The following is a 57,671-nucleotide window of genomic DNA, read 5'->3' on the forward strand; positions in this document are numbered from 1 at the left end:
AAAATAGGTTTCGCCATGGCGTACCATGTAGATGTTGACTGTCATAAGTTTCCTCCTGAAGATAACTATATTCATTTTACCACAACTAATTTATCAGCAGAATGTAAAAAGCATTCCCGCAGGAATGCTTTTTATTAATTAGTAGATTCATTTTCAGAATTTTGCTTAGATGTAACTTCATCTTCATCAAAAATACCATTTTGGTTCAGATCTTCTTTGGGTAATGGTAGTTCTTTAACGACGAACTCAGAGATGTAAGCATTGTCGTAATTAAGAGCAGTAAGTTCAAAGTTGGCAACCTTCATTGTATCTCCAGCACGGAACTCAGGATCATGATTTAAAACATAACCAGTTAATGTAACAGCATCATCATTTTCAAGTTCTTTTATGTTCCTGTTAAAGTAACGTTCAAAATCATAAAGAGTCATTTTACCAGAAATTTTAAAGCGATGGTCGCCGAGTTTTTCAATGTAATCATCCGAAACATCATCAATTTCATCGCGAACAGTACCAAATAATTCTTCGTAAATGTCCTTATCGGTAATTAGACCAGAAGTGCCACCGTACTCATCCACGACAATTGCAATGGGAGAGCGCTTTATAATCATTTCATCCATGACATCATGTAAGTCCATATTTTCCGGAACTGCAGGAATATCACGCATGATTTTTGAAACAGGATCAGATGATTTAATGCGTGCTTGTCTTACTAAATCATAGTTGAAAACATACCCTAAAATTTTGTCTTTGTCATTATCAGCAACAACTGGAAAGCGGGAATATCGTTCTTGAAGATATAAATTTAAGCCATCAGCAATTGTTGCTGTGACATCAATAATTGTCATAGAAGTACGATCAATCATAATATCAACAGCAACTTTATCGTTCATTTCAAATGCGCGTTGCATGAAAGTCAAATCTTCTTCATCTAGTTCTCCAGCAGCTGCTGCATTTTTAGATAAAGATAAAATCTCTGTTTGGGAATAGATATCTTCTTCGCCATCTGTTCGGAAGCCAAGTAAATGAGTAATACCGTTTGATAAATGATCTAATGTCCAAATTAATGGGAATAGAGCAATATGGAAAAATCGTACGGGACGTACGATAAAGAGCAATACCTTTACAGGTGACTCAATTGCAATGTTTTTTGGAACTAAATCAGTAAACACAGCGTGGACAATTGTAAATATAATCATGGCGGCAACGGAAGCTACTGCATGTGCATATTCTGAGGGAATAACCCCAGTTCTAAGTATGATGTCGGCGACGGTCTCTTCACCAATCCAACCTAAAATCAAACTTGTTAATGTAATTCCGACTTGTGCAGTCGAAAGATATTCAGTTAAGTGTGTTGTCATGTGAATAGCATTGCTGATATTGCGTGAAGGCTTTTCACGACTCTCTTGCAATGCTTTTAAAGCACTCAAACGTACTTTCACCAATGAGTATTCTGTCAAAGTGAACAAAATAGCTAGCAACAAGACCACCAAGATAATAAAAAAGTTGATGATCATAGACGGACCAGAATCCAAATTCGTAAACCTCTTTTCATATTATAACTAATACACATTATAACAAAAATCGTATGAAGACGTTGGATTTTATAACTTTCTTAAGGGTAACTATTATCAGTATTAGACGTTTCTATGAGGTTGATGGGAAGGGAACAAATATATGGTTTTTATGAGCAATTCAATATGATTTATAAAAAAAGTATGGTATCATAAAAACCTAAACAACATACATTCACTAATTAAAAACGTTGATATAATAGCCTTTTTACCTTTTTATTGTTCTTTTATTTTCTAGCAGCCTTTTTTAAATAAGCAATTCAACTCGCAAGAACATGCGTTCGCTGAGACAAAATTAGGGCTTGAAGAATTAATTTAAAAGGGTAAACTTAAAGTCAGTAGTTAGTAGATTCAAAACAGAGTAAATAAATATAAAAGAGGTCGGTATCATGGAAAAAGTTACAGTATATACAAAATACAATTGTGTACAATGCAAGATGACCAAAAAGTTTTTAGAAGCGCAAGGTATACCTTTTAAAGAAATTAACATTGAAGAGGAAACACAATTTGTTGAGGAACTGAAGGCTAATGGTCATCGCCAAACACCAGTTGTGGCAGTGGAAGGTCTACCAGCATTTTCCGGATTCCGTCCTGATGTGCTAAAGAAAATTTCTGCCTGATTTTCGTTAACATCGTGCGGTGCAAAGCTTAGCGGTGTTTTTTATTACATTTTTTCTAGTAAGAGTGTTGATAAATTGCAGAAGTTTGCTGTTAATCAAAGGTAGTTCAAAATATAAAATGTCAACACGGCAATCGATCACATTCAAAACCAAAGGACAATAAACTGATGTCATTAAAAGAGTTAGATTTAGAAAACGTAACATATTTTGATTTAAACAATCAAGTAAATATCCCAAAGAACAATGAAATTCAGCTTGATAAGGATCAAGAGGCTTTGAACGCTTTTTTGGATGAGAATGTTGTGCCTAATGTGAAGCATTTTGATTCCTTGCAAGAACGTCTGGATTGGATGTTTGATCATCGCTTCTTGGAACGTGAATTTATTCAAAAATACAACCTAACATTCATTGAAAAGTTATATGCATATTTAGCGGGTGAACATTTTAAGTTTAAATCCTTCATGGCGGCCTTCAAGTTCTATAATCAATATGCGCTTAAAACTAATGATGGTGCGTATTATATTGAAACGTATGAAGATCGTGTTGCTATGAATGCTTTATATTATGCAGATGGGAATGAAGACTTGGCGCTGCGTTTGGCTGATGAAATGATACATCAACGTTATCAACCAGCGACACCATCTTTCTTAAACGCGGGCCGAGCTCGACGCGGAGAATTAGTATCGTGCTTTATTATTCAGACCTCAGATGATATGAACTCAATTGGTCGGACTATCAACTCAGCGCTGCAGCTATCCAAAATGGGTGGTGGCGTTGGTATCAATCTTTCAAATGTTCGTGAGGCTGGTGCACCAGTCATGGGTATCGATAATGCTGCCGGTGGTGTAGTGCCAATTATGAAATTGTTAGAGGACTCATTTACATTTTCATCACAAGTTGGTGCTCGTCAAGGAGCTGGTGTCGTTTATTTATCAGTCTTTCACCCTGATATTTTATCTTTCTTGTCAACTAAGAAGGAAAACGCTGACGAGAAGATACGAGTGAAAACATTATCTCTTGGGTTGACTGTTCCAGATAAATTTTATGATTTAGTCAAGCAAAATAAGGCGATGTACTTGTTTAGCCCAGACGATGTTGAGAAGGTTTATCAACAACCGTTTAATTACGTTGATATCACTGCTGAATATGACAACATGGTCGCTAACGATAAAATCCGCAAGCAACGTATCGACGCGCGATCCCTTGAAGAAGAAATATCTAAGTTACAACAAGAATCGGGTTACCCATATATCATTAATATTGATACAGCTAATCGAACTAATCCAGTTCCTGGTAAGATTGTATCTTCTAACCTGTGTTCAGAGATATTACAAGTACAAACGCCGTCAGAAATTGACAATGAACAACATTATACAAAATTAGGTTCGGATATTAGTTGTAACTTAGGGTCAATTAATATCGTGAACATGATGAACACGAATGATTTCGGTGGATCTGTTGATACAATGGTTCGGGCGCTAACCTTTGTATCCGATTCTTCTAATTTGGATGTTGTTCCTTCAATCGATTTAGGCAACAAAGAAAAACATGCCATCGGCTTGGGGGCTATGGGACTAGCAGCATATTTTGCACAAAATAAGATGTACTATGGAGATGAAGAAGCATTAGACTTTACCTCAACATTTTTCATGATGCTGAATTATTACTCTATTAAGTCTTCAATGGGCATTGCAAAAGAACGGCATGAAACGTTTTATCAGTTTAATCAATCTGGTTATGCGGATGGGACATACTTTGAAAAGTATGTTCAGAAGGATTGGACACCAAAAACCGACAAAGTGGCAAAAGCCTTTGCTGATTTTGATGTACCAACAGAAAAAGACTGGGCTCAGCTAAAAGAAGACGTGGCGAAATACGGTATGTATAATGCCTATCGTCACGCAATCGCGCCAACAGGTTCTATTTCTTATGTTAACGACGCAACGGCCTCTTTGTTACCAATTGTTAACAAAATTGAAGAACGTCAAGAAGGTATGATTGGTAAGGTTTACTATCCAGCACCGGGATTAAGTAATGAAACAATGCCATATTATGTTTCAGCGTACGATACAGATATGCGTAGAGTGATTGATGTATATGCTGCTGCACAAGAACATATTGATCAAGGAATGGCGTTGACATTATTTATGCGTTCTACATTGCCAGAGCATTTGTACGAATGGAAAAATAATCGTACAAATAAAATGACAACACGTGATTTGACCATTTTGCGTAACTATGCCTTTAATAAAGGAATAAAATCGCTTTATTACGTCCGTACATTTACAGATGACAACCAAGAATCAGGTGTTAATGAATGTGAAAGTTGCTCAATTTAATTTAAAAGAGCGCTTAGCTATGAAATGAAGGAATTAATGACAACTATAAATATTCTTTATGCCTCTACTGAAGGTAATACAAAATCGTTTATTGAAAAGTTAGCAGCTGTTGCTGAATCTAAGGGTGATGGATTTTCCGCGCGTTTAATTGGTGATGAAACAGAATATGCAAATGAAACACAACCTTATGTTGCTTTCGTGCCAACTTATCTAACAGGCGGTACTGGAACAGGACCGGAAGTTAAAGAAATTTTTACAAATGCCTTGGGCGATTATATTACATTTGGTAATAATGTGCGATACTTAAAAGGCGTGGTTGGTTCTGGGAACCGAAACTTCAACATCCAATTTAACCTAACAGCGATTCGTTACGGAAAAAAATTTGATGTTCCGATGATTGCAGCCTATGAATTGCGAGGTAGCAAGTTTGATGCAGAAAAGATATATAATAAGATAAAACCTTATTTTGGAGAATGACAATGGCACATATAAACAACGGTTCATACACAGCGATTAACTGGAATAACATCGAAGATGAATTAGATAAGGCGACATGGGAAAAGTTAACGCAACAGTTTTGGTTAGACACGCGAATTCCTATTTCGAACGATTTACGTACTTGGCGTGGTAACATGTCCGAACAAGAACGTCAAACAATGAACTTGGTCTTTGGTGGATTAACGACTTTGGATACGTTACAATCACAAGATGGTATGGCGCAATTAAAGTTAGATTCTACGAACCAAAAAGAAGAAGCGGTATTGAACAATATTCAATTCATGGAATCAGTTCATGCCAAGTCATACTCATCAATTTTCGAAACACTAAATGAAAAAGTTGAGATTGAGAAAATTTTTGAATGGGCAGATTCTAACGAGTTTTTGCAATACAAGGCAAATAGAATTAATGACATTTACCATAATGGTTCAGCGCTACAGAAAAAAATTGCTTCGGTCTTCTTAGAGACTTTCTTATTCTACTCAGGTTTTTACACGCCATTGTATTTCTTGGGGCATAATAAGATGTTAAATGTTGCGGAAATTATTAAACTAATTATTCGTGATGAATCGGTTCACGGTACGTACATTGGCTATAAGTTTCAAATTGGGTTTAATAAGATTTCGGCTGAAGAACGTACAGAATTACAAAGCTGGATGTATGATCTGTTATATGAATTGTACGAAAATGAAGAGAAATATACACACGAGTTGTATGATGACCTAGGATGGACAGAACAAGTGCTCACATTCTTACGATACAATGCTAATAAAGCTTTGATGAACTTAGGCCAAGAGCCAATGTTCCCTGACGGAGCGGAAGATGTTAATCCAGTTGTGATGAATGGAATCTCAACTTCGACAGCAAACCATGACTTCTTCTCAGGTGTTGGAAATGGTTATCTATTGGGTGAAGTTGAAGCAATGAATGATGATGATTATAATATTGGATTAGAATAAAAAAAGAATCGCAATTGCGATTCTTTTTTTATTTAAATTTCATCATGTGAGAAGAAGGATAGTGATGTAAGAAGTTTTGCTAATACTGGGTACAACTTTCCAGCAAACATAATCCAAGCGTACGCGAATAAGACAGCAGCTATTGTATCACTTAAGTAATGTGCGTTAAAGTATATTCGTGACATCAAAGTCATTATGCCAATAACAGTTATTGCCCAAGAAATGAAGAACTGTTTTCGTGGCGACTCGATGTTAGGAATAACAAGCAAGGAAAGAATGAATATGACTGAAAATATACCAAACACATGACTGCTAGGAAATGATGATCCTTGGTCGCTGAGCAAATGACCAACTGGACGGCTTCTATCGACGCTGAGTCGAATAATGGCATTGAAAATATTTCCTAGAATAATTGTGGTAACCGCCCAAATAGCTGGAATACGCAAATTGGCAAGTAGTAAGATGGCGGCTAGAACCAACACATAAATGACATCAAGTATGGGTGAACCTAGAAAGGAAAATACAGTCATCAAGATATCATTTAGACTAGTTTGAATGCCTGCCATGAATGAATGAATGCTATTATCAATGATGGTTGGAAATATAAACTTTATTCTGACAAAGACACTAAGAATAAGAGCAGATATAAAGCAGATAATCGCGTAACGCAATTGCTTATTTTTTACGGAAATAATCATTGTACTGATCTCCAGAAAGAGTTTTTTTAACTCCTTCTAGTATAAGGGATTCGCTATAGAAATTACAATACTATCATTTCTGCGATGCACAATATTTGTTTTCCGATGATAGGAAATTAGTTGCCTTTATAGTCTGGAGCTAATTTGTTTACGGGTGGAGTGAACTTACGCATCGATTCAGCTAGATGTACAAAATTTGTTACCAAATGTTGGTTAGGCGCATTGACGCCATTTTTGTCCGCCAAGTCTGCAATCCAACCGTTAATATAGTCCACTTCAGTTGGACGTCCCTTGACAAAGTCTTGATACATTGATGGGAAATGAAGTGGGTTACCAATATTTGAAACATAATCGACTTGCTTGACCATTTCATCGCGTGTTTCAATTAGTGTAATACCTGCTGCCTCAGCAGCATCGTAAGCTTCATTAATTAGTGGGCGAGCAATACCTTCAAGAAAGTTATCATAGGCCATTAGCTGACCCATTCGCGACTGGAACATTGTGGCGATAGAGTTTTCAACTGCGTTGAAAAATACTTTAGTCAATAGTGTACCCATAAAGTTTTCCGTATAAGATGGGTTTAAGTGCGCCGCCTTGAAATCATCTTGGATCTTATCCATAACCGTTGATGGTTTCTCGGTTAGATTAGCATAAACAGAACTACCCATATTTTCGCCACCCATGAAATCAACGTCGCCGTAATCATTTAAGACGGTGGCAATCATTGCTGTACCACCAATAATGTGTTCATCATCAAAATACTTTTGCAACTTTTCAATATGGCCCATGCCGTTCATTGCACCAAGGGCAGTCTGTCCAGGTTTGAATTTAGGTGAAAGGCGATCCAAGGTATCTTGAAGTTGCATTTGCTTCATGAAGAAAATCCAAACATCAGGGGTACCTTCATATTCTTCAGGAGAAAAAATATTAATTTTAATTTCGTGACGGTCTTTGTGATCACGAGATTTCCAAACTTTATCACCTTGTTCGTGAATCTTATCGAGGCTTGCTTGCGTTGGTTCGACAAAATCAACGGGGACACCGGCATTTTCTTGAAGCAAAATGCCGTAACGAAGCCCCATTGCACCGGCACCAACAACTGTGTATTTCATAATTATAATAACCTCCAAAGACTTGATGAGATAATACTAATCCTTTTATCACAAAAAGTCAATGTGATGGATGTATCAAATGGCAACTTTATTGACATCATGATGGCGTTTGTAATTTAAAGTAATCAATTAGCAAATCATATAACGTTCATTTAGCCTAGCTGATATAATATTAGTGTATGCATATAGTATACTTAAATAATCAACAATATATCGCTCAAAGTGTGCACGCAACAACAATAGTCTCATTATTATGTGTGTATATTTTATTACGTCACACATTAAAAGCACTGCGCAATAAAAGCTTTTCATGGCGAGGTCTACTGGGGCGTGCCATGCTCTCGATGTATGCAACGGTGGTTGCTGCTTTTACACTAACCTTTTATAAATGGCCATCATTTGCAACATATCTGGCAGTGATAAAAGGATATGGCGGTTTTGGACAGTACTCATTCGCCCATTTATCGTTGTTTAATGCAGATAATGTTGCCTTCAGCTGGTATCAGATGACTGGTAACTTTATGTTACTGCTGCCGTTAGGGTTTATAGCTCCGTTCTTATTTCCAAAATGGCGAGGGTTACTTCGTATTGTGCCAAGAATATTTTTAACAACGTTAACTATTGAAATAATTCAGGGAACCAGCACATTCTTCTATCTTTCAAATCGTATCTTTGATATGAATGATCTTGCTGTGAACACAGCTGGGGGTGTGGTGGGGTATATTATCTATCTGATAACAATTTTCGTTATGAAAAAAGATAAAAACTTTATTCCAAGACATGTTGAGAAAGGAAATTTAAATGAGCACAATCTTTATATTAAGTCTTAATCTTGTATGTATTTATTTTTTCTTTTGGCTAATTAAGCCAATAAATTTTGCCAGATTTATGCCATATACACCGCGTCAAGCGGCTTTTTTGAAAGTGGTACTCTCCATCATAGGAGGATATCTTTTGGCTAGTTTTTTTGTTTCAGCAACAAATTGGGTGATTCAAATACCAAGCACAGTATTGGGGAATTAGCTTTTTTAAATTATTAAAGATATTTTTAGTTGAGCATCCCATTTGTATGAGAATCAAGCGTAAAAAGGTCTTTACAATATGGTATAATTTAGTAGATTGTATATGCAAATAATTAACATTAATAAAAGTTAAAGTCTCGGAGACATGAAATGGCAAAAGATATTGGAATTGATTTAGGAACAGCCAATGTTCTCATTTACGTAGAAGGAAAAGGTATAGTATTGAACGAACCGTCAGTTGTGGCGGTTGATGATAAAACGGATCGAGTTTTAGCTGTGGGATCAGAAGCTTATCGTATGGTAGGACGCACACCAGGTAATATTCGCGCGGTGCGACCACTTAAAGATGGTGTTATTTCAGATTTTGATGTCACAGAAGCAATGCTAACCTATTTTGTTGACAAACTTAACGTTAAAGGGTTCATGTCGAAACCTAACATTATGATTTGCGCACCTACTAATATCACAGAGATTGAACGTAAAGCGATTATACAAGCTGCTGAAAAAGCAGGTGGTGCAAAGGTTTATCTTGAGTATGAACCTAAAGTTGCTGCAGTTGGTGCAGGGCTGGATATTTTCAAACCAATTGGGTCAATGGTGATTGACATGGGTGGTGGTACCTCTGATATTGCCGTATTATCATTAGGAGACATTGTTGTTTCTGAATCCATTCGAATTGCCGGTGACAAAATGAATTTTGACATTGTTAACTTCTTAAAGCGCCGTCACAATTTAATTGTTGGTGAGCGTACTGCGGAAACAATCAAAATTCAAATTGGTTCAGCTTTGCAGGCGGATGAGCCCTTGACAATGGAAGTGCGTGGTCGTGATAATTTTGAAGGCATGCCTAAAACAGTAACAATCAACTCAAATGAAGTTGAGGATTCTTTACATGATACATTGCAACAAATTGTTCGTGCTGCCCATTCTGTTTTGGCCAAACTACCACCAGAATTGGCTTCTGATATCATTGATCGTGGTATCATGTTAACAGGTGGTGGTGCGTTACTGCATGGCATGGATCAATTACTTTCAGATGCACTGGAAGTACCGGTGGTGGTATCAGATTCACCACTAGATAATGTTGCTAAAGGAGCTGGCGCCCTACTTGAACATATGAAGTCCGGGCGCAGAGGATTATAATGAGAAGAAAAAATCAGAACTTTGATGTTGAAGTGGTTGTAAAGGATCAACAAACACAAGTTTTAGTAGATAAAAAACAGATTGGTTACATTGAAAAAGCCGATCGTGGTTTTGTTGGATTTTTTGGTCAACAAGCGATTATTAATCAAGCTAAAGACGAAGACGAGGCCTTGCAAGCTATCTTGGCAAGTTTTAATCTAAATCACTAAAATAAGGCACGTTGTGACTAATCATGACGTGCTTTGTACATAATTTTTTTAAAGAAATAAAGCGGCTTAACAAAATTGAATTTATATTTTTTCTTTCAGTGTGCCGTTCTAGATACTGGAGATGCTATGCAACAGACACGACAAACTTCAAGACGAACATCTGGATCAGAGCTTGATTGGGGAATCATTTTAGCTTTGTTGCTATTTATGATTATCGGCTTGAGTTCATTATATGAAGCAGCAACACATATGCAGGGTGCGACAACCTTAAGTGCTGTAAAAGTAGTGATAAGCCAGGGCGCATTTTGGTTTATAGGCGTATTATTAATTGTCTTTTTAGTCAGATTTGACGGATCGCAGTTGTGGAAATTAGCACCTATTACCTATGGATTAGGCATCTTTTTGTTAGTCGCAGTGCTAATATTTTATAATCGAGCAATGTATGCTTCTACGGGTGCCAGATCATGGTTTGTAATTGGCCCCTTATCATTTCAACCTTCTGAAGTTGTTAAACCGGCGTTCATTTTGATGCTGAGCCGAGTGGTTGCACAGCATAATAGAAATTATCCGAATCATGCATTATCAACAGACTGGTTGTTGTTAGGTAAAATGGCGATTTGTTTTATACCTGTTGCTGCATTAATTGCTTTACAAAATGATTTGGGAACTTTATTGGTTTTCGTTGCTATTTTTGGTGGTGTTGCACTAGTTTCAGGGGTAACCTGGCGAATACTTGCCCCAGTAATTATTATTGGTGCGACAATTGGCACAACGTTGTTAACTTTGGTTATTTCTTCAGCTGGTCGGACGATATTGAGTAAGTTGGGATTTCAATCTTATCAGTTTTCTCGTATTGATACATGGTTAAACCCCGCAAATGATACGTCAGGGAATGGATATCAAACTTATCAAAGTTTAAAAGCTATAGGTTCTGGTCAATTGACAGGCAATGGATGGGGAAGTCTTAAGGTGTATGTACCTGTGCGCGAATCAGACATGATTTTTTCTGTTATTGGTGAAAGTTTTGGCTTTATAGGCGGTGCTTTCCTAATAGCGTTATATTTCGGTTTAATTTATTTATTAATTCGTGCCACTTTTAGAGCACAAAGTGCTTTTTATGCCTACATTGCGACGGGTGTTGTAATGATGGTATTGTTTCATGTCTTTGAAAACATTGGTATGAGTATTGGATTATTACCACTAACAGGTATTCCATTACCATTTGTTTCACAAGGTGGTTCTTCATTGTTAGGAAACATGATTGGTGTAGGATTGATCCTTTCTATAGGGTACCAGCGTCAAAATAGCACGTTTACAGAAACGACAGGTTTTTTTATTTGATGATAAAATTAAATGAATTAAAAAAAGAATTTATAACATTGCGTCAAAAGGTTCGTAATGGGGATGTGTTCCAATCATTAGGGGAATTAATGAAGGAATCACTACATAAAATGCCTCCGCAATCTTTAACAACTGTTTCGTTGCCTGTTGATGGTGAATTTGCATTAAAACGTATGCAGAATTATACGCAACAGGCAGATCAAATGACTGAATCAGAAACAGCGACGGAGGATTTTGACTTTCAAGTGAAAGACACGGACTTGGTGCTAATTGTTGAACAGTTAGCTAGTCCATTGCCAAAGTATCGAGATACAGGAGCGTTCTTTTTCTTAAGCGACATGATTCAAAATGATTTGTTGTCAGAGGAGCAATTGCGTTGGTTAACGGATTATCTTGTTTCGGATGAGCAATTATTCGCTCATATCCTTGAACCTCAGAATGACGCTATTTATCGTCGTTCTTTTAGTGTGTTAGTTTTATCTTTGTTATTGTTTTCAAACCGTATAAAGACACCTTTTATGTCTGAGACGCAATTGAACCATGTTATCGATCAGGTGGCATTATATGCTGCTTTGGAACGTGATGGACGTGGCTTTATTAATGAAAATGGTTGGGCGCATGCTTTTACGCATATTGGAAACGCTGTTTCTGAGATTTTCTTAATGCCTGATTTAGTGAGGGCCGATAAAGTATTTGTTTTGGGTGCGGTTCTTGCTGGTTATCATGAATTATTACAGCCGCTGACTTTTGGCGAAACAGAACGTTTAGTAGAAGTGGTTACTCATATTTCCAAGCAACATGAGCTGTATGCAGATTATCTATTGTTAACTTTAAAAATGTGGCGAAAAGACTTAGTGACTCAAACACCACCAAAGACACAACAACAATGGCAGCAATTGTATAATCGGTCACAGTTTTTCCATGAAATTTTGCTACGTGGAAAAAATGAAGTACCAGAAGCGGTATTTGATTATGTGAGCGTTACAAAAAACTATTTAGCATAATAATTTAAAATATTTATTGCACATACAAGATGAGGACAGGAAGATGACTAAAAAAAGAGTAGCGCTTATTTTTGGAGGTAATTCCTCTGAGCACGACGTATCAAAGCGTTCAGCGCAAAATTTCTATAATGCAATCGAAGCAACTGGTAAATATGAGATTATTGTTTTTGCAATTGCCCAAAATGGTTTCTTTTTAGATAAGGAAAGTTCTAAGAGAATACTTGCGTTGGAAGATGAGCAGCCTATTGTGGACGCCTTCATGAAAACAGTCGATGCTAGTGATCCATTGGCGCGCATCCATGCTTTAAAGAGTGCGGGTGACTTTGATATTTTCTTCCCTGTAGTTCATGGTAACTTAGGAGAAGATGGTACACTGCAAGGTTTATTTAAACTATTAGATAAACCATATGTGGGGGCACCGTTACGTGGCCATGCGGTAAGTTTTGACAAAGCATTGACGAAAGAACTACTGACGGTAAATGGTATTCGCAATACTAAATACATTGTGGTGAACCCTGAGTCAGCAAATAATTGGTCGTGGGAAAAGATTGTGGCTAAATTAGGCAACATTGTGTTTGTTAAAGCTGCTAATCAAGGATCTTCAGTGGGGATTTCACGTGTAACCAATGCCGAAGAATATGCCGAAGCATTATCAGATTCATTCCAATATGATTACAAAGTTTTGATCGAAGAAGCGGTTAATGGCGCCCGAGAGTTGGAAGTTGGAGTCATTGGTAACGATCAGCCACTTGTCTCTGAGATTGGTGCACATACAGTGCCAAATCAAGGGAGTGGTGACGGTTGGTATGATTATAATAATAAGTTCGTTGATAATTCTGCTGTTCACTTTGAAATCCCTGCTCAGTTATCCCCAGAAGTAACAAAAGAAGTTAAACAAATGGCTTTAGATGCTTATAAAGTATTGAATTTACGTGGCGAAGCGCGAATGGATTTTTTGTTAGATGAAAATAATGTGCCCTACTTAGGTGAACCTAACACGTTACCAGGGTTCACGAATATGTCATTATTTAAACGTTTGTGGGATTATTCAGATATTAACAACGCCAAGCTAGTTGATATGTTGATTGACTATGGGTTTGAAGATTTTGCACAAAATCAAAAGTTGAGTTACTCATTTGTGTCACTTGGAGAAGAAAAGATAGGGAAGTTTAACTAATAGAATTTAGTATTAGTAGCATTTCCGCTTAGATTTATTTAAAAAAATTATTAATAAATACTTTAGCCCTGCAATGGAGAAGTTCATGGTACAAGTAATTTCACAAAATGAACATCGTCGCCAACAGATTATTGAAGCAGCGACAACAATCTTTTTATCAAAGGGTTTTGAGCAAACAACAACGCGAGATATAGCAAAGAAGGTAAACATTAGTCAACCCGCTTTGTATCATCATTTTGGTGATAAGGAGTCATTATTTGTTGAAGTAATTTCACGTGTTGGCGAGTCGACCTATACGGATATGCAGAGTATTTTATCGCAAACATATGTTGAACCAATCGATCAACTGGTTGATTTAACACAGGTTATTGTACTCCGGCATCCACGTGATGTATTTAGATTAATACATGACAGTTTTGATTCATTATCGGCAACACATCGAAGTAAACTGGGCATGATTTTTGGACGGGATTATGTCGGTCCTATTGCACAATTTTTTGAAAGTATACAGTTGCGTGACAATGTTGATGCACAAATAGCTAGTTCATTTTACATTACTAGCTTATCGACATTGTTTGGTGAATTCCATTCACTGGGGGAACAAATAACAATGCGTGAACGAATTCAACAATTGTTGGATCTCATTTTATATGGGGTAGAAAAAAAATAGTATCAATGGTATGATACTAGAAGAATATGGAGGCGGTCCGATGGCTAGTCACAAAGTATCATTAGCGTGCACAGTTTGTGGATCACGCAATTACACAGTAACATTATCAAAAGATCGAACAGAACGTTTGTCAGTAAGTAAGTTTTGTCAACACTGTGGCAAGCATACATTACATCAACAAACAAAATAAGGGATTCAAAATGATTAACTATTTTAAAAACGTTGCACAGGAAATGAAAAATGTCACTTGGTTAACAGGTGAACAGACATCTAAGGAAACAATTACAGTTATTACTGTATCGATTATTTTTGCGTTGTTTTTAGGTGGTATAGATTGGCTATTGCAACAAGGATTCAACTTCTTACTGGCGAAATAGTTTTTTTTTTGATATACTAATAATTACTGATACCAAGGACTCTGATGGGTTCTTTTTTATTTTGAAAAGGGGTAAACAATGTCTGAAGAAATTGAAAAATCATGGTTCGTTGTGCATACATATTCAGGGTATGAGCACAAGGTTAAGGCAAACCTAGAATCACGTACACAAACAATGGGAATGTCAGAGCAAATATTCCGCATCTTGGTGCCCGAACAAGAAGTTACAACCATCCAAGACGGCGAAGCTAAGCAAACTGTTGAAAACGACTTTCCAGGTTATGTACTAGTAGAAATGGCGACGCCATATGAAGATAATATGACAGACGAGGCTTGGTATGTTGTCCGTAACACACCAGGTGTTACTGGTTTCTTAGGTTCTCACGGTGCTGGATCAAAGCCAAATTCTTTGCTTCCTGAAGAAGTTGATTTGCTTATGAAGCGAATGGGTATGGTTACACGAGAGCAAGTTGATTTGGATGTTGCAGTAGGACAAACAGTTAAAATTATCTCTGGACCATTTTCTGGTATGGAGGGTGTAGTAACGTCTATTGATCAAGAAAAGCAAACTTTGGAAGCTACTGTAGCAGTGTTTGGACGTGAAACACCAACAGAACTTGACTTTTCAGATGTTGATACAACGTTAGATTCTTTATAATTAGAAAAGACGACTAAAAGCATTGAGTTTTTGGTCTTTTTCTGTTATGATAATATGGTATGTCATTGACATGCGTGGGAGCAGCACTAAAGCTGTGTTTCACCACAACACGAGGAGGAAAATATCGTGGCTAAAAAAGTTGTAAATGTAGTTAAGCTACAAATTGCCGCCGCTAAAGCAACGCCGGCACCACCAGTTGGACCCGCATTGGGACAAGCTGGTATTAACATTGCGCAATTCACTAAGGAATTTAACGCGCGTACTGCAGACCAAGCTGGATCAATTATTCCAGTTGAAATCTCTGTTTTTGATGACCGTTCATTCGAATTCGTCACAAAGACACCACCTGCAGCTGATCAATTACGTAAGATTGTTGGTAAGGGTTCAGGTGAACCTAACACAAAGAAGGCAGGAAACGTTACTCTTGACCAAATCCGTGCTATTGCGGAAAACAAGATGGCTGACTTGAATGCTAATGATATTACAAACGCTATGCGTATGATCGAAGGTACAGCACGCTCAATGGGTGTAACTGTTGACGGTGTTGACTTGACTGTTGAAGGTACAGCAATCAAGGAGGACGCAGAATAATGGCTCAAAAGCATGGTAAAAATTATGTTGCAGCAGTAGCAAAGGTAGAAGCTGAAAAAACTTATGCTTTGAACGATGCTGTTTCATTGGTAAAAGAAATTGATTTTGCCAAGTTCGACGCTTCTGTTGAAGTTGTTTTCAAGTTGAACGTTGACACACGTCAAGCAGACCAACAATTACGTGGTGCTGTTGTGTTGCCAAATGGAACAGGTAAAGATAAGACAGTTGTTGTCTTTGCACAAGGTGATAAGGCTAAGGAAGCTGAAGCAGCAGGTGCCGATGTTGTTGGTGCTGCTGATTTGGTACAACGTATCCAAGGTGGATGGTTAGACTTTGATGTTGCTGTTGCCACACCTGATATGATGGCTCAAGTCGGTCGTGTAGGTCGTGCATTGGGTCCTAAGGGACTAATGCCAAACCCTAAGACTGGTACAGTTACAATGGACGTTACTAAGGCTGTTTCAGATGCCAAGGGCGGACAAGTAACATACCGTACAGATCGTGACGGAAACGTCGCAGTTCCTGTTGGTCGTGTATCATTTGAAGAAGGTAAGTTGGCTGAAAACATTAAGTCGATCGCCGAAACAGTTCTTAAGGCTCGTCCTGCTGCTGTTAAGGGTACTTACGTACAACACGTGTCAATTTCATCAACATTTGGTCCAGCAGTAACGTTGGATATTAATACATTGTAATTTGACATTGTCAACTTCGTTTGGTAGAATTTATTAAGTAATTGAATCCATTTTGCCTAAGACTCAGGTGATGCTTGCATCTTAATATCCTGCCGAGGAAGTTTAAAAACTTTTCCCGTGTGTCTTTTAGCGCACGGGATTTCTTTTGCAAAATAAATTTAAAGAAAGGAGATATATCATTATGAGTGAAAAAGCTATTGCAGTTAAAGCACAAAAAGTTGAAGAAATTGCTGACCAATTTAAGGCAGCTGCTTCTGCCGTTGTTGTTGATGCTCGTGGATTGACAGTTGCTCAATCTACTGAATTACGTCATCAATTGCGTGAAGAAGGTGTTGTTCTTGAAGTTATCAAGAACAAAGTTTTGACACGTGCTGCTGAGAAAGCTGGTTACGTTGAATTAAACGACATTTTTGCCGGACCTTCAGCAGTTGCCTTTTCAAACGATGATGCAGTTGCACCAGCACGTATCTTGAAAAAGTTTGCTGATGAAAACAAAGCCTTGGAAATCAAGGGTGGTGTCGTTGACGGCGCTATCGCTAATATCGATGACATTAACAAGTATGCATCATTGCCTTCACGTGAAGGCTTGCTTGGTCAATTGATGGCAGAATTCCAATTCTCAATTCGTTCATTTGCATATGCTGTTAAGGCAGTGCAAGACAAGTTGGAAGAGGAATCTGCAGCAGGAGCTGCAGAAGCATCAACAGATGCTGAATAATATTTAACTAAAAAACATAAATAAAAATCATTTGGAGGATTTAGATCATGGCTTTTGATAAAGACGCGATCATCGCATCATTGAAGGATGCAACGATCTTGGACTTGGCTGACTTGGTTTCAGCTATCGAAGAAGAATTTAACGTTTCAGCAGCAGCTCCAGTAGCAGCTGCAGGTGCTGCTGACGGTGCTGCCGCAGCAAAGTCAGAATTTGACGTAGAATTGACTTCAGCAGGTACTGCTAAGGTTAAGGTTATCAAGGCAGTTCGTGAAGCAACTGGCTTGGGCTTGAAGGAAGCAAAAGACTTAGTTGACAATGCACCTTCAGTTGTTAAAGAAGGCTTGAGTGAAGACGATGCCAACGCATTGAAGGAATCTTTGGAAGCAACTGGTGCTTCAGTTACTGTGAAGTAATCTTTCTCAACATAAAAAAAGGAGTACTTTTGTACTTCTTTTTTTGTACATATTACATATCATAGGCAGTTATTATTTTAATCTAAAGGAGCTAGTACAATGACAGAAAAAAATATTTCTGGAGAACAGTATTTTACAGCTAATCCCAATGCGGAACATCATTATCAAAATTTTGATTTTGACTTGTTAGGGCATGAATTGCATTTTACAACGGATAGTGGCGTATTTTCAAAATCTACCGTTGATTTTGGGACAAGAACAATGTTGGATGCTTTAGAAAAAACAAGTATACCTATTGGGAAGGTACTGGATTTAGGAACAGGTTATGGTCCTGTAGGTATTACTGTGGCAAAAGCATATCAGCGTCATGTGGATATGGTTGATGTTAATGAAAGAGCGTTAGATTTAGCACGCAAAAATGCCCAACAAAACGGTGTCGCTCAACAAGTAAATATTTTTAATTCGGATGTTTACGCAAGTATCGGTGACAAGTACGCACTGATTTTGGTTAATCCACCAATTCGCGCTGGAAAGCAAGTTGTGACTGCAATGCTTCAAGAAGCAGCTAACTATCTGCAAGATGGTGGAAAGCTAATTGCAGTGTTGCAAAAGAAGCAAGGTGCACCTTCGGCTCAAAAAAATATGTCACTTGCTTTTGGTAATGCTAAGGTGATTCATAAAAACAAGGGATATTACATCTTGGAGAGCACTTATGGCACAAATACCGACATTTAGTGACGAACAAATTGATTATTTCATGCAAGAGGCGTTGAATGAAGCTAAAATTGCTCAAAGTGAAGGTGAAGTGCCCATTGGCGCTGTTATAGTTTCTGAAAACCAAATTATTGCGCGTGCGCACAATCATCGGGAGGCGAATCAGTTAGCCACTGCCCATGCAGAATTACTAGCAATCGAGTCTGCCAATACAAAGCTTAAGTCTTGGCGGTTAGAAAACACAGCAATATTTGTGACGTTAGAACCTTGCATCATGTGTGCTGGAGCAATTATTAATGCACGCATTCCTGTTGTTTATTACGGTGCTAATGATCCCAAAGGTGGTGCCACGCGCTCTCTATATTCCCTATTAGAGGATAGTCGGTTGAATCATATGGTTAAAGTGTACGAAGGCATACGTGGTGAAGAATCAGGTCTATTATTACAGCGTTTCTTTAGCAATATCCGTGCGAAACGTAAAATTCGTAAAGCGATTGCAAAGTAAATAATTGCTATTTAACATAAAAAAAGTTTATAATAACATGTAGAAAATAAAAGAGGCAAATGAATGCAAAATCCGAACGCATGGCGTACTGATAAGGACTATATAAATATTATTGATGATTTGTTACAGCATGAAGAAGTGCAACAACTGGCACGCTATACACAACATCATTTCTCTAACCGTTTAACTCATTCAATTTCTGTATCATACCAATCATATTTAATCGCAAAGAAAATTGGTGCTGATGAAGTTGCAACTGCACGAGCAGGTTTACTTCATGATTTGTTTTACTATGATTGGCGCGTAACAAAGTTTGACGAAGGATCACATGCTTATGTGCATCCACGTATTGCGTTGAAAAATGCGCGTAAAATTACAAATATCAGCGATAAAGAAGCTGATATTATTGTAAAACATATGTTTGGTGCAACAATTGCCTTACCAAAGTATCGGGAAAGTTGGATTGTTTCATTGGTTGATGATTTTGCGGCAGTTAATGAATATCTAATTCCTAAAACTTATCTGACTTATTTTAAGTGGCAAGAAAAATTGGCAACGAAATTTGTATCTGTATTTGCTTAAAGTAACAAAATTAGATATAATATAAAAGCAGGCAAATGTCGGCTCTCGAACCGGGTCAGGACAGGAATGTAGCAGCCCTAAGGTTGTTCGATGTTGTGCTTGTGTACATAAGTGGCCGCTTAGCGGTCTTTTTTTATAAAAACAAATGTTATAAATCGGTGGTTTTATGCAAACTACGAACCCCAATATGATATAAAACATATAGCCGACAAGTAGCACCAAACATGTTTACCAATGATATATGGAGGTGATGAAATTGGCATATCAAGCATTGTATCGCGTCTATCGACCACGTTCTTTTGAGGACATGGTTGGTCAAAAAATCATTACACAGACGCTAAAAAATGCAATAGCGACGCAGCAAACAGGGCATGCGTATCTATTTAGTGGTCCTCGTGGAACTGGTAAGACATCAGCTGCTAAAATTTTTGCACGTGAAGTTAATGGTATAGCGCCGGAGACTGATGATTCACAAATTCCTGATATTATTGAAATAGACGCTGCCTCAAATAACGGTGTTGACGAAATTCGAAACATTCGCGATGGGGCAAATTATGCGCCAATAGAATCTGAATATAAAATTTATATTATTGACGAGGTTCACATGTTGTCCTCGGGCGCTTTTAATGCACTATTGAAGACTTTAGAAGAACCGCCAGCTAATGTTAAGTTTATTTTAGCAACGACGGAGCCACAAAAAATACCAGCAACTATTTTATCTCGAACGCAGAGATTTGAATTTAAACGCATTGATAATGACACTATTCAAGCTAGAATGGCTGAAATTCTGCAAAAAGAAGGCGTCTCGTTTGACGATGATGCGCTTCATATTATTGCAAATGTTGCAGAAGGTGGGATGCGTGACGCTTTGTCAATTTTGGATCAAGTGTTAGCTTTTGGCGCTGATCATGTAACGATTGAAAATGCTTTGCAAGTTACCGGATCGACAACGGCCTCACAGTTAGTGACCTATTTGCAGCAAGTAAGTAATTACGATACAGAATCTGCCCTCCAAACATTACATGATATATTGTTAGAAGGAAAAGATGCAGTACGTTTCGTAGCAGATTTGTTAGGTGTGTTGCGTGATGTGATGTTAGCGGAAGTGGCCCCGAATTTAATTAAAACGACGGCACCATTGGTGGATTTGAAGGCCTTAACAATAAAGCTAGGTACTTACCGTATTCAGCAAATGATGGTCACTTTGGATGACATTCAAAAACAATTATTACAGACTATGCAGAGTGATGTATATTTAGAGCTACTCACTGTTAAATTGTCTATGCCAGAACCTGAACAAACTGTACCTGCAAAACAATCCCCCAATGTTATTAAAGAAAAGCCTCAAAATATTGACGATATTGTTAAAGCGCCAAAAAACACAGAAGTTCCTGAGAAACAAGTTGTTGAACCAGCAATAGAAAAAACACCAGTAGAAGTTCCTGCTATAGAGAATGCTGAATATGAAGATTTGTTAGTTCGCACTGGACAAAATGCAGTATTTGCAGTCTTAACTGCTGCGAAACGTGATGCCTTAGCACAAGTTAAAAACGCTTGGTCCGACTTATTGCGACAATTTAATGTTACGCAACAGGCAATGCTTACCATAGCTGAACCGATTGCAGCAAGTGAACAGGCTGTGGTCTTGGCTTTTGATTATCCTGTGTTATTAGAACAGGCGTTACACGATGCTACATTACAGAACCATTTGGTGCAGCAACTACAATCACAGAATTTGCCAAGCGAACTAGTGTTTATTTCACAAGATGAATGGACCTCTGATCGTGCATTGTACGTGAATAAATTAAAAACTGGCGAAACACCTCAAATTCAATTAGAAGATGTGCCTCGAGTGAAAGCTGCTAATTTACCAGCGATTCCTACAAAAACTCCACAAACAACAAGCAATAAGGAGCTAAAAATTGTTAGTGAGGCTAAAGAATTATTTGGCGAAGATCTCGTGAATATTGTTGACTGATTAATATAGGAAGGAAATATGTTTAACGCAGTGCGCGTGAGGCATTTTGAAAATATGCAATACCCTGAACCTATCGCTAAATTAATAGATAGTTACACGAAGCTGCCTGGTATTGGCCCAAAAACGGCCACAAGGCTAGCTTTTTATACATTAGGTATGAATGAAGAAGATGTACAGGATTTTTCTAAGGCATTGATTTCCGCAAAAACTGATTTAACTTTCTGCTCTATTTGTGGTAATATTACTGCAACTGATAGCGATCCATGCGTTATTTGTCGTGATCAATCACGTGATCAGTCAACGATTTTTGTTGTCGAAAATTCACGTGATGTAATGGCGATGGAGAATACTCGAGATTATCACGGTCTATACCATGTTTTAAATGGTGTCATTTCTCCTAGCGCAGGAACAGGACCAGAGGATATTAATTTACCGAGTTTGATTCGACGTTTGTCTGAGCATGAAGAAATTAAAGAAGTAATTGTCGGCACAAATGCGAATGCTGAAGGGGAAGCTACTGCTATGTATTTAGCCCGCTTACTGAAACCGGCTGGTATCGCAGTTACACGTTTAGCGCATGGTTTAGCTGTTGGATCTGATATTGATTATGCTGATGAATTAACACTCATCAAAGCAGTACAAGGACGGACAAAATTATGATATTTGGCAGGAAAAAAACTGGATTGCGCGAAGAGTATGATAGAGCACTTGTGTTTCAAATTGATAAAGCAAAAATTGACTGGGATACGGCAAGAAATTCTGAAGCAGCATTACTTGATGGTCAAGTGAATTTGCGGCTCATACAAGCGCAAACGGCATTGGCGCGTGCTAAATTTAATTATTTATATCGTGAAGCACGTCGTCGTAAAACAGTTGGGCACATGCAAACCCATGTTTTAAAAACAGATCGTATTTAATCATTAGACAAATTACTCATAAGGACTGTTATGCCAAAACCAATATTTATATCATTCGAAGGACCTGAGGGCGCTGGAAAAACAAGTGTTCTCGAGGCATTGATTTCAGAATTAAAAACTAAACTTGGCGATGATTTGGTAACTACACGTGAGCCAGGTGGAAATCCAATTTCTGAAGCAATTAGAGCGATTTTACAGCCAGAAGAAGATAATGGCATGGATAAACGAACTGAGGCGCTCTTATATACAGCTGCTCGACGTCAACATCTCGTGGAAAATATTAAACCAGCATTAGATCAAAACAAAATTGTGATATCTGACCGCTATGTTGATAGCTCACTTGCTTATCAAGGGGGTGGTCGTGGACTTGGAATCGATAATATTTGGGAGATCAATCAATTCGCAATTGATGGCCTATTGCCCGATATGACAATTTATCTTGATGTGCCTGTTGAAATTGGCTTGGCACGTGTAAATGAGAATCGTCAGGGTAAAATTGATCGACTAGATAAAGAGAGTATATCCTTTCATCAGAAGGTTCGAGAGACATATTTAAAACTTCAAAGTGAATTTTCTGATAGAATTAAGATAGTAGATGCTACGCAACCACTTAACAAAGTCATTGATGACACGCGGATACTCATCAACCAAATTCTGGAGGACAAATCATGAAATTAGTTACAGCAATTGTGCAAGATAAAGATACAACAAAACTCAGTAATGCTTTTGTGAAGGCAAATATTCGTGCAACACGTTTAGCCACATCAGGTGGTTTCTTAAGGTCAGGAAATACAACGTTCATGATTGCCATTGAAGATGAACGTGTACCAGAGGTTATGGAAATCATTAAAAAGGTTTCACAAAAACGTAAGCAATTTATGGTGCCACCTATTAGCCTGGATGCTAGTGGTGACCATGCTGGTGCTTATCCAATTGAAATTGAAGTTGGTGGGGCGACGGTATTTACTCAGAGTATTGATTCATTTGAACAGTTCTGATGTTACCAGATTTTGCAACAATTGCACAAAAAAATTATCCAACGCAACTCACTCATTTTAACGATTTACTGCAACAAGATAAGTTGAGTCATTTATATTTGTTTGTTGGTCCAAGCCAGTCCGCAAAACTGGCTTTTTCGCGTTATATAGCTTGGCAAGTTGTTCACCCTGATGAGCGCAATGCCTTGCGAATTACTGAAAATGAACATCCAGACGTACATATAACAGCGCCCATTCCACCAGCTACGTCACTAAAAGTGGCTCAAATTCGTGATTTGACACCTGAATTTGTAACAACAGCCACTGAAAGTCCACGGAAAATATTTATTTTAGATGCGGTTGAAACACTCACAGCAAGCGCAGCAAATTCCCTGTTAAAATTCATTGAGGAGCCTGCCGGACCACAATTAATTATGATGCTTACGGAAAATATGTCCGATGTTTTACCGACGATTAGATCACGCGCGCAAGTAGTTCATTTAGCATCAGCTATTACCAGCAATGATGGTTTAATGGACGATGATTGGCAAAAGCAGACCCAATTAGTATTGTTTAAGTGGTTTGAGCTTATGATGCAGAGACGAATTGAAGCATTTGCATTTGTGCAGACAAAGATTATTGGTCAATTAAACGATACGAAGCAACAGCAGTTATTTTTAAATTGGTTACATGAGTTGGCAAGAGATACAATTGTTTATGACCAGATTCCAGATGAACGGTTAGCTTTTCCCAATCTAATTGGGCTATATAAAACATTACGACAGCGCTATGATATGTATCGATTGGTTAAAGCAAGTGATGAAGTATTTGCTGACGATAAATTGCGCAAAGTGAACCTATCGTTACAAGCACGGTTAGAAAAAATGACACTAGACGTCATAATCGCTCTGGGGGAATAAAATGCAGCAACAAAAAAGTTTTGAAAATCAAGAGACAGGAACACTTTTTTTAGTTCCAACACCTATTGGTAATTTACAAGATATGTCGCCAAGAGCTATTGATACATTGCGCGATGTAGATATAATTGCTGCTGAAGATACACGCCACACACAACAGTTACTAAATCATTTTGCAATCACGACAAAACAAACTAGTTTCCATGAACACAACTGGCAGGCGAAAATCCCTGGCCTTATTGCAGATTTACGAAATGGAAAAAATGTAGCACAAGTTAGTGATGCGGGGATGCCTTCTATTTCTGACCCAGGTAAAGAATTAGTTGCGGCAGCTGTGGCTGAAAACTTAGCCGTCGTACCGATTCCTGGTGCAACGGCTGGTGTGACAGCATTGATTGCCAGTGGTTTAGTGCCGCAACCGTTTTATTTTTATGGGTTCTTACAACGTAAAAATAGTGAACAATTGGCAGAATTACAGCAGTTATCCACAATGCGGGATACAGTCATTTTTTATGAATCACCACATCGATTAAAGCAAACTTTAGTAAATATCCAAAAAGTAATGGGTGACGATCGTCGTATTGTTTTAGCACGAGAGCTAACAAAGCGCTATGAAGAATTTATTCGCGGAACTATTGATGAACTAGTTTCGTGGTCGCAATCAAATGAAATTCGTGGTGAGTTTGTAGTAATGATTGATGGCTTTCATGGAGAAATTTCTGAGCCAGATAACAGTATGGCACTAACTGTTCAAGAAGCAGTATCAGCACTGATTAAAAAGGGCCTAAAGCCCAATGCAGCAATAAAACAAATAGCAAAGGAACGAGGCCTTGATAGACAAGCAGTATATGCGGACTATCACGAGATAGAGTAGTATGAAAAAATATGAAATAAAAAGACGTGTTGAATATTATGAAGCTGATACGACACAAAAATTATCTTTACCGATGATTTTAAATTATGCTGTCTTAGCTTCTAAATGTCAGAGTGATGAACTTGGCGTGGGGCAGGACTTCCATTTAGGCCGTGGCCTTGGTTGGATTATCTTACAATATGAAGTAATAATTAAGCGACGTCCTAAAATTGGTGAAATAATTCGTATTCAGACCTTTGCTACGCAATACAATCCTTTTTTTGTCCGTCGACCATTCGTCTTTTTAGATGAAAATGATAATGAAATTATTCGTGTTGATTCTATTTGGACTATGATAGATATGACAAATCGTCGCATGGCACGTTTACCACAAGATATAATTGATAAGTATGATGCAAAAAGAGTTAAGCAAATTTCACGAATCCCTAACCCTGAGAAATTTTCAGATGATGATCAATATACTGAGAGGGACTATCATGTGCGATATTTAGATATTGATGGTAATAAGCATGTGAACAACTCTAAGTATTTTGAATGGATGCAAGACGTTATCGCACCGGAGTATCTATTAACCCATGAAATCACATACATTAATCTAAAATTCGAAAATGAAATTCGGCTTGGACACACTATTTTATCGCAAGTAGTTCAAAACGATAATGAATCCAAGCATCGCATTATGATGGAAAATGTGGTGAGCGCAGAAGCAGAGTTCAAGTGGCGAAAAATTTGATATAATAGTGTGTAGAGGAAAAAAGATATGGCTATTTTAGTTCTTGGTGGCGCCGGTTATATCGGTTCACACATGGTTAAGCGTTTGGTAGAAGCAGATCGTGACGTTGTCGTTGTTGATGCTTTGTTTACGGGACACCGTGAGGCGGTTAATCCAAAAGCAAAATTCTATCAAGTTGATATTCGTGATAAGGCAGCATTGTCAAAAGTGTTTGACAAAGAAAATATTGAACAAGTTGTTCACTTTGCAGCGTTTTCTATCGTTCCAGAATCTGTAGAAAATCCACTAAAGTACTTTGATAATAATACTAGTGGTATGATTACTTTGCTAGAGGTGATGAAAGAACACGATGTTAAACAAATTGTGTTCTCGTCAACGGCAGCTACTTATGGTAATCCTGTTAATATTCCTATTAAAGAAACAGATCCACAACGACCAATTAACCCTTATGGGGAATCAAAGTTGATGATGGAAAAAATCATGGCTTGGTCTGATCAAGCGGATGGTGTTAAGTGGGTTGCATTGCGCTACTTTAACGTAGCAGGTGCTGCCGAAGATGGCACGATTGGAGAAGATCATACGCCTGAAACGCATTTAGTACCAATTATTTTGCAAGCCGGCTTAGGTCAACGTGAATATATTGAGATGTTTGGTGATGATTACAATACTCCTGACGGTTTCAATGTTCGTGATTATGTCCATGTTTTGGACTTGGCTGATGCGCATATTTTGGCATTGAAGTATTTAGCCGATGGAAACAATTCAAACCAATTTAACTTGGGATCTGCTACTGGATTCTCTGTTAAAGAGATGGTAGAAGCAGCTAGATCAGCTACTGGAGTTGATATTCCCGCCAAGATTGGTCCCCGCCGAGCTGGTGACCCCGATATTTTGATTGCTAATTCAGACAAAGCACGTGATGTGCTTGGCTGGACCCCTAAGTATGATAATGTACAAGATATCATCAAAACAGCCTGGAATTGGCATAAAAACCATCCATCAGGATATAATGACAAGTAATATAATTCTATCAAGAGAAGTGATTCTAAAAATTATTTAGGAACTTTCTTGATAGTTTTTTTATTGTTTCGAGAATATGATGAGTTTATTGTAATTTAAAATTAATGATTGATTAATCTAAAGGGAAGTAATATACTTGTAAGTACGTAAAAAATTACAATTTAAAGATAAACGAGAAATAAATATGCAAATGTTATCTGAAATAGCTGGAAAAGGGACTTACATCATTAGAGAATTGACTGGTAGCCGACGCTTAACCAAGCGACTAGCAGAGATAGGGATTAAAGCGGGGAAAAGTATTGAAGTAATATCTCTGCCTGATCATACTTCAGGGTTGATTATCTATTTTCAAGGGCAGCGTTTAGCGGTGAGCAATGATATTGCTAGTCAAATTAGTGTAGCGCCAGTCAGTGAAATTACCATGGATCATTTTAAAACGTTATCCGATATGCCCATCAATAAACCAGGCGTAGTAGCCAAAATACTTGGTAATAAAGCATTGCGTAAACGCTTGATGGATATGGGCATTACAAAAAATACCGTTGTTAAAGTTGACCGTGTGGCGCCTTTAGGGGACCCGATAGAGTTGGTAGTCAGAGGCTATAAATTAAGCTTAAGAAAAAGTGACGCACAACTAGTTGTATTAACAGAGATTTAGTCTATGAATAAACAATGTACAGTAGCCTTAGCAGGTAACCCAAACAGTGGGAAAACAACACTATTTAATTTATTAACAGGTTCGCATCAACACATTGGAAATTGGCCAGGCGTTACAGTTGAAAAAAAGTCAGGTCGTTTAAAAAATAATCCTGACATCATTATTCAAGATTTACCTGGAACTTATTCCTTATCAGCATATAGTCCAGAGGAAGTAATCGCTCGTAACTTTTTAATTAATGATAAACCTGAACAGATCATCAATGTGCTCGATGCTACAAATATTGAACGTAATCTTTATTTTAGTTTGCAATTAATGGAAACTGGTGCCCCGATTATTTTGGCTTTGAATATGTTGGATTTACTAGTAAAACAAAGTCAATATCGAATTGATACCAAAAAACTATCTTATTTGCTGAATGTACCGGTTGTAAGTATTAGTGCGTTAAAAAAGAAAAACATCAATCATCTGACTAAGCAGATTGTTGCTAACACTGATCAGCCAAAAACCTATCCACATCCAGTTTATGATAAGCGGTTGGAATCGGCATTATCCATGATTGAAGAACAGATTGATGACATTATCGAAGCAGAACAGTTGCGATGGTATGCGATTAAGCTCTTTGAGCGTGATGAAGCAGTTGGACATCTAAAATTAACGGCACAGCAGCAAACTGAAATTGACAATGTAATTGATACAGCAGAAAGCCTGTTTAATGACGACAGTGATAGCATAGTTGTTAATGCACGCTATGACTATATAGAACGTATCATAAACATGTGTGTAGTACGAACAAGTGATTTTTCAATGAGTATGAGTGATCGTGTTGATATGGTAGTCACTAACCGCATTCTTGCATTACCTATTTTTATATTTGTAATGTGGATTGTGTATTTCTTATCGATCCAAACCATTGGAACAATAGGAAGTGATTGGGTGAATGATGTATTATTTGGGGACTTCATTCCGAATAGTGCCAATGCAATTTTAACGTATTTGCATGTTTCAGTGTGGTTAAAGAGTTTAATTATTGACGGTATTATTAATGGTATTGGGTCTGTGTTAGGTTTCTTACCACAAATTATGATGCTCTTTTTGTGCTTAAGTATTCTAGAAGACTGTGGTTACATGGCACGAATTGCGTTTGTTATGGACCGTATTTTTCATCGTTTTAATCTTTCAGGGAAATCATTTATCCCCATGTTAATTTCAACAGGCTGTGGTGTGCCAGGCATCATGTCTACGCGAACGATTGAAAGTAAAAGTGATCGTCGTATGACAATCATGTTAACGACTTTTATGCCATGTTCAGCTAAGTTAACCGTTATTGCCTTAGTTAGCGGAACATTTTTTCCAGAAAATTCATGGGTAGCACCAACCTCTTATTTTATTAGTATTTTGACAGTTGTTGGCTCAGGTATTTTTTTGAAAAAAACAAAGCTCTTTTCAGAACCGCCAACGCCATTTGTAATGGAGCTGCCTGCTTATCATTTACCTAGTATTGGTAACGTTAGCCACAGTGTGTGGATTAAAGCACATGCCTTTATCAAAAAAGCAGGGACTATAATTTTTGCGTCATGTGTTGCCATCTGGTTTTTGTCCAATTTCAATTTTCACTTTCAAATGGTCGATCAGAACGACAGTATTTTAAGAGACATAGGTATGCTTATAGCACCTATTTTTGCACCATTAGGGTTTGGTGATTGGCATGCGACCGTTGCAGTGATTGCTGGTCTAATTGCTAAGGAAAATTGTGTTAGCACATTAAACATTACTTTTGGTTCGTCAAGCACGGCCTCATTTATGAGCACTTTAAGACAAACTTATTCCCCAATGGCGGGTTATTCGTTTCTTGTTTTTAACTTATTATGTGCACCTTGTTTTGCTGCCATCGGTGCTATGTATAAAGAATTTGGTGATGCACTTTGGACTTGGCGCGCGGTAATCTATCAAACCGTTGTGGCTTATATGTGTGCACTCAGTATTTTTCAAGTGAGTGAAATCATTCAAGGTAATGTTTCGGTGTACTTTGTTACGTTATCGTTCATCGCTATTGGATTGATGCTATATGGTATTTTTATCAAACGTGAGCGCCCGCAACAACTAGAATTGTATTAGAAAGGTCAGTCAATATGTCAACATTTATCATAGCTGGTGTCATTTTTATCATGTTTGCATTAGTCATATACAATAAATTTTTTAAGAAAAATGCTAGTGGTGGCTGTCATGATTGTGTCGACATCGGTTGTCCGCTTGCCGATCAATCAAAAATGTTAAGGAACAAAAAAAGTAATCATTAAAACACGAAACCCCGATGAACTAACGCGTTCATCGGGGATTTTTTATTATGAGAGAATATTTGAGAGAGAAGAGAATAGATATTCGGGAGAGAATATAAGTTTGTTTATAGTCGCGGGGAGAACGCGACTTGGCTCCCTTTTACCATGGGGTTTCGTGTTTCTGATGTGATCGCCATCAGTTATACTGCTTATATTTTTCAGTCCTCCAAAAATTTAGATTTTATTATTTGTTATATTTTAATTCAACTAGGCTTGTTGTTTGAGATAACTTGCTTTGTTGATGTTTATAATATAACGTCCTAAAATTAAATTCATGTAAACTGAAGATAAAGTGAACATTAAATAATTATTTCTCTGTTGAATCCCGCACAACGAGTTCACCATCTAACACAGTGCGTATAGTGTTAGATGGATTGGCATCGCGTACAGTACAAAACAATTCATAAATTTTTTTACCAGTTTGGTAAAAATCATATTCAAAGCTAGTTAGGTTTGGTGTAACAGTCGTACTTAAATCAGATCTACCAAATCCAATATATTGGGCATTTTGTCCAGCTGCTAAACCGGCTTGAAGAGCACCGATTGTGATACGATCAGTAGCACCAATAATTAAATCAAAATTTTGGGACTGCATTGCTTGTTGTGCGGCTACTTTTGCTTCTGCTATGCTGAACTTTGAATTAACGACAGTCACCTTGCTAGTGGACAGTTTTTTTCTAATATTGAGAAAACGATCATGACCAATGGCCCAATCCATTGTTTCATCAATTTTTAACAGTAAAGCATTTTGAGGATGCAGCGATGCAGCAAATTCACCGACAACGGTTCCAGCTTGCAGATCGTTCATGACTACGCGATGAAAGTTAGGTTCTTCTTGTCCTTGGATAACTACGGGTGCGTCAAATTCAGTTAATGCGTTACGTAACTCGTCGTTTAAATTAGCTGTTAAAACAATCAAGCCACCAACATTCTGTGTACGTAATTTTTCAATAGCAGCGAGCTCACGTTTAGTCGATTGATAGGTATTGACGATCAAGAAAGTATCATTTTCGTTTGCATCATCTAGCCCACGGAGCATTTCAACTTGAGCTGATGAGTCAAGCCTAGGTACAATTACACCTATCGTGTGATTGACTTTCTGTTTTAAACTTTGCGCAAAGGTATTGGGCTGGTAATTATTTTCAGTAACAACTTTGTTTATTTTTTCACGTGTTTTAGCACTGACCGGTCCACCATTCAAATAGCGGGAGACAGTGCTTTTTGCTACTTGCGCCATATTAGCAATATCAGTTATTGTCAATTTTTTTTCCATAGACACATATTACCATGAACGCAATGAAAGCGTTGTCATTAACTTGTAATATTTAACTTAAAAAGGAGGTTGCAATTATTTTTGAAAGCGGTTACAATTGTTCTATAAAGAAATGGAAACGGTTCCAAAAAAATTAAAGGAATTTAGAGGAGCAGCAAAATGGATCATAATAAAGTAGCAAAGCGTATTGCCGATGCTGTCGGCAAGGACAATATTGTAGCCGCTGCACACTGTGCTACGCGTTTACGATTGGTGATCAAAGATGTTAAAAAGATCGATCAGGATGTCTTGGACAACGATTCCGATCTTAAAGGAACATTTAACGCTAACGGACAATATCAAATTATTGTTGGGCCAGGCGATGTTAATGGTGTTTACGATGAATTTGTTAAAATTACCGGTGTTGAGCAAGCTTCAACTGCTGATTTAAAAAAAATTGCAGCACAATCAGGAAAAAGCAATCCTTTGATGGATTTGGTTAAAGTATTGTCAGATATATTTGTTCCTTTGATTCCAGCTCTGGTTGCCGGTGGTCTATTGATGGCATTGAATAACATTCTAACTGGTGAGGGAATGTTTGGCGCCAAATCTTTGGTTGAAATGTTTCCACAAATCACCGGTTTAGCAGAAATGATCAATCTGATGGCTTCTGCACCGTTCGCATTCTTGCCAATTTTGATAGGAATTACAGCAACAAGACGCTTTGGAGGAAACGAAATTCTCGGAGCAGCTGCTGGTATGATGTTAGTCATGCCTAGTTTAGTCAACGGATATAATGTGGCCGAAGCAGTTGCCACTGGAAAGATGCCAACATGGGATTTGTTTGGTTTGTCAGTTGCGCAAGCTGGTTATCAAGGTCAAGTGTTACCGGTGATCGGTGTAGCATTCATCTTAGCTAACTTGGAAAAGTTTTTCCATAAGCATTTGAAAGGTGCTATTGACTTTACGTTTACACCGATGTTGTCTATCATATTAACTGGGTTTATCACATTTATTGTTGTGGGTCCGGTATTACGAATTGTCTCTAATGGTATTACTGATAGCTTGACATGGTTGGTTACGACGTTTGGCTTTATTGGTTACGGGGTCTTTGGTACATTCTACTCTGCTATTGTTATTACTGGTTTACATCAGAGTTTTCCGGCAATCGAAACACAGTTGTTGGCAGATGTTGCTAAAACAGGTGGTGATTTCATTTTCCCTATTGCCGCTGCATCTAACGTGGCGCAAGGAGCTGCAACATTTGCTATTTATTTCTTAAGCAAAGGGGATGAAAAAGTACGAGCATTGGCTTCATCATCAGGTGCTTCAGCCATGCTGGGTATTACTGAACCAGCAATGTTTGGTGTTAACTTAAAGTATAAGTTTCCATTTTTCATCGCCCTTGGATCAGCCGGAATTTCAAGCTTAGTAATGGGATTGTTCCAAGTGATGTCATCATCGCTGGGACCAGCTGGTATAATTGGCTTTATTGCTATTCCAGCTAACAAATGGGTAGGATTCTTCATCGCTATTGCGTTATCATTCGTGATTGCTTTTACAGCAACCTTAGTTTACGGTCGTTCACACATGCCAGCTTCTAAGTCAGATAATAAACCAGTAAATCCAGTAGTTACTGAACATGAAGCAGGTTTTGAGGTTGATGCACCTGTTTCAGGTCATTTAATGCAGTTAACCGATGTCCAAGATAATGTTTTCTCAACTGGAATGATGGGCAAGGGTGTAGCAATCGAACCAAGTGATGGTACGATTTACGCACCGGCCGATGGTGAAATTACAGTAGCTTATCAAACAAAACATGCCTATGGATTAACGACGGATGATGGCGTTGAGATATTAGTTCATATTGGCTTAGATACGGTTAATCTTGAAGGTCAGGGATTTGAAAGCTTTGTAACGCAAGGACAAAAAGTTAAAAAAGGTGATAAATTAGGCACTTTTGATACGAATACAATCACAAAAGCTGGATATCCTGTTACAACGATGGTCATTATCACAAACACAAAAGCATTTAATGACGTTGCGGTAGATGAAACTTTCGATAATGATATTCAAGCGGGCCATCAGATTATAACGGTTATACCAAAAACTAGTGATTCAGCTGTTGGTGCGCCAGCATAAATAAAAAAAGGGGAAAACGTATTTATCAAGAATACGCAACTAAAATAATTCATGCTTATTAAAAATGACATCAATCACTTTGAAAAATATCATTTATATCCAACACACGGATTATTGAATGATCCAAATGGGCTTATATATTTTAAAGGACAATATCATGTGTTTTTTCAATGGAATCCACATGCTTGTAACCACAAATATAAGGAATGGGGACACTTTGTTTCAAACGACTTGAAAACATGGACTCGTCTAGAAACAGCTTTAAAGCCTTCTCTTCCAGACATGGACTCAGCCGGAATATATTCTGGTACAGCATTTGTTAAAGATGATAAGTTGTATGTCTTCTATACAGGGAATGTTCGCGATGAATCTGGCCGAAGTGTGGCGTCTCATCAAATGTGGGCAGTTAGTGAGGATGGGATTCACTTTGAAAAACTTGGTGAACTATTCCCTCATCCAGAAGGTTTTACAAAAGATGTCAGAGATCCTAAAGTTTGGCAGGGGAAAAACGGGCGATATTATTTGATGGTAGGTGCACGATCGAATGACAATATAGGTGACATTCTTATTTATGAATCAGAAGACTTTAGTCAGTGGCAATTACATGGTTCGTTAATTGAAGGTGAATTAACTGATATTCGTGGCTATATGATTGAATGTCCAGATTTAATTGAGATAAATGGTAAGCAAATTTTAATGTTTTCACCGCAAGGATTACCAGCAGACGAAGAGAACTATCGCTATCAAAATATTCATAACACAGGTTATGTCGTCGGTACTTTTGATGAAGAGACGTTGCATTTTAAACCGGAAACTGAATTTAAAGAAGTTGACAAGGGATTTGAATTTTATGCGCCACAAACCATGCATACCAATGAGGGGCGTAAAATAATGTGGGGATGGGCTGGTATGATGACACCAGAACGTGAAGCCTCGACCCCAACGATTACTGGCAAGAATTGGGTTCATGTGTTAACTATTCCACGCGCGTTACACGTGACGCCGGACAATCTTTTGACACAGACACCTATTTCAGAAATTTTGCATACAAAACCTTTGACGAACTTTGGTGCTGTTGAAGTGGGTCAATATACGATTGATTCTCATGACAATTGGACATTATCTTTTGGTGAAAATATGACGTTAGTGCGAAACAAAAATCGACTCGTATTATCACGTCATCAGTGGGAAAATGGTGAAATTGAGAAAAGGCAGATTGTAGGAGATATTAATCACGCAGTATTAATTGTTGACACAGACATAATTGAGGTGTACACAAACAACAACCAATCAGTCATGACAGCACGTTATTTTTAAGCATTGAAAATATTTGTGTAAACGATTACAATGTAATTGTAGTAACTGGTTAACGTCTAACACAAACACGATGATTTCGTAAAAAGGAGTAAATTAATCATGAGTTTATTAGGAGCAATTGAAGCAGGTGGTACAAAATTTGTGGTCGCAGTTGCGGATCACGATTACAATATTGTTGAACGAACATCATTTCCAACACTTGATGGTCAAAAAACTGTAGAGCAGGTAATCGCTTTTTTTGATAAGTTTGATGACATCGATGCAATTGGAATTGCTGCATTTGGACCAATCGACATTGTAAAGGGATCATCAACATACGGCCATGTTTTGGACACACCAAAACGCGGTTGGTCAGGGTATGATTTTCTTGGCGCAATGAAAGAATGGCGTGATATTCCTTATTATTGGACAACAGACGTTAATGGGGCTGGTTGGGCTGAGTTTGAAACGGGTGCCGCTAAAGATGTTGACAACATGGTTTATTTGACAGTAGGTACTGGTGTTGGAGCTGGAATTGTATCTGGTGGTAAACTTGTAGCTGGCTATGGGCATCCTGAAGCAGGACATATTTTCTTACAAAAGCATCCCCTTGATAAATATGAAGGACATTGCCCATTTCATGGCGATAATTGTTTGGAAGGCTTAGCTGCTGGTCCAGCAATTGAAGAGCGTTGGGGACGTAGTGCGAAGGAAATTCCAGATGATGATGTTGCTTGGAAGATTGAAGCTTTCTATCTTGCGCAAGCAGCCCTTGATTACACGATGATTTTACGTCCTGAAAAAATTGTTTTTGGTGGTGGTGTTCCTCATCGCGAAATTCTATTCCCACTAATTCGTGAAAGTTTTGCGGAACAAATGAGTGATTATTTGGCTGTTCCAGATTTGGATGAGTACATTGTACCAGTTGCAAATGGTGATAATGCTGGTATTCTTGGTTGCTTCTATTTGGCAAAAACATTACTTTAATTTTCAATTTATCCTCAGTTTACGTGAGTTTAATTTTGAGACGTTATATTATAAACATCAACAAAGCAAGTTATCTCAAACAACAAGCCAAGTTGAATTAAAATGTAACATTCGATAAATCTAAGATCTGGAGGATTGAACAGTATAAGCGGTATGACTGATGAGTATCACATCAGAAGCACGAAACCCCACGGCAAAAGGGAGCCAAGTCGCGTTCTCCCGCGCGACTATAAATAACTCATATTCTCTCCCGAATATACTATTCTCTTCTCTCAAATATTCTCTCTCACAATAAATATCCCCGGTGAACGTGTTAGTTCATCGGGGTTTCGTGTTTTATAGTGTCATTTTATTTACTATAAGAAATAATAGGTTGCATGATATTTCGAAATATGATAATATATTTTATGTTGTGAAACACAAGAAATGGTCAGCTAGCTCAGTTGGTAGAGCAACGGACTCTTAATCCGTGGGTCCAGGGTTCGAGCCCCTGGCTGACCACTTAATAAAAACCAGTAAACTTTGTTTACTGGTTTTTATTTTAAATTTATTATTTTGGTGGGGGCATAATGAAAAATGAACATAGCAATAAGATTAAAAAGCATGTTTCTTTAATGCTGGTTTTTGTTGCATTTATTATTGTAGGGCTCGTTGTTTTTTTTAATCTTAAACAACCTACAAAGATTACTATAAAAACAACTGGTAAATCATCTTCTGGAAAAAAATCAGATGATTTACCACAGAATGTAAAAACTACCAATTGGGACTTACTATTAGTAAATAAAACACACCCATATAAGAATGAACTGAATTTTACAAAGATGACCGTTGATGGTAAACAAATTGACCATCGCATTGAAGAGCCTCTTGCAAAATTCCGTGTAGCAGCTCAAAATTCTGGTTACTCAACCACTTTAATATCGGGGTATCGTTCCGTGGCATACCAAACGACAGTTTACAATCAATCGATTAGTCAATATGAATCAAATGGTATGAGTTCAACAGAGGCTAAAAAACTGACTGAGTCAGTGATTCAAGTGCCAGGATCCTCGGAACATCAGACAGGACAAGCTGTCGATTTAGCGGGGGATGATGCCTTAGCGAAATATCCTTCCTTAGAAGCAGGTATGGATGAGTTTAAGTCCCAACAGTGGTTGATAAAACACGCGCCTGAATATGGTTTTATTTTAAGGTATCCAAGTGATAGTCAATCTATCAAAGAGACTGGCATAGATTATGAATCTTGGCATTTTAGATATGTCGGTGTTACGAATGCAACGTATATAACCGCTCATCACTTAACTTTGGAAGCCTATGTTCAAGCTCTGAAGAAAGCGGGACGCTGATACAATATTTGACCTTTCAGGTAATTGCTCAGCAGGAATAATGTAATTTTGATATACTATATTAGTAATATTTTTATCGGAAACTAAGGAGAAGTGGCATGATTGTACTATCAGGCACCATCGGCGCCGGGAAAACTAGTTTAACAAAAATGTTGGCCAAACATTTAAATTCACAGGCGTTTTATGAAAGTGTTGATGACAATCCAATTCTGCCACTCTTTTATCAAGATCCTAAAAAATACGGTTTTTTGCTACAAATTTATTTTTTGAATAAAAGATTAGAGCAAATTAAAAAAGCGCAAGTTAGTGCAAAGAATATTTTAGACCGTTCTATATTTGAAGATGCTTTACTATTCCAATTGACAGCTGATTTGAATCGTGCAACGCAAACTGAGGTAGATATATATCAGTCATTGGTTAATAATATGATGGCTGAAATTCCTGGTAGCGCAACGTCTAAAGATCCTGATTTATTAATTCATGTTCGTGTTAGTTTTGATACTATGCTCGCAAGAATCAAAAAGCGTGGTCGTTCATTTGAGCAAGTTGAAGCAAATCCGGGACTATATGACTACTACAAAGAACTTAATTCACGTTATGATGATTGGTTTGCGGCGTATGACCGATCACCAAAAATCCAGATTGATGGTGACCATTTTGATTTTGTGGAAAATGAAGAGTCAGGTGCAAAAGTCTTGGACATGATTGATGCTAAATTAGCACAAACTGGTGTACTATCATTTTGAAAAATCCCGAAACTTTTGAAGTTAGGGATTTTTTTGATATAATAATTAAAATTAACTAAGGAACATATAATGAATAGTTGGCATAGAATTGTTGTTAAAGTCGGTACTAGCACAATTGTTAATCGTGATGGGCAAATTAATTACCCAGTCGTCAATCGGTTGGCACAAACACTTTCCAGTTTACAAAAATGTGGTCATGAAATTTTATTAGTTACATCTGGGGCAATCGGTGTGGCATTGGATCAGATGAATCTAGAAAAACGACCACAAGAAATTCCACAACAGCAAGCATTAGCTGCCATTGGTCAGGGATACTTGATGTCATTGTACAATCAAAGTTTTGCATTCTATCAACAATTAATTGGACAAGTTTTATTGACGTATGATGTGTTTGACAATAAAGCGATGCTTGAAAACACAATGAATGCCATTGAAATGATGTTTTCACAGCACGTGATTCCCATTGTTAATGAAAATGATGTGATTGCAGTTGATGAGCTCGACCATCAACATTCATTTGGCGATAATGACCGCTTAGCCGCTATTGTGACACGTGAAATTGGTGCCGATGGATTAATTATTTTGAGCGATGTCGACGCGTTGTATACGGCTAATCCTAATATTGATGAATTTGCACAAGCCATTGATAAGGTGACGAAAATTACTGATGATATTCGTATGAGTGCCACCGGATCGACTTCTGGTTTAGGAACAGGTGGGATGAGTACAAAACTTGCTGCTGGTGAATATGTAATGAAAAATGGTGGTAAAATGGTGTTAATTAACGGTAATAATCCAGCCTTGATTTTAGAAGTAATAGCTGGTAAAACGGTGGGAACATTATTTCAAGGAGAATGAGTCTATGAACGCAGTAGAAGAAATTGGTAAGCGTGCCAAATTAGTGACTTCTGATGTTGCTAATTTGTCAGTAGATATTCGTAATCAAATATTATTGGATATGTCGTCAGCCTTGGTAACTAACTGGCAAGAAATTGTGGCAGCAAATAAAAAAGATTTGGATGCAGCTACGCAGCTCTCTGGTCCAATGCGTAATCGATTGACGCTTGACCAAAAAACAGTTGGTGGTATTGCAGCATCGCTGTCAGCGGTCGCTAAGTTAGCTGATCCTTTGGCAGGTCCATATGACAATTGGAAAAATCATACAGGATTCAAAATTGTTAAAAAAACAGTGCCGTTGGGAGTTGTGGCTATGATATTTGAGGCGCGCCCGAATGTGACCGTAGATGCCGCCGCATTGACCTTTAAATCAGGTAATGCAGTTATTTTACGCGGTGGTAAAGAGGCTATTGAGTCAAATATTATCTTAACGAATATTTTGCGTGACGTGTTACGTAAACACCATTTAAACCCAGATATAATACAGTTAATCACGGATACAACACATGATTCAGTCAACACATTACTAAATTTGCGTGACTATGTTGATGTATTAATTCCGCGTGGTTCAGGTCAGTTTATTGATTTTGTTGTAAAAAATGCAACGGTACCGGTTATTGAAACTGGCGCAGGTAACACACATATATTTGTGGACGAGAGTGCCAAGCAGGATGAGGCTATTCGTGTCATTCATAATGCCAAAACACAAAAACCCGCAGTTTGTAATGCTGCCGAAAAACTATTAATTCATGAGGCAATTGCGGGTGAATTTTTACCAAAAATTGTCGATGATTTATTGGCTGCTGGTGTAGAGTTGCGCGGTGATCAAAAAGTCCGTAGTATAGACAGTCGAGTAATTGGCGCAAGTGATGAAGATTGGGATACTGAATATAACGATTTAATTATGGCTATAAAAATTGTTAACGATAACGATGAAGCAATTACCTGGATTAATGACCATACAACACATCACTCAGAAACAATTATCAGTGAAGACCTTAATCATGTTACTGATTTTATGAATGCCGTTGATGCTGCTGTTGTTTACCAGAATGTTTCAAGCCGATTTACTGACGGCTTTGAATTTGGATTTGGCGCAGAAATTGGTATCTCTACACAAAAGCTTCATGCGCGTGGCCCAATGGGACTAAGTGCGTTAACCACAATTAAGTATGAAGTGTTTGGTGAAGGACAAATTAGAGAGTAGGTACAGTATTTTGGCACAAAAAAATGATTCACGATACGAACAACTAGGTTTGGTGTCGTATCGTGAATCATTTTTATGTTATTGAAGCACAGTTAGCATTAGATTTTGAAAATCATGAACAAATCTTTTTGAATCAACTAAAACAGCAGCTTTAGTAGTTGTTGGGACCAAAAGCTTCTCTTTATCACCGATTGTGCGGCCATAATCGCCACTTTCTTTATCGTATGTTACCCGCATAGCTAAGGCAATTGATGTAACATAGCTAGGATCGATTCCAACAGCAACTGCTAGTGGATCGTGGAGGGCAGCACCATTCTTATTGATGTTTAAGTTAGCATAAGCATCAATATAGAAATCCATTAAGTCGGCAAATTTTTCTCCGGCTAAGGTTCCTAGTGTACGCCATGCTGCAGTTTCTTTTTTCGTTAGCAGCGTGCGGAGGGTAACGTCAAGGCCAACCATTGTTAAGTTTTGCTGATGAACGAAAGCAAAGTCAGCCGCTTCAGGATCTTGGTGAATGTTTGCTTCGGTAAAAGGCGTTACATTACCTGGTACAGTTAGAGCACCGCCCATTAGCGTCGTATTACCAATCAAGGTAGCCACGTCATTATCTTTTTCAATTGCTGCTGCTAAATTGGTGAGAGGTCCAGTTGGGATAAAAATTAGGTTCTCTTTATATTGATGAGCAGATTCAATTAAAAAATCAACAGCTGATTGGGTTTCAACTTGTCTTGGTGAAGTTTTTAAGGTGATTTCACCTACGCCATTTTTACCATGAATAAGCTGTGAAATAGGCATAACTTCAAAATTATTGGTTGTACTTGAATGACTAGCACCAATAAATACGGGGACATCGTCAGCACCAAGTAAATGTAACAGATTCAGTGAGTTTTGTGCGGCCGTTTCAACAAGTGTGTTACCATAACTAGAGATAATACCAATCAAATCGACATTTGGATCAGCTACAGCGTAGGCGAGCGCCAGAGCATCATCTACGCCAGTATCCAGATCAAGAATCATTTTTTTAGTAGCCATAAATTGTAATTGTGTGCAGACACACATTTCCTCCAAATTGTAATATATATTAATTATAACGGACGAAAACTATTTTTGTTTTAAATTAACGCAATGTTAGAATGACGTTGCAATAAAGTAAAATCGGAGAATATTTAAATGACAGAGTTATATGATGTAGCAATCATAGGGGGTGGACCAGTTGGTATGTTTACAGCTTTCTATGCCGGATTACGTGATACTAAAGCAGTGCTAGTTGAAAGTTTGGCAACACTCGGCGGGCAAGTGACATCGTTATATCCTGAGAAAAAAATTCTTGACGTTGCCGGATTTACAGGAATTAAAGGATCAGCATTGATTGATTCATTGGCTGAGCAAATGAAGTTATTTCCAATTGATATCAAAACCTCAACAACTGTGACTAATGTGACGAAAACAAACGACTTATTCACAGTGACCATCAATAATAGTTCGTCATTTCAGGCTAAAACAATCATCATCACAACAGGTAAAGGCTCTTTTGAACCACGTAAGATGCAGGTATCCGGCGTTGATGAACTGGTTGGCCAAGGAATTCACTATTTTGTAACGAATAAACATGATTTTGATAACCATGATGTAGCGATTGCTGGTGGTGGTGATTCAGCTATTGATATGGCTACGATGCTTAATGAATTCACCCATTCTACAAGAATTATTCACCGCCGGGATCAATTTCGTGCGATGGAGCAAAGTGTGAAACAACTAAGCCAATCATCAGTTATCAAAGAAACGCCGAAAAAAGTATCACATATTGAAAAACAAAGTGATGGTAAATTAAAAATTACGTTAGCGCAAGTGAAGGATGATCAGGTAACTAATGATATTTGTGTTGATGATTTAATTATTAATTATGGTTTTATTTCGGAAAATAAAATTGTGCATGGTTGGGATATACAACCGGAAAATAAAGGACAAGCGTTTTCCGTCGACCAAGCGATGCAGACAACAATACCCGGCGTTTTTGCTATTGGGGATGCTAGCTATTATGAGGGGAAAGCGGATTTAATTGCTGTTGGATTTGGTGAAGCGCCAACGGCAGTTAATGCAGCAATTCGATTTTTTGATCCACAACGACGCGGCCCTGGCCATTCGAGTTCAATGGTTATTCAAGATGGAAAACTTATATAAGTAAAAAGTAGTAGATGAGTATATCATCTACTACTTTTTTTAAAGCTACTTAGCGGAATCTAGAACAGTTGCTTTTCCTGTAGCATAATCAATTTGAATACCTGGTTGTACGTTAAAAATCCAATAGTTTAGATTTAGCGTTTTACCGTTGTCTTTAACCGATTTAGCCATATAGTGAACACCTCGAGCAAGTCGTTCGTTGCCAACGTAAAGTGGTGTGACCTGTGCACGAACTGTAATAGCTGGATTATTTTGGATAGCATTGCGAATATCATTTTCAGGGACGAGCTGACCTGGATAGGCATTTTCAACACGTGTACCTGTGATCATATTTTCTGTGACCATTGTGGGTAACCCGAAAAATTGATAACCCACAATGTGAGACTTATTCCAAAGTGCTTGCGTACCATTGCCCAGTTTAACATTAGGGTTATCATGATAGCCGCCGGCCCATTTAGTACCGTCGTAGCGATCGTTAATAAACCAACCGGATGGTCGGACAGTGTAGGGAATACGGTCCGGACGTTTAGTAACTTTTGATATGGCTGACTTACTGGCCACGAAATTTCCCTGTTGCGAACGGCCTAACGAATCAAGAGCTGAGAGGCTTAACCCATCAACTGGGTTGAGCTTAGATGCTTGACTTGGGAAAGTTTCTTTCATTTGAGCATCCGTGAAGGTTGCTTTATTGTTGTTGACATGAACGATGTCACCATCTAGCGTTCCATCCCATTTTAAGTTGAGCAGTGCCTGATCAGATTGGGCAGTTACTGTTGGATGAGATGTTTCAGTAGAAGTATTTGTCGATTCGTAGTTTTGCCACAAATAAAATCCGGCAACCACAACTAAAATTAGAAGGGATAGTATCTTATTTTGTGGTTTACTTTTGCGTCTATAAGTGCGTTTTCGTGCCATGATTCTCTCTCTTTCAAGTCCTTATATCATAACATTTATACTGCGGCAAAACATCAACAAAAACGATAATAGAAATCAGCGTTCCAGTTCCCACTCGGCTTTGAATTGCGCTAAGAATGATAGCATGAACTGTTGACGATTTTCAGAAATTTTACGTGCTGTGTCTGTATTTAATTTATCCTGAATAAGTAATAATTTTTCATAAAAATGGTTAATTGTTGTACTTTTTTGATTGCGATAATCAGTTTTATTTTTTGGCGAATGTGGTTGAATTTCTGGATCATACAATACACGATTTTTTACTGCACCATAAGTAATTGCTCGTGTGATGGCAATGGCACCCATCGCCTCTAAACGATCAGCATCTTGTACAATTTGCCCATTGATATTGAGTTCTTGAGCACCTTCTAGTGACTTAGACCAAGACATATTGTCGATGATATAGGTGATTTCTTCTATCATTTCTGGATGCACACCAATGGATAGAAGAAATGAAATCATATTATTTTTTGCTACAAGAATATCTTCCTGATTATCGTATAATTTATCATCATAGACGTCATGCAGCAATGCGGCAGCACGTACAACAAAAGCATCTGCGTTTTTCTCATGAGCAAGAATCTTGTTAGCTAGTGCAAGGACGCGGTTAATGTGATCAATGCTGTGTCCAGTATTATCTTTGGCAAGTGCGTCTTTCATATAGCGATTAATCATTTCAAGTTGATCCATTTTAATTTCCTTTAATTTTTATTTCGATTGCTTATTAATTAGTTTAAACTATATCTAGGCAATTGCGTTTTAAAGTTCGATTAATTCGTAAAAGTCTCAATATATCATAAATAATAACTTGAGTCTCTATGAAAAATTCTTTATTTTAGTTATAATTATTTTAATATAACTTTACCTCATACGGTAAAAATCATGCTTAACGTAGAAAGAGACGATTCTTTTTATTGTGAGTGTTTTAAAGAAAGAGGAAGACTCATATGTCAGAACCAAATAATATTTTGTTTAATACCGGAAATCACACTGATTCGGCTGTCATTTATGACAAGTTTTCAAAGGCAGAACAGCAATTTTCAGTAAAAAAGGATAAGACCTTTTATATTACCACGCCAATTTACTACCCGTCTGGTAAGTTGCAGTTGGGAAACACTTACACAACGGTGCTCGCTGATGCAGCAGCACGATACCACCGCTTACTGGGTGAAGATGTTTATTTTTTAACTGGTACAGATGAACATGGATTGAAAATTCAACAAAAAGCTGAAGCTGCAGGCATATCTGAAATGGATTTTCTTGATGGCATGGCTAAGCAAATCAAAGATTTGTGGAAGCTTATGGATATTTCATACGATGATTTTATTCGTACAACTGAAGATCGTCATGAAAAAGCAGTTGCTAAAATCTTTACGCAACTACTAGAAAATGGGGATATTTATAAAGGCGAGTATGAAGGTTGGTACTCTGTTTCTGATGAAGAGTACTTTACAGAATCTCAATTAGCCGAAGTCTATCGTGATGACGCAGGCAAAGTAATTGGCGGAAAAGCGCCATCTGGACACGAAGTCGAGCTTGTTAAAGAAGAAGCTTATTTCTTCAAAATGAGTAAGTACGCAGATTGGCTACTTGATTATTACAAAACACATCCAGAGTTTATTCAACCAGAAGCACGAATGAATGAAATGATTAATAACTTCATTGCACCTGGGTTGGAAGATTTGGCAGTAACGAGAACATCATTTAACTGGGGTATTTCAGTACCAGGGGATGAGAAGCATGTGATTTACGTTTGGATTGACGCATTAGCTAACTATATTACTGCTCTAGGTTATAATTCGGACGATACAACCCTATTTGATAAGTTTTGGCCTGCAAATGTTCAATTAGTTGGAAAAGAAATTGTCCGTTTCCATACTATTTATTGGCCAATTATGTTGCATGCATTGGGATTAGAGTTGCCTAAATCAGTTGTAGGTCATGGCTGGCTTGTGATGAAAGACGGTAAGATGTCTAAATCAAAGGGTAATGTCATCTATCCTGAAGTGCTTGAAGAACGCTATGGTCTAGATGCAGTTCGCTATTATTTGTTGCGTTCAATGCCGTTTGGTAATGATGGTGTATTTACACCTGAAGATTTTGTGGCGCGTGTTAACTATGATTTAGCTAATGATTTAGGTAATTTGTTGAATCGTACAGTAGCCATGATCAATAAATATGTGGATGGGGTTATTCCCGAGCTACTGACAGGCAAGACTTCTTTTGATGAAGACTTGGTTCGAACTGTAGAAGATGCCATTGTTGAATACAACAAAAACTTTAAAGAATTACGTACTGCTGACGCACTTGAAAGTGTTTGGAAAATCATCCGTCGTGCAAATAAGTATATTGATGAGACACAACCATGGGTGTTGGCAAAAGATGAAAATGAAAAGGAAGTTTTGCCTAGCGTAATGGCTCATCTGGCTGGTGCATTACGTGTTACTGCTGTTTTGTTACAGCCAGTATTAACACAAGCACCAAAGAAGATTTTTGATCAATTAGGATTAGATTATTCTGACAAAGGTGTTGGCATTGCAGGTTTGACTTTCAGTAAGTTACCAACTGGCGGTCATGTTGTCAAGAAGGGTGAACCAATTTTCCCACGCCAAGATGTTGAAGAAGAAGTGGCCTTTATTTCAGGACTAGTTTCAAAAGACACCAAAGGTAAAGGGCGTGCGGTTAAAGAGGCAGCGAAAGAAGCAGCTCAGGTGGCGCCAGCTAAGGATTTGATTACTTATGATGATTTTGATAAAGTTGAAATTTTGGCTGCTAAAATTACAGCTGGAGAAATTGTTGCTAAGTCTGAAAAATTATTAAAGTTTACGCTTGATGATGGATCAGGGAAGCCACGTCAAATTTTGTCGGGTATTCGTAAGTGGTATTCAGATCCTGCTGCTTTGGTGGGTAAAACGGTTGCTATTGTTGCTAATATGAAGCCACGAAAAATGGCTGGTGAACTTTCTGAGGGGATGATTTTGTCTGCCGAGAAGAATGATATTGTTACTGTAACGATATTGCCGGATTCAATTGAACCGGGTTCAGGAATTGAATAATAAAAGAGCAACTCTTCGGAGTTGTTTTTTATTTGATTTGACGTAAGGATAATTGTTAACTAAAATCAATTATAAAGTAAACATTGTGATAATAGTGGAGGAAAGTGATGAGTACAGCTGATAAACTGTTGGCTTTGTTGATTAATACAGCTGACGATTGGGTGTCTGGTGAAGCAATTGCGCAACAGTTAGGAATTACCAGAACTTCTATATGGAAGTCTGTTAAAAAGCTTGAGTCTCAAGGGCATTTTATCGAGAGTGTTCGTGGGCAGGGATATCGATATGTAGAGGGCGCTAAAATTTCTGCTGTTGGCATTAAAAAGTATTTAAAATCTGATGTGGATCTGAGAGTGTTTGACACAATCGACTCTACAAATGTGTATGCTAGAGAGAAGCTTTCTTCTGGTGAAATTACTAAAAATACGGTTATTGTTAGTGAAAGCATGTCGGCAGGAATTGGTCGATTGGGAAGAAAGTTTTTTTCGCCGAAAAATACGGGCATGTACGTCACTTTTGCTTTGCCACTACCAGTGGAGACGATAGTAAACCCCGGTCGTTTAACGACCAGTACGGCAGTAGCTGTCTCGAAAATGGTTAAAGAAGTATTTGATATTGATCTTCAGTTTAAGTGGGTCAATGACTTATTGTACAACAACAAGAAAGTCGGTGGTATTTTGACCGAAGCTATTACGGACTTTGAAAGTCAACAGTTTTCATCTTTAGCTGTGGGTATTGGTATGAATCTTGCCACGCCTGATGGTGGATTTCCAGAGGAGATTTCTCAAAAAGCAGGTTCGCTGACCGATGAAATGACTGTATCAAGAAATGAGGTTGTCGGTTCTTTAATTAATAACTTTTTTGACATGTACCAGGATTATCAGGACGGGCATTACATACCGCAATATCGTAAAAAGGTGGTTGGTGTTGGACAATCAGTAGAACTAAAGCGAGGCCAGATGAACTTAACGGGAATAATTAGAGAAATCGATAATGATGGTTGCCTAGTGCTTGATACGAAACAGGGCCTAGAGCGCATTAATTCTGGTGAAATTACTAAATTACTGCTGCCAAATAATGAATACCAGGGTTAGACACTAAAAAAGCAACTACATAGACTATAGTTGCTTTTTTAGTGGGTTCTTTTGATAATTTGTAACTCTGCTAAGGTTACAAAAAAGATTAAAACAACATCAATTAAAAAATCAAGTAAACTGGTAAAACCTAGTATACCAGTGACATTAATTATGTTGCCTATGTAAAATTTAATAATAAAACACTTGTATGCAAAGCCAATTAAATGGACGATAATTAAGCAGATGTAGTTACTTATCAAGGTATTCAAAAATTGGTGATGGTTAAATAGTTTGTTACCCTTTCTAACGATAGCAGCAAAAAAGGGCATTAGTGTAAAAGCGATTAAGAAACCAAATGTTGTCTTGAATATATAACTTAGCCCGCCACCAGATGCAAATATGGGTAAACCGAGTAGTCCGGAAAAAAGGTAAAACATTGTCAACCAAGAACCATACTCGGCACCAAGAATCGGATAAACTAAAAAGATAAACGCCGTTTGTAGCGAAATGTAGTCGTAAAAAGGAATCGGAATAGCTATTTTGGCAGAAACCACCAATAAAGCAAAGTAAATACCTATTTTACAGATAGTTTGTGCACTAGCGCTAACGTTCGTTTGTTGATACATAATATATAATCCTCTCAATGTCAGATGTTACCCTTATTTATTAAAATGGATAACAAAAACAATTTACTATACATGTATTTACTTGTCAAATATGTTAACCTATTTATATAATTAGGTTAACAAAAGTTTGGAGGAAAGTATGGATTATAAGAAACGATTGTTATTGAAAGTGGGAAGAGAATCAAATTACGTGACACAATTGCATTCTTGCCGCCATTGACTGCAACAAAAGAAGAAATAAAGCAAATGACTGCCATAATTAAGGAGGGCATTCAAACTCTCATGGAAGAAATGAATCATGAAGAATAAGGGCTATTTTATTACAGGAACTGATACGGAAATCGGTAAAACCTTTGTAACGGCTGAGTTGGCACGTTATTTCAATAAACATAATCAAGATATTGGTGTCTTTAAGCCTTTGATGAGTGGTACACGCAGAGAGAATCCTCGTAGCGATGCCTATATTTTAAAAGCCGGTGCAAATGTTTTGGATAGTTTAGAAGAAATTAATCCTTTTCAATGGGATGAAGCGCTTGCACCAGCCTTAGCTCAAAAGCGCGCAAAAACAGACTATACATTAGATGATGTATTGAAAAAATATAATATATTAGCTCAGAAACACAAGGGCATGTTGGTTGAAGGAGCAGGCGGCATTACAGTACCGTACGGAGATAATTTTACCGTCACGGATTTGGCGTGTGCATTGAATTTACCGTTGATTATTGTGGCACCAAACAAGCTGGGTGTGATTAATCATATTATATTGACCATTGAATTTGCTAAAAACAACAATCTAACCATAGCGGGGATAATTTTTAATGGTGTCAAACACAGAGGTGTAGTAGAAGATACGAATTTAACACTATTAAAAGAGATGACTGATGTACCAATAATTGGTGAATTGCCATGGATTACCCATCAGCTAATCGCAGAAATACCCTTGGAAAAGTACTTGGATATAAATCTTTTAATGTGATTTATTGATCATAGTAAATAATCAGATTAAATAACAAATAATGCTATAAATTTTGAGATTAATGAGAGTACTATCTGCACTCATGTTAAGAAAAAACAAATTGATATATTAAACAGCTACATTCGCTCAAAACTGCACTTTGTGCTATAATAATGGTGTTGACTAAAGTCAAAAATTTTTGGAGGATCTAAAACACATGACTGTTAAGATTGGTATTAACGGATTTGGACGTATTGGTCGTTTGGCCTTCCGTCGTATTCTTGAGTTGTCAGACAAGGCTTCAGATATTGAAGTTGTTGCCATCAACGATTTGACAAGCCCAGATATGTTGGCATACTTGCTTAAGTATGACTCAATTCATGGTACTTTAAACGCTGATGTTTCTTCTGACGACACAGGTATTGTTGTTAATGGTAAGCACTATGCTGTTTACTCAGAACGTAACGCTGCTGACTTGAAGTGGGTTGCTAACGATGGTGTTGATTACGTATTGGAAGCTACAGGTTTCTATACATCAGCAGAAAAGTCACAAGCTCACTTGGATGCAGGTGCTAAGAAGGTATTGGTTTCAGCTCCAGCCGGTGCAGTTCCTACAGTTGTCTACGGTGTTAACCAAGACATCTTGACTGCAGACGATAAGATTGTTTCTGCTGGTTCATGCACAACGCAATCATTGGCTCCAATCGCTAACGTATTGGAACAAGAATTCGGTGTTAAGACTGGTTTGATGTTGACAGTCCATGCTTACACAGCTTCACAAAGCTTGCAAGATGGTCCTAAGTCAGCTAAGTTTGCAAAGCGTCAAGCTAACCGTGACGCAGCTTCAAACTCATTGCCACATTCATCTGGTGCCGCAAAGGCTATCGGAATGGTTGTTCCTTCATTGGATGGTAAGTTGACTGGTTCAGCTATCCGTGTTCCTGTTCCTGATGGTTCAATTACTGAATTGACTGCAGTCTTGAAGAAGGACGTTACAGTTGAAGAAGTTAATGCAGCTATGAAGAAGTACGAATCAGATTCATTTGGTTACAATGGTGATGGCTTGGTATCTACTGATATCATCAACGACACGCATGGTACTGTCTTTGACCCAACACAAACTGAAGTTGTTGCTGGTGAAGGACAACAATTGGTTAAAGTTGCTGCATGGTATGATAACGAATACGGTTTCACTTCAAACATGATCCGTACATTGTTGCACTTCGCTACAGTGTAAGATAATTATTCTGTCTTACCTGTTAGTGTATTAAATCATAATAATTAGAAAACACACTTTGGTGTGTTTTTTTATTGTGAGGTATTCTGTTATGTATATTTTTTGAAAAGAGGCAAGCAAATCTTAAATAAATAGCTACTTGTCGGTATTTATAGTAAAAAATATGATATACTTTATTCAAATATCGAACAGGAGTTCTATTTGTGAAAGTTGCATTTTCATCTGATAATCATTTTGATTTAAATAAAATTAATGTTGAACGCGCTATGAGGGCACAAGCGCTCTATTTGTTGAACAAAAATGTGAACGTTTACGTTATTGCTGGCGATTTGTTTAATGACTTCAAGCAATCTTTAGCATTTGCGCGTAATATGCAAGACTTAGTAAAAAACAAATTAACCATTCGTTTTTTGGCTGGGAATCATGATATGGGTAAAAATGTTACATATGAAGAACTTGAGAGTGATATCGACGAGTTGTATTTTCATAACAAGTATATTGACTTAACTGATGATATTCGGCTTATTGGCAACAATGGTTGGTATGATTATAGTTTCGTCGGTAATGATTATACAGAAGAAGAAATCCAATCGTTTAAAAATAGCTTTTGGTATGACCGACGTATTAAGCAACCAATAAGTGATAAAGAACGTTTTAATATTAACCTAAAACAAATTAAGGATCAGCTCTTGGCTGCGGGTAATAAACAGACTATAGTTGTAAGCCATTTTGTGCCACGTGAAGACTATATCAGACGTTTTCCAAATGGAAACACGCGATTGGATATAGCAAATGCGTTCCTTGGCAGTTCGAAAATTGGTCAGACTGTCGATCAATCATATACTATTGCAACAATTACAGGGCACTTGCATTTGCATCCTGCACCGTTAAAGTTTGGTAACAATGTTTATTATAATGCTGCTGTGGGTTATAGCACCGAACGTGTTCACGAATGGTCAAGCGATGATTTTCTAACAGAATGGCAAAAAAGACTAGTTGTACTTGAATTTTAAAACACCGGGTAGGTGTTTTTTATTTATTAAGGAAACACTATGATTTTAGAACACTTTGACAATCGAAATAAATTATGATAATATTTTGACTATCAGATATTTCGATTATCAAAGTATTTTAAAGAGGAATCAATCATGCCAGTTCTTACAACAACAGAAATTATGGACTTAATTCCCAATCGTTATCCTATTCTTTATATGGATTACGTGGAAGAAATGGTCCCAGATGAATCAATCGTCGCTGTCAAAAATGTGACCATTAACGAACAGTTTTTCCAAGGACACTTCCCTGGAAATCCAGTGATGCCAGGTGTTTTAATCATTGAATCACTAGCTCAAGCAGCATCGATTTTGATTCTGTCATCACCGCAATTTCAAGGTAAGACAGCTTACATGACAGGAATCGATAACGCTAAATTTAAAAGAATGGTTAAACCAGGCGATGTATTGAAGTTACATGTCACATTTGGTAAGCTACGTGCTAACATGGGTAGTGTGTTAGTTGAAGCCAAAGTCGATGGTAAAACAGCTACATCAGCCGAGTTGATGTTCGTTGTGGCGCCAGATGAAAAAGATGAATGAAGCAATTACAACTGATTTTGAACAAATAAATACTGAACTAGTTGGTGTATTTAATAATGTCATGTGGATAGAAGAAGCTGCTTTAAAACGTAGTTACTTCTCTGATATAACCTTAAAAGACATGCACACCATTGAAGCTATTTCAATGTATGATGAAAAAAGTGCTTCACAGGTAGCAAAAATTATTCATTTGACGCCAAGTTCTATGACAGCAGCCATTGATAAATTGGTTGAAAAAGGTTATGTTGAGCGACGTCGTTCCAGTAAAGACAGGCGTGTGGTAAGATTAGGCTTAACGCATAAGGGGCGTGTCGTTTATCGCGCTCATCAAGGCTTCCACAGAGATTTAACGCACAATCTGGTAAAAAATATGTCACCAAACGACGTGAGCGTTGTCAAACAAGCGATCCATAATTTGGTTAGCTATTTAGCACAGATAATTAATCATTAAAAGAGGGGAATTATGGAACAATTGAAAATCGTTGCTTCAGCACGTCAAATTCCAGATCGACAAGTGACGAATCAAGAGCTCAGTACAATGATGGAAACTGATGATGAATGGATCTATACTCGGACAGGTATTCATCAGCGTAATGTCGTGACAACGGAAAACACTAGTGATTTGGCTAGTGAAGTTGCAAAGAAAATATTGGCGAAAAGTGGTGTTTCACCAGACAGCATTGACTTTATCATTGTTAGCACGATGTCACCAGACAGCTTATCGCCAAGCACAGCAGCAATTGTCCAGGCTAACATTGGTGCTACTAATGCATTCGCATTTGACTTAAGCGCGGCTTGTTCTGGTTTTGTTTATGGCTTAAGTGTCGCCTCGAGTTTGTTAATGTCACGCTATCAACGTGGATTAATTATTGGTGCAGAAGTGTTATCAAAATTAGTTGATTGGAGAGATCGTACCACGGCAGTTTTGTTTGGTGACGGTGCCGCAGGGGTACTTGTGGAGCGGACACAGGATAATGTTGGACTTTTAGGTGAAGAACTTAGGACTTTTGGTGCAAAGGGTGACAATTTAGTAGCTGGTAGGTTTGCCAATACAAACCCATTTTCAGAAAATATTAGCCCGTTAGACCCCTATTTTCATCAAAATGGTCGGGAAGTATATAACTTTGCAACTCGTGAGGTTCCCGCAGCTTTGCAAGCAGCTTTAGAGACAGCTCAAGTTACGGCTGATGATGTTGATTATTATCTATTACATCAGGCGAATGCACGTATTGTATCTTCTATTGCTAAACGGTTTGGGCAGCCTATATCTAAGTTCCCAACCAACATGGTTTCAAATGGCAACACTAGTGCAGCAAGTATCGGTATTTTATTAGATGAATTAATAGAGTCTAATACAATTCATGCTGGTCAAACGATTGCCTTTGCTGGTTTTGGCGGTGGCTTAACTGTCGGCGCACAAATTTGGAAAATTTAAATCTATCGGTGTAGTCGGCTGCACCGCAAAAATCTAACGAAAATACATAAAACAGATTTTAGGAGAAAAACACTCATGACAGACGCAGAAATTTTTGACAAGACAAAAGAAATTTTGGTTGATCAATTTGATTTAGAAGAAGATGAAGTTTCATTAACAACAGATTTAACAAATGATATTGATGCAGATTCATTGGACTTGTTTGAAGTTTTGAACCGTGTTGAAGATGATTTTGATATTAAGTTGGCTGTTGCTGAAGATATCAAGACTGTTCAAGACTTGGTTGATAAGATTAAAGAACAATTAGCAGCGTAATTTAGGTGACATTTTGTCACGTACATAACATAATTTTTAAGGATGAGAACATGACAGTTAAAACAATGAACCCTATTTTTGAAAAATTAGGCATGAAATACCCAATTGTTGAAGGTGGGATGACATGGGCTGGAACAGGCGCTTTGGCAGCTGCTATTTCAGAGGCTGGTGGACTTGGCTTTATCGGCACAGGTTATTGGCATGGCGATGATGTACGAAAAGAAATTAAACGTGCAAAAGCATTAACAGATAAGCCTTTCGGAGTTAATGTAATGTTGTTGAGCCGTCATATTCGAGAAGTATTTGATGTTATTATCGAAGAAAAAGTCGCAGTGGTTGCCACTGGAGCTGGTGATCCATCACCATTTTTAGATGAATTACATGCGGCAGGAATCATAGTGATGCCTGTTGTTCCTTCAGTGTCATTGGCGCGTATGATGGAAAAAAAGGGTGTTGATGCCGTAATTGCTGAAGGAATGGAATCTGGTGGACATATTGGTATGCTGACCACCATGGCTTTAGTTCCACAAGTTGCTGATGCTGTTGATATTCCAGTAATTGCAGCTGGTGGTATTGGTGATGGACGTGGTGTTGCAGCGGCCTTCATGTTGGGAGCTGCTGGGGCGCAAATGGGTACAAGATTCTTAACAGCAACTGAATCGGAAGTTCATCCGAATTTCAAAGCAAAAATACTTAAAGCAAAAGATATTGATACGATTGTCACAGGTAATTTATTGGGTAATCGTGCCCGTGTTTTGAAAAATAAAATGGCAAAGTCATTTGTTAAAAATGAAGTAAATGAATTACAAAAAGAAAAGCCAGACGCTGCAGCCATTGAAAAGCTTGAGTCTGGTACATTACGCCGTGCCGTTCAAGAAGGCGATAAAGAAGGTGGCGCCTTCATGGCTGGTCAAATTTCTGGATTGATCAAAGATGAGAAACCAGCAGCCGATATTCTTGCCGATATCTGGGCTCAGGCTACAGATTTGATGGGCATCGAAAACACAACATTGTAATTATAATACTGATTAATTTTAGTTTTTATTTTTTTACATATAGTATATGGGGTTTAACATGAAAATTGGATTATTGTTCAGCGGGCAAGGCGCACAGCAAGCCGGTATGGGCATAGATTTATATGAAGCACTTCCTGAATATAAATCAACAATCGATCGAGCTTCTAAAGTTTTAGGATATGATTTATCTGGCGTGATGAAGGATGCCGATAAAATTGCACAAACGCAATATGCACAACCTGCTATCTTGTCTATGAGTAATGCCATTGTGAATGCTTTGGGTAGTGCTCTGCAGCATCCAATTGCGGCTCTGGGATTGAGTTTAGGCGAGTATTCGGCATTGACAGCAGCTGGGGCAATGAACTTTGAACAAGCTGTTGCTATTATCAAAGATCGTGGACAATATATGCAAACGGTTGGAGACGCAAATCCTGGTAAGATGGCGGCAATTATGGGCGAAGATCAAAAGCTCATTGAAGCTGTTTTAGCTCAACTGCAGGCCAAAGGGAAGCAAGTTTTCCCAGCAAACTATAATACTTTTGCCCAACTGGTCATTGGCGGAATTGCTGCTGATGTTGACGAGGCCACAGCGGCATTAACAGCGGCAGGCATCAAGCGTACGATTGATTTGCCAGTCTCTGGTGCATTTCACACCCCGTTATTGAAAGATGCTGCTGTTCAGTTATCTGAGCGGTTGGCAACTGAAGAATTTGCGGATGTGAATTATCCTGTTTATTCCAACACAACAAGTGAACCGTTTATTATCGCGAATCTCCATGAAACGTTAACTAAACAAATTGTATCGCCAACATATTTTGCGCAAGCAATGAAAAAAATGTTAGATGCAGGTGTTGATACATTTATTGAAGTTGGTCCTTCGGATACATTGATTAAGTTTGCTAAAAAAATTGCTCCTAAGGATGTGAAACGATACGCTATTAAAGATTTAGAAAGCTTTAATGAAGTAAAAGAATTGCTCACAGCAGAAGAGGTATAATATGGCAGATTTTACAGATAAAACTGTTTTAGTAACAGGCTCATCACGTGGTATAGGGCTTGCAATTGCAAAGGCATTTGATGCTGCAGGAGCAAACGTCATTTTACATGCTCGTTCAGAAATTAGCCCTGAAACTTTAGCAGAGTTTAAGTCAGAACCAAAAACATTACAGTTTGATATCGCTGATGCAGAAGCAGCGGAATCCAGTCTAAAAGCATTATACAAGCAAGAAAACTTTTCAGGTATTGACATATTAATCAACAATGCTGGTATTACAAAGGATCAGCTAGCTATTGCGATGACACCAGCAGATTTTGCACAGGTTGTTAACGTAAACTTAAACGGTACCTTTAATGTGACACAGCCTGTATTTAAAAAGATGATCCGACAAAAGCATGGTGCAATTATTAATCTAGCCTCTGTTGTTGGATTAATGGGCAACATGGGTCAAGCGAATTATTCTGCATCAAAAGCTGGTTTGGTCGGCTTGACAAAGACTCTAGCTAAGGAAGGTGCACGTCGCCACATTCGAGTAAATGCGATTGCCCCTGGTATGATTGTTTCAGATATGACTGGTGCATTGCCAGAAAAGACACAGGAAGAAATTCTAAAAAATATTCCATTATCTCGTTTTGGTGAAGCTTCGGAAATTGCAGATGTAGCATTATTCTTGGCAGGTAATGATTATATTACCGGTCAAACAATCACAGTTGATGGTGGTTTATACATTTAACGCATAATGTATTGATGTGAGGCACTGAGAACATACAGAAAGGAAATGCGTTCACGGCCATTTGATTTAAATTCATTAGTATGATGTCTTTTTAATCAGTGTCCGTCCACGCTCTTAATATTATGACACGCGTAGTAATTACAGGACTTGGCGCAGTAACGCCATTAGGAAACGATACACAGTCTTTCTTGGACGGTATTTTCAATGAAAAAATTGGTATTAAGCCAATTACAAAATTTGACGCTTCAGAAACGGGTATTACCGTTGCAGGGCAAGTAGACGGCTTTGATCCCGCAGCTCGTGTTGGTAAGCGTGATGCACGTAAGATGGATTTGTTTTCACAGTATGCGGTTGATGCTGCAGATCAGGCTTTGACTAATGCTGGATTAAAGGCAGAAGAAGGTGCTGATGAACCAACCACTGTTGCTGATTCTACTCGATTCGGTGTGATTTTGGGCAATGGTATTGGTGGTTTGACTACTATCCAAGATCAAGTAATCAAGATGCATGATAAAGGACCACAACGTGTTAGTCCATTGTTTGTGCCTGAATCAATTCCCAACATGGTATCAGGAAATGTTTCGTTACGTTTTGGTGCAAAGGGCATCAATTCAACAATCGTTACAGCTTGTGCTTCAGCAACAAATGCGATTGGTGAAGCGTTCTGGCGTATTCAATCTGGTAAAGCCGATGTCATGTTAACTGGTGGTTCAGAAGCGACAGTTAACGAAATTGGTATTGCAGGTTTCGCAGCCTTAACTGCGTTATCAAAGGAAGAAGATCCAACACAAGCTTCAAAGCCTTTTGATAAGAATCGTCATGGATTTGTTTTGGGTGAAGGTTCAGGAATTTTGGTTATTGAAAGTCTAGAACATGCGCAAGCACGAGGAGCTCATATTCTTGCGGAATTAGTTGGTTATGGTGCATCATCTGATGCCTATCACATGACGTCACCATCCCCAGATGGTGAGGGTGCTGCGCGAGCAATTCGTGATGCATTAAATGACGCTAATTTGGAAGCAAACCAGATTTCATATATTAATGCTCACGGAACAGCAACAGGAGCAAATGATTCGGGTGAAGCGCATGCTATTGCCACTGTGTTTGGAGAAAATACAGTACCTGTTTCTTCAACAAAAGGAATGACGGGTCATTTGCTTGGTGCTGCTGGCGCTATTGAAGCTTTGATTTCTGTGGGTTCTTTGACACGTGGTGAATTGCCAGTAAACGTCGGTCTTGATGAACAGGACGAGGACACTAAGGTAGTAAATTTAGTTGATAAAGAAAACAAACATCAAGCACCTGAGTATGTAATGAGTGCTAATTATGGTTTTGGTGGTCACAACGCTGTCATCGTATTTAAGAAATGGCATGAAGGAGTGTAATTGATGAGTTTAAATATTGAAGAAATTCGTGGATTAATTGCTGATTTAGAGAACAGTTCTTTACGCGAATTCAAAGTTGTTGATGGCGAATTCAGTTTGCATTTATCAAAGAACAAAAATGAAGCAGTTGTGAGCGCGCCAGTTCCAACTCCAGTAGTTGCTCCTGCCGCTGCTACATCAGAGCAAGCTCCAGTAGTTGCAGAACCTGAAAC

64 protein-coding genes, 1 tRNA gene, 1 other RNA gene and 1 other annotated feature (2 of these 67 running past the window's edge) are annotated in these 57,671 nt (G+C 38.0%); of the genes, 57 read left to right on the plus strand and 9 right to left on the minus strand.

The window, feature by feature from the left end:
• Positions 1-45, minus strand: partial view of a histidine phosphatase family protein gene (locus tag JNUCC76_RS01125; protein ID WP_454155092.1) — the beginning only. 627 nt of this gene lie to the left of the window's left edge; the window shows 45 of its 672 coding nt (coding positions 1-45); its start codon is at positions 43-45; its stop codon lies beyond the left edge, outside the window.
• Positions 46-134: 89 nt separating this feature from the next.
• Positions 135-1,532, minus strand: a complete 1,398-nt coding sequence (locus tag JNUCC76_RS01130) for a hemolysin family protein (RefSeq protein ID WP_454155093.1) — start codon at positions 1,530-1,532, stop codon at positions 135-137.
• A gap of 428 nt (positions 1,533-1,960) precedes the next feature.
• Between JNUCC76_RS01130 and nrdH the strand changes: the two genes are divergently transcribed.
• The 4 genes from nrdH to nrdF all read left to right on the plus strand — a co-directional run bounded on the left by nrdH (position 1,961) and on the right by nrdF (position 5,987).
• Positions 1,961-2,191, plus strand: coding sequence for a glutaredoxin-like protein NrdH (gene nrdH / locus JNUCC76_RS01135; protein ID WP_002815957.1), 231 nt, complete (start codon positions 1,961-1,963; stop codon positions 2,189-2,191).
• A gap of 167 nt (positions 2,192-2,358) precedes the next feature.
• Positions 2,359-4,530 carry a class 1b ribonucleoside-diphosphate reductase subunit alpha gene (nrdE, locus tag JNUCC76_RS01140; protein ID WP_454155095.1) on the plus strand — a complete coding sequence of 724 codons (2,172 nt, stop codon included), beginning with the start codon at positions 2,359-2,361 and terminating at the stop codon, positions 4,528-4,530.
• A 36-nt stretch (positions 4,531-4,566) separates the two neighbouring features.
• Complete coding sequence (locus tag JNUCC76_RS01145; RefSeq protein WP_454155097.1) at positions 4,567-5,007, plus strand: class Ib ribonucleoside-diphosphate reductase assembly flavoprotein NrdI; 441 nt, start codon at positions 4,567-4,569, stop codon at positions 5,005-5,007.
• 2 nt (positions 5,008-5,009) lie between these two features.
• Positions 5,010-5,987 (plus strand): class 1b ribonucleoside-diphosphate reductase subunit beta, encoded by a 978-nt coding sequence (nrdF, locus tag JNUCC76_RS01150; protein WP_454155099.1) that lies wholly within the window; start codon positions 5,010-5,012, stop codon positions 5,985-5,987.
• 32 nt (positions 5,988-6,019) lie between these two features.
• Here nrdF and JNUCC76_RS01155 read toward each other — a convergent pair whose 3' ends face one another.
• Complete coding sequence (locus JNUCC76_RS01155; RefSeq protein WP_454155101.1) at positions 6,020-6,685, minus strand: phosphatase PAP2 family protein; 666 nt, start codon at positions 6,683-6,685, stop codon at positions 6,020-6,022.
• Between the two features lie 116 nt (positions 6,686-6,801).
• Complete coding sequence (locus JNUCC76_RS01160) at positions 6,802-7,797, minus strand: ketopantoate reductase family protein (protein WP_454155102.1); 996 nt, start codon at positions 7,795-7,797, stop codon at positions 6,802-6,804.
• A gap of 179 nt (positions 7,798-7,976) precedes the next feature.
• Between JNUCC76_RS01160 and JNUCC76_RS01165 the strand changes: the two genes are divergently transcribed.
• The 30 genes from JNUCC76_RS01165 (at position 7,977) to feoB (ending at position 29,804) form a co-directional block, all read left to right on the plus strand.
• On the plus strand, positions 7,977-8,627 hold the full coding sequence (locus JNUCC76_RS01165; protein ID WP_454155104.1) for a VanZ family protein: 651 nt from the start codon (positions 7,977-7,979) through the stop codon (positions 8,625-8,627).
• Positions 8,599-8,820, plus strand: coding sequence for a DUF1146 domain-containing protein (locus tag JNUCC76_RS01170; RefSeq protein ID WP_072612985.1), 222 nt, complete (start codon positions 8,599-8,601; stop codon positions 8,818-8,820). The genes JNUCC76_RS01165 and JNUCC76_RS01170 overlap by 29 nt, the downstream gene beginning before the upstream one ends.
• Before the next feature lie 149 nt (positions 8,821-8,969).
• On the plus strand, positions 8,970-9,962 hold the full coding sequence (locus JNUCC76_RS01175) for a rod shape-determining protein (protein WP_002815948.1): 993 nt from the start codon (positions 8,970-8,972) through the stop codon (positions 9,960-9,962).
• On the plus strand, positions 9,962-10,171 hold the full coding sequence (locus tag JNUCC76_RS01180) for a DUF2969 family protein (RefSeq protein ID WP_454155107.1): 210 nt from the start codon (positions 9,962-9,964) through the stop codon (positions 10,169-10,171). Before JNUCC76_RS01175 ends, JNUCC76_RS01180 begins: the two co-directional genes overlap by 1 nt.
• Before the next feature lie 126 nt (positions 10,172-10,297).
• Positions 10,298-11,512: an FtsW/RodA/SpoVE family cell cycle protein gene (locus tag JNUCC76_RS01185; RefSeq protein ID WP_454155109.1), complete on the plus strand. Its 1,215-nt coding sequence runs from the start codon at positions 10,298-10,300 to the stop codon at positions 11,510-11,512.
• Positions 11,512-12,516 (plus strand): DUF2785 domain-containing protein, encoded by a 1,005-nt coding sequence (locus JNUCC76_RS01190; RefSeq protein ID WP_454155111.1) that lies wholly within the window; start codon positions 11,512-11,514, stop codon positions 12,514-12,516. The genes JNUCC76_RS01185 and JNUCC76_RS01190 overlap by 1 nt, the downstream gene beginning before the upstream one ends.
• A 43-nt stretch (positions 12,517-12,559) precedes the next feature.
• Complete coding sequence (locus JNUCC76_RS01195; protein ID WP_454155113.1) at positions 12,560-13,693, plus strand: D-alanine--D-alanine ligase family protein; 1,134 nt, start codon at positions 12,560-12,562, stop codon at positions 13,691-13,693.
• Between the two features lie 85 nt (positions 13,694-13,778).
• Positions 13,779-14,363, plus strand: a complete 585-nt coding sequence (locus tag JNUCC76_RS01200) for a TetR/AcrR family transcriptional regulator (protein WP_454155114.1) — start codon at positions 13,779-13,781, stop codon at positions 14,361-14,363.
• 40 nt (positions 14,364-14,403) lie between these two features.
• Complete coding sequence (rpmG, locus tag JNUCC76_RS01205; protein ID WP_071951773.1) at positions 14,404-14,553, plus strand: 50S ribosomal protein L33; 150 nt, start codon at positions 14,404-14,406, stop codon at positions 14,551-14,553.
• Between the two features lie 10 nt (positions 14,554-14,563).
• The gene (gene secE, locus JNUCC76_RS01210; protein WP_454155117.1) at positions 14,564-14,740 is read left to right on the plus strand and encodes a preprotein translocase subunit SecE; all 177 of its coding nucleotides are present in this window, start codon (positions 14,564-14,566) and stop codon (positions 14,738-14,740) included.
• 78 nt (positions 14,741-14,818) lie between these two features.
• Positions 14,819-15,397, plus strand: coding sequence for a transcription termination/antitermination protein NusG (gene nusG, locus JNUCC76_RS01215; protein ID WP_002815941.1), 579 nt, complete (start codon positions 14,819-14,821; stop codon positions 15,395-15,397).
• 126 nt (positions 15,398-15,523) lie between these two features.
• Positions 15,524-15,988 carry a 50S ribosomal protein L11 gene (rplK, locus tag JNUCC76_RS01220; RefSeq protein WP_002815940.1) on the plus strand — a complete coding sequence of 155 codons (465 nt, stop codon included), beginning with the start codon at positions 15,524-15,526 and terminating at the stop codon, positions 15,986-15,988.
• Complete coding sequence (rplA, locus tag JNUCC76_RS01225; protein WP_454155120.1) at positions 15,988-16,680, plus strand: 50S ribosomal protein L1; 693 nt, start codon at positions 15,988-15,990, stop codon at positions 16,678-16,680. The genes rplK and rplA overlap by 1 nt, the downstream gene beginning before the upstream one ends.
• 37 nt (positions 16,681-16,717) lie before the next feature.
• Positions 16,718-16,834: a sequence feature (ribosomal protein L10 leader region), on the plus strand.
• 27 nt (positions 16,835-16,861) lie between these two features.
• Positions 16,862-17,398, plus strand: coding sequence for a 50S ribosomal protein L10 (rplJ, locus tag JNUCC76_RS01230; RefSeq protein WP_454155122.1), 537 nt, complete (start codon positions 16,862-16,864; stop codon positions 17,396-17,398).
• A gap of 47 nt (positions 17,399-17,445) precedes the next feature.
• Entirely contained in the window at positions 17,446-17,811 is a 366-nt protein-coding gene (gene rplL / locus JNUCC76_RS01235; RefSeq protein ID WP_002815934.1) for a 50S ribosomal protein L7/L12, read from the plus strand.
• Between the two features lie 99 nt (positions 17,812-17,910).
• Positions 17,911-18,546, plus strand: coding sequence for a class I SAM-dependent methyltransferase (locus tag JNUCC76_RS01240; RefSeq protein ID WP_454155124.1), 636 nt, complete (start codon positions 17,911-17,913; stop codon positions 18,544-18,546).
• Positions 18,524-19,030 (plus strand): tRNA adenosine(34) deaminase TadA, encoded by a 507-nt coding sequence (gene tadA / locus JNUCC76_RS01245; protein WP_454155126.1) that lies wholly within the window; start codon positions 18,524-18,526, stop codon positions 19,028-19,030. Before JNUCC76_RS01240 ends, tadA begins: the two co-directional genes overlap by 23 nt.
• 63 nt (positions 19,031-19,093) lie before the next feature.
• Positions 19,094-19,612: an HD domain-containing protein gene (locus JNUCC76_RS01250; protein ID WP_072612995.1), complete on the plus strand. Its 519-nt coding sequence runs from the start codon at positions 19,094-19,096 to the stop codon at positions 19,610-19,612.
• 23 nt (positions 19,613-19,635) lie between these two features.
• Positions 19,636-19,722, plus strand: an RNA gene (gene ffs / locus JNUCC76_RS01255) — signal recognition particle sRNA small type.
• Positions 19,723-19,862: 140 nt separating this feature from the next.
• The gene (gene dnaX, locus JNUCC76_RS01260; RefSeq protein WP_454155128.1) at positions 19,863-21,590 is read left to right on the plus strand and encodes a DNA polymerase III subunit gamma/tau; all 1,728 of its coding nucleotides are present in this window, start codon (positions 19,863-19,865) and stop codon (positions 21,588-21,590) included.
• A gap of 54 nt (positions 21,591-21,644) precedes the next feature.
• Positions 21,645-22,250: a recombination mediator RecR gene (recR, locus tag JNUCC76_RS01265; RefSeq protein WP_454156500.1), complete on the plus strand. Its 606-nt coding sequence runs from the start codon at positions 21,645-21,647 to the stop codon at positions 22,248-22,250.
• Positions 22,247-22,507: a YaaL family protein gene (locus tag JNUCC76_RS01270; protein WP_454155130.1), complete on the plus strand. Its 261-nt coding sequence runs from the start codon at positions 22,247-22,249 to the stop codon at positions 22,505-22,507. The genes recR and JNUCC76_RS01270 overlap by 4 nt, the downstream gene beginning before the upstream one ends.
• A gap of 30 nt (positions 22,508-22,537) precedes the next feature.
• The gene (gene tmk / locus JNUCC76_RS01275; protein ID WP_072612998.1) at positions 22,538-23,179 is read left to right on the plus strand and encodes a dTMP kinase; all 642 of its coding nucleotides are present in this window, start codon (positions 22,538-22,540) and stop codon (positions 23,177-23,179) included.
• Entirely contained in the window at positions 23,176-23,505 is a 330-nt protein-coding gene (darA, locus tag JNUCC76_RS01280) for a cyclic di-AMP receptor DarA (RefSeq protein ID WP_036089617.1), read from the plus strand. Before tmk ends, darA begins: the two co-directional genes overlap by 4 nt.
• Positions 23,505-24,404: a DNA polymerase III delta subunit-related protein gene (locus JNUCC76_RS01285; protein WP_454155132.1), complete on the plus strand. Its 900-nt coding sequence runs from the start codon at positions 23,505-23,507 to the stop codon at positions 24,402-24,404. Before darA ends, JNUCC76_RS01285 begins: the two co-directional genes overlap by 1 nt.
• Before the next feature lies 1 nt (position 24,405).
• The gene (gene rsmI / locus JNUCC76_RS01290) at positions 24,406-25,275 is read left to right on the plus strand and encodes a 16S rRNA (cytidine(1402)-2'-O)-methyltransferase (protein ID WP_454155134.1); all 870 of its coding nucleotides are present in this window, start codon (positions 24,406-24,408) and stop codon (positions 25,273-25,275) included.
• A 1-nt stretch (position 25,276) separates the two neighbouring features.
• Positions 25,277-26,008: an acyl-[acyl-carrier-protein] thioesterase gene (locus tag JNUCC76_RS01295; protein ID WP_454155136.1), complete on the plus strand. Its 732-nt coding sequence runs from the start codon at positions 25,277-25,279 to the stop codon at positions 26,006-26,008.
• A 27-nt stretch (positions 26,009-26,035) separates the two neighbouring features.
• A complete protein-coding gene (galE, locus tag JNUCC76_RS01300) occupies positions 26,036-27,028 on the plus strand; it encodes a UDP-glucose 4-epimerase GalE (protein WP_454155138.1) in 993 nt (330 codons plus the stop codon).
• Positions 27,029-27,212: 184 nt separating this feature from the next.
• Positions 27,213-27,686: a ferrous iron transport protein A gene (locus JNUCC76_RS01305; RefSeq protein WP_444717462.1), complete on the plus strand. Its 474-nt coding sequence runs from the start codon at positions 27,213-27,215 to the stop codon at positions 27,684-27,686.
• 3 nt (positions 27,687-27,689) lie between these two features.
• Positions 27,690-29,804 carry a ferrous iron transport protein B gene (gene feoB, locus JNUCC76_RS01310; RefSeq protein WP_454155140.1) on the plus strand — a complete coding sequence of 705 codons (2,115 nt, stop codon included), beginning with the start codon at positions 27,690-27,692 and terminating at the stop codon, positions 29,802-29,804.
• A gap of 528 nt (positions 29,805-30,332) precedes the next feature.
• Here the strand turns inward: feoB and JNUCC76_RS01315 are convergent.
• A complete protein-coding gene (locus JNUCC76_RS01315; RefSeq protein WP_454155142.1) occupies positions 30,333-31,298 on the minus strand; it encodes a LacI family DNA-binding transcriptional regulator in 966 nt (321 codons plus the stop codon).
• A gap of 159 nt (positions 31,299-31,457) precedes the next feature.
• Between JNUCC76_RS01315 and JNUCC76_RS01320 the strand changes: the two genes are divergently transcribed.
• From JNUCC76_RS01320 to JNUCC76_RS01355, 8 genes are all read left to right on the plus strand, one after another.
• Positions 31,458-33,419, plus strand: a complete 1,962-nt coding sequence (locus JNUCC76_RS01320; protein ID WP_454155144.1) for a sucrose-specific PTS transporter subunit IIBC — start codon at positions 31,458-31,460, stop codon at positions 33,417-33,419.
• Positions 33,420-33,470: 51 nt separating this feature from the next.
• Complete coding sequence (locus JNUCC76_RS01325) at positions 33,471-34,736, plus strand: glycoside hydrolase family 32 protein (RefSeq protein ID WP_454155146.1); 1,266 nt, start codon at positions 33,471-33,473, stop codon at positions 34,734-34,736.
• Positions 34,737-34,835: 99 nt separating this feature from the next.
• Positions 34,836-35,702, plus strand: a complete 867-nt coding sequence (locus JNUCC76_RS01330) for an ROK family protein (protein ID WP_454155148.1) — start codon at positions 34,836-34,838, stop codon at positions 35,700-35,702.
• Positions 35,703-36,130: 428 nt separating this feature from the next.
• A tRNA-Lys gene (locus tag JNUCC76_RS01335) sits at positions 36,131-36,203 on the plus strand.
• A 68-nt stretch (positions 36,204-36,271) separates the two neighbouring features.
• Positions 36,272-37,048 carry a M15 family metallopeptidase gene (locus JNUCC76_RS01340; protein WP_454155150.1) on the plus strand — a complete coding sequence of 259 codons (777 nt, stop codon included), beginning with the start codon at positions 36,272-36,274 and terminating at the stop codon, positions 37,046-37,048.
• Positions 37,049-37,146: 98 nt separating this feature from the next.
• Positions 37,147-37,794 carry a deoxynucleoside kinase gene (locus tag JNUCC76_RS01345; RefSeq protein WP_454155152.1) on the plus strand — a complete coding sequence of 216 codons (648 nt, stop codon included), beginning with the start codon at positions 37,147-37,149 and terminating at the stop codon, positions 37,792-37,794.
• 69 nt (positions 37,795-37,863) lie between these two features.
• Positions 37,864-38,652, plus strand: a complete 789-nt coding sequence (gene proB / locus JNUCC76_RS01350) for a glutamate 5-kinase (protein ID WP_454155154.1) — start codon at positions 37,864-37,866, stop codon at positions 38,650-38,652.
• A gap of 4 nt (positions 38,653-38,656) precedes the next feature.
• Positions 38,657-39,898, plus strand: coding sequence for a glutamate-5-semialdehyde dehydrogenase (locus tag JNUCC76_RS01355; protein ID WP_454155156.1), 1,242 nt, complete (start codon positions 38,657-38,659; stop codon positions 39,896-39,898).
• A 78-nt stretch (positions 39,899-39,976) separates the two neighbouring features.
• Here the strand turns inward: JNUCC76_RS01355 and JNUCC76_RS01360 are convergent, their stop codons facing one another.
• Positions 39,977-40,933 carry a nucleoside hydrolase gene (locus tag JNUCC76_RS01360; RefSeq protein ID WP_454155158.1) on the minus strand — a complete coding sequence of 319 codons (957 nt, stop codon included), beginning with the start codon at positions 40,931-40,933 and terminating at the stop codon, positions 39,977-39,979.
• 138 nt (positions 40,934-41,071) lie between these two features.
• Between JNUCC76_RS01360 and JNUCC76_RS01365 the strand changes: the two genes are divergently transcribed.
• The gene (locus tag JNUCC76_RS01365) at positions 41,072-42,082 is read left to right on the plus strand and encodes an NAD(P)/FAD-dependent oxidoreductase (RefSeq protein WP_454155160.1); all 1,011 of its coding nucleotides are present in this window, start codon (positions 41,072-41,074) and stop codon (positions 42,080-42,082) included.
• A 45-nt stretch (positions 42,083-42,127) separates the two neighbouring features.
• On the opposite strand, the gene JNUCC76_RS01370 is transcribed toward JNUCC76_RS01365, so the two are convergent.
• Together JNUCC76_RS01370 and JNUCC76_RS01375 are read right to left on the minus strand one after the other, a co-directional pair.
• On the minus strand, positions 42,128-42,997 hold the full coding sequence (locus JNUCC76_RS01370) for a DNA/RNA non-specific endonuclease (protein WP_454155162.1): 870 nt from the start codon (positions 42,995-42,997) through the stop codon (positions 42,128-42,130).
• A gap of 75 nt (positions 42,998-43,072) precedes the next feature.
• Positions 43,073-43,726, minus strand: coding sequence for an HD domain-containing protein (locus JNUCC76_RS01375; RefSeq protein ID WP_454155164.1), 654 nt, complete (start codon positions 43,724-43,726; stop codon positions 43,073-43,075).
• A 257-nt stretch (positions 43,727-43,983) separates the two neighbouring features.
• Here JNUCC76_RS01375 and metG point away from each other — a divergent pair, with 257 nt between their 5' ends.
• On the plus strand, positions 43,984-46,092 hold the full coding sequence (gene metG / locus JNUCC76_RS01380; protein WP_454155166.1) for a methionine--tRNA ligase: 2,109 nt from the start codon (positions 43,984-43,986) through the stop codon (positions 46,090-46,092).
• Positions 46,093-46,199: 107 nt separating this feature from the next.
• Positions 46,200-47,183 (plus strand): biotin--[acetyl-CoA-carboxylase] ligase, encoded by a 984-nt coding sequence (locus tag JNUCC76_RS01385; protein WP_454155168.1) that lies wholly within the window; start codon positions 46,200-46,202, stop codon positions 47,181-47,183.
• A 38-nt stretch (positions 47,184-47,221) separates the two neighbouring features.
• On the opposite strand, the gene JNUCC76_RS01390 is transcribed toward JNUCC76_RS01385, so the two are convergent.
• On the minus strand, positions 47,222-47,791 hold the full coding sequence (locus JNUCC76_RS01390; protein ID WP_454155170.1) for a biotin transporter BioY: 570 nt from the start codon (positions 47,789-47,791) through the stop codon (positions 47,222-47,224).
• A 298-nt stretch (positions 47,792-48,089) separates the two neighbouring features.
• Here JNUCC76_RS01390 and bioD point away from each other — a divergent pair, with 298 nt between their 5' ends.
• From bioD to accB, 12 genes are all read left to right on the plus strand, one after another.
• Complete coding sequence (gene bioD / locus JNUCC76_RS01395; protein WP_454155172.1) at positions 48,090-48,767, plus strand: dethiobiotin synthase; 678 nt, start codon at positions 48,090-48,092, stop codon at positions 48,765-48,767.
• A gap of 196 nt (positions 48,768-48,963) precedes the next feature.
• Positions 48,964-49,983: a type I glyceraldehyde-3-phosphate dehydrogenase gene (gap, locus tag JNUCC76_RS01400; protein ID WP_454155174.1), complete on the plus strand. Its 1,020-nt coding sequence runs from the start codon at positions 48,964-48,966 to the stop codon at positions 49,981-49,983.
• A gap of 203 nt (positions 49,984-50,186) precedes the next feature.
• The gene (locus JNUCC76_RS01405) at positions 50,187-50,996 is read left to right on the plus strand and encodes a metallophosphoesterase (RefSeq protein WP_454155176.1); all 810 of its coding nucleotides are present in this window, start codon (positions 50,187-50,189) and stop codon (positions 50,994-50,996) included.
• A 135-nt stretch (positions 50,997-51,131) separates the two neighbouring features.
• On the plus strand, positions 51,132-51,578 hold the full coding sequence (gene fabZ / locus JNUCC76_RS01410; RefSeq protein WP_014324248.1) for a 3-hydroxyacyl-ACP dehydratase FabZ: 447 nt from the start codon (positions 51,132-51,134) through the stop codon (positions 51,576-51,578).
• Positions 51,571-52,029 (plus strand): MarR family winged helix-turn-helix transcriptional regulator, encoded by a 459-nt coding sequence (locus JNUCC76_RS01415; RefSeq protein ID WP_454155177.1) that lies wholly within the window; start codon positions 51,571-51,573, stop codon positions 52,027-52,029. The genes fabZ and JNUCC76_RS01415 overlap by 8 nt, the downstream gene beginning before the upstream one ends.
• Before the next feature lie 12 nt (positions 52,030-52,041).
• On the plus strand, positions 52,042-53,013 hold the full coding sequence (locus tag JNUCC76_RS01420; protein ID WP_454155179.1) for a beta-ketoacyl-ACP synthase III: 972 nt from the start codon (positions 52,042-52,044) through the stop codon (positions 53,011-53,013).
• Between the two features lie 75 nt (positions 53,014-53,088).
• On the plus strand, positions 53,089-53,328 hold the full coding sequence (locus JNUCC76_RS01425) for an acyl carrier protein (protein WP_002815886.1): 240 nt from the start codon (positions 53,089-53,091) through the stop codon (positions 53,326-53,328).
• 50 nt (positions 53,329-53,378) lie between these two features.
• Positions 53,379-54,344: a nitronate monooxygenase gene (locus JNUCC76_RS01430; protein WP_454155181.1), complete on the plus strand. Its 966-nt coding sequence runs from the start codon at positions 53,379-53,381 to the stop codon at positions 54,342-54,344.
• A 58-nt stretch (positions 54,345-54,402) separates the two neighbouring features.
• Positions 54,403-55,341 (plus strand): ACP S-malonyltransferase, encoded by a 939-nt coding sequence (locus JNUCC76_RS01435; RefSeq protein WP_454155183.1) that lies wholly within the window; start codon positions 54,403-54,405, stop codon positions 55,339-55,341.
• Position 55,342: 1 nt separating this feature from the next.
• Positions 55,343-56,074 (plus strand): beta-ketoacyl-ACP reductase, encoded by a 732-nt coding sequence (locus JNUCC76_RS01440; RefSeq protein WP_454155185.1) that lies wholly within the window; start codon positions 55,343-55,345, stop codon positions 56,072-56,074.
• Positions 56,075-56,196: 122 nt separating this feature from the next.
• Complete coding sequence (gene fabF / locus JNUCC76_RS01445) at positions 56,197-57,459, plus strand: beta-ketoacyl-ACP synthase II (RefSeq protein WP_454155187.1); 1,263 nt, start codon at positions 56,197-56,199, stop codon at positions 57,457-57,459.
• Between the two features lie 3 nt (positions 57,460-57,462).
• Positions 57,463-57,671 carry the 5' end (the start) of an acetyl-CoA carboxylase biotin carboxyl carrier protein gene (accB, locus tag JNUCC76_RS01450; RefSeq protein WP_454155189.1) on the plus strand. 250 nt of this gene lie beyond the right edge of the window, so the window shows 209 of its 459 coding nt (coding positions 1-209); its start codon is at positions 57,463-57,465; the stop codon falls past the right edge of the window.

The sequence above is a fragment of the Leuconostoc sp. JNUCC 76 genome (assembly GCF_053667755.1).

Bases quoted from the DNA above. Each gene is read 5' to 3' on its own strand.
- JNUCC76_RS01320 (WP_454155144.1), top strand. From the start codon at position 31,458: ATGGATCATAATAAAGTAGCAAAGCGTATTGCCGATGCTGTCGGCAAG.
- JNUCC76_RS01425 (WP_002815886.1), top strand. From the start codon at position 53,089: ATGACAGACGCAGAAATTTTTGACAAGACAAAAGAAATTTTGGTTGAT.
- darA (WP_036089617.1), top strand. From the start codon at position 23,176: ATGAAATTAGTTACAGCAATTGTGCAAGATAAAGATACAACAAAACTC.
- JNUCC76_RS01315 (WP_454155142.1), bottom strand. From the start codon at position 31,298: ATGGAAAAAAAATTGACAATAACTGATATTGCTAATATGGCGCAAGTA.
- JNUCC76_RS01435 (WP_454155183.1), top strand. From the start codon at position 54,403: ATGAAAATTGGATTATTGTTCAGCGGGCAAGGCGCACAGCAAGCCGGT.
- feoB (WP_454155140.1), top strand. From the start codon at position 27,690: ATGAATAAACAATGTACAGTAGCCTTAGCAGGTAACCCAAACAGTGGG.
- JNUCC76_RS01355 (WP_454155156.1), top strand. From the start codon at position 38,657: ATGAACGCAGTAGAAGAAATTGGTAAGCGTGCCAAATTAGTGACTTCT.
- JNUCC76_RS01190 (WP_454155111.1), top strand. From the start codon at position 11,512: ATGATAAAATTAAATGAATTAAAAAAAGAATTTATAACATTGCGTCAA.
- JNUCC76_RS01370 (WP_454155162.1), bottom strand. From the start codon at position 42,997: ATGGCACGAAAACGCACTTATAGACGCAAAAGTAAACCACAAAATAAG.
- JNUCC76_RS01155 (WP_454155101.1), bottom strand. From the start codon at position 6,685: ATGATTATTTCCGTAAAAAATAAGCAATTGCGTTACGCGATTATCTGC.
- JNUCC76_RS01170 (WP_072612985.1), top strand. From the start codon at position 8,599: ATGAGCACAATCTTTATATTAAGTCTTAATCTTGTATGTATTTATTTT.
- JNUCC76_RS01375 (WP_454155164.1), bottom strand. From the start codon at position 43,726: ATGGATCAACTTGAAATGATTAATCGCTATATGAAAGACGCACTTGCC.
- JNUCC76_RS01200 (WP_454155114.1), top strand. From the start codon at position 13,779: ATGGTACAAGTAATTTCACAAAATGAACATCGTCGCCAACAGATTATT.
- metG (WP_454155166.1), top strand. From the start codon at position 43,984: ATGTCAGAACCAAATAATATTTTGTTTAATACCGGAAATCACACTGAT.
- JNUCC76_RS01305 (WP_444717462.1), top strand. From the start codon at position 27,213: ATGCAAATGTTATCTGAAATAGCTGGAAAAGGGACTTACATCATTAGA.
- JNUCC76_RS01180 (WP_454155107.1), top strand. From the start codon at position 9,962: ATGAGAAGAAAAAATCAGAACTTTGATGTTGAAGTGGTTGTAAAGGAT.
- recR (WP_454156500.1), top strand. From the start codon at position 21,645: ATGCAATACCCTGAACCTATCGCTAAATTAATAGATAGTTACACGAAG.
- JNUCC76_RS01385 (WP_454155168.1), top strand. From the start codon at position 46,200: ATGAGTACAGCTGATAAACTGTTGGCTTTGTTGATTAATACAGCTGAC.
- JNUCC76_RS01440 (WP_454155185.1), top strand. From the start codon at position 55,343: ATGGCAGATTTTACAGATAAAACTGTTTTAGTAACAGGCTCATCACGT.
- JNUCC76_RS01415 (WP_454155177.1), top strand. From the start codon at position 51,571: ATGAATGAAGCAATTACAACTGATTTTGAACAAATAAATACTGAACTA.
- JNUCC76_RS01340 (WP_454155150.1), top strand. From the start codon at position 36,272: ATGAAAAATGAACATAGCAATAAGATTAAAAAGCATGTTTCTTTAATG.
- rsmI (WP_454155134.1), top strand. From the start codon at position 24,406: ATGCAGCAACAAAAAAGTTTTGAAAATCAAGAGACAGGAACACTTTTT.
- JNUCC76_RS01250 (WP_072612995.1), top strand. From the start codon at position 19,094: ATGCAAAATCCGAACGCATGGCGTACTGATAAGGACTATATAAATATT.
- JNUCC76_RS01365 (WP_454155160.1), top strand. From the start codon at position 41,072: ATGACAGAGTTATATGATGTAGCAATCATAGGGGGTGGACCAGTTGGT.
- tmk (WP_072612998.1), top strand. From the start codon at position 22,538: ATGCCAAAACCAATATTTATATCATTCGAAGGACCTGAGGGCGCTGGA.
- gap (WP_454155174.1), top strand. From the start codon at position 48,964: ATGACTGTTAAGATTGGTATTAACGGATTTGGACGTATTGGTCGTTTG.
- JNUCC76_RS01285 (WP_454155132.1), top strand. From the start codon at position 23,505: ATGTTACCAGATTTTGCAACAATTGCACAAAAAAATTATCCAACGCAA.
- JNUCC76_RS01145 (WP_454155097.1), top strand. From the start codon at position 4,567: ATGACAACTATAAATATTCTTTATGCCTCTACTGAAGGTAATACAAAA.
- JNUCC76_RS01195 (WP_454155113.1), top strand. From the start codon at position 12,560: ATGACTAAAAAAAGAGTAGCGCTTATTTTTGGAGGTAATTCCTCTGAG.
- JNUCC76_RS01390 (WP_454155170.1), bottom strand. From the start codon at position 47,791: ATGTATCAACAAACGAACGTTAGCGCTAGTGCACAAACTATCTGTAAA.
- JNUCC76_RS01420 (WP_454155179.1), top strand. From the start codon at position 52,042: ATGGAACAATTGAAAATCGTTGCTTCAGCACGTCAAATTCCAGATCGA.
- JNUCC76_RS01185 (WP_454155109.1), top strand. From the start codon at position 10,298: ATGCAACAGACACGACAAACTTCAAGACGAACATCTGGATCAGAGCTT.
- nusG (WP_002815941.1), top strand. From the start codon at position 14,819: ATGTCTGAAGAAATTGAAAAATCATGGTTCGTTGTGCATACATATTCA.
- bioD (WP_454155172.1), top strand. From the start codon at position 48,090: ATGAAGAATAAGGGCTATTTTATTACAGGAACTGATACGGAAATCGGT.
- JNUCC76_RS01160 (WP_454155102.1), bottom strand. From the start codon at position 7,797: ATGAAATACACAGTTGTTGGTGCCGGTGCAATGGGGCTTCGTTACGGC.
- JNUCC76_RS01240 (WP_454155124.1), top strand. From the start codon at position 17,911: ATGACAGAAAAAAATATTTCTGGAGAACAGTATTTTACAGCTAATCCC.
- JNUCC76_RS01165 (WP_454155104.1), top strand. From the start codon at position 7,977: ATGCATATAGTATACTTAAATAATCAACAATATATCGCTCAAAGTGTG.
- JNUCC76_RS01270 (WP_454155130.1), top strand. From the start codon at position 22,247: ATGATATTTGGCAGGAAAAAAACTGGATTGCGCGAAGAGTATGATAGA.
- JNUCC76_RS01295 (WP_454155136.1), top strand. From the start codon at position 25,277: ATGAAAAAATATGAAATAAAAAGACGTGTTGAATATTATGAAGCTGAT.
- tadA (WP_454155126.1), top strand. From the start codon at position 18,524: ATGGCACAAATACCGACATTTAGTGACGAACAAATTGATTATTTCATG.
- JNUCC76_RS01430 (WP_454155181.1), top strand. From the start codon at position 53,379: ATGACAGTTAAAACAATGAACCCTATTTTTGAAAAATTAGGCATGAAA.
- nrdH (WP_002815957.1), top strand. From the start codon at position 1,961: ATGGAAAAAGTTACAGTATATACAAAATACAATTGTGTACAATGCAAG.
- JNUCC76_RS01360 (WP_454155158.1), bottom strand. From the start codon at position 40,933: ATGGCTACTAAAAAAATGATTCTTGATCTGGATACTGGCGTAGATGAT.
- fabF (WP_454155187.1), top strand. From the start codon at position 56,197: ATGACACGCGTAGTAATTACAGGACTTGGCGCAGTAACGCCATTAGGA.
- JNUCC76_RS01330 (WP_454155148.1), top strand. From the start codon at position 34,836: ATGAGTTTATTAGGAGCAATTGAAGCAGGTGGTACAAAATTTGTGGTC.
- rplA (WP_454155120.1), top strand. From the start codon at position 15,988: ATGGCTCAAAAGCATGGTAAAAATTATGTTGCAGCAGTAGCAAAGGTA.
- galE (WP_454155138.1), top strand. From the start codon at position 26,036: ATGGCTATTTTAGTTCTTGGTGGCGCCGGTTATATCGGTTCACACATG.
- dnaX (WP_454155128.1), top strand. From the start codon at position 19,863: ATGAAATTGGCATATCAAGCATTGTATCGCGTCTATCGACCACGTTCT.
- nrdF (WP_454155099.1), top strand. From the start codon at position 5,010: ATGGCACATATAAACAACGGTTCATACACAGCGATTAACTGGAATAAC.
- rplJ (WP_454155122.1), top strand. From the start codon at position 16,862: ATGAGTGAAAAAGCTATTGCAGTTAAAGCACAAAAAGTTGAAGAAATT.
- secE (WP_454155117.1), top strand. From the start codon at position 14,564: ATGATTAACTATTTTAAAAACGTTGCACAGGAAATGAAAAATGTCACT.
- JNUCC76_RS01345 (WP_454155152.1), top strand. From the start codon at position 37,147: ATGATTGTACTATCAGGCACCATCGGCGCCGGGAAAACTAGTTTAACA.
- JNUCC76_RS01325 (WP_454155146.1), top strand. From the start codon at position 33,471: ATGCTTATTAAAAATGACATCAATCACTTTGAAAAATATCATTTATAT.
- JNUCC76_RS01175 (WP_002815948.1), top strand. From the start codon at position 8,970: ATGGCAAAAGATATTGGAATTGATTTAGGAACAGCCAATGTTCTCATT.
- rplL (WP_002815934.1), top strand. From the start codon at position 17,446: ATGGCTTTTGATAAAGACGCGATCATCGCATCATTGAAGGATGCAACG.
- proB (WP_454155154.1), top strand. From the start codon at position 37,864: ATGAATAGTTGGCATAGAATTGTTGTTAAAGTCGGTACTAGCACAATT.
- fabZ (WP_014324248.1), top strand. From the start codon at position 51,132: ATGCCAGTTCTTACAACAACAGAAATTATGGACTTAATTCCCAATCGT.
- nrdE (WP_454155095.1), top strand. From the start codon at position 2,359: ATGTCATTAAAAGAGTTAGATTTAGAAAACGTAACATATTTTGATTTA.
- rpmG (WP_071951773.1), top strand. From the start codon at position 14,404: ATGGCTAGTCACAAAGTATCATTAGCGTGCACAGTTTGTGGATCACGC.